Source organism: Cytophaga aurantiaca DSM 3654, assembly GCF_000379725.1.
GTDB lineage: Bacteria > Bacteroidota > Bacteroidia > Cytophagales > Cytophagaceae > Cytophaga > Cytophaga aurantiaca.
This window is the reverse complement of sequence record NZ_KB903664.1, coordinates 173,014-230,684: the sequence shown is the minus strand read 5'-3', so window position 1 is coordinate 230,684 and position 57,671 is coordinate 173,014. Positions and strand designations below refer to the sequence as shown.

Below are 57,671 nucleotides of genomic sequence, written 5' to 3'. Positions count from 1 at the left end.
AACGGTTCAACTTCGATCAATTCCAGCTTATTAATGTTAAAATTACCATTAACTACTACTGAAGTTGTATCCATTACCAATCCAGAGCTTAAGACAAAAAACGAATGTACATTTCCGCTTACAACCCCTTTAACATTATCCGAATTCAGCATTTTTTGTTTGAAGTTATTGAATGCTGAAAACACCTTATCAATATAAAAGCTTTTCATATAAATATTGCTGGTGCAATGAATTTGGTTTCTCACCGGAACAAAATTACTTGTAAGGGATAACACACCTCCAAAGGAGTTCATGGACTCAACAATCTTTACATTCTTTTTAGTGAAATTAATATCCAATTCAATATTATTTCCATGATAACTATTCGAATAAAAATTTTTCACCTTTCCTTTCAGGCTTGCCTGCAAATCATAGGGTAAAACAAAACTTCCGTTTTTTACAATATCGATCTTTCTATTGGATGCAGATTTAGTTTTAGACTTAAGTGCATGGCTATTAAAGTCATTAAAATAAAAATTATTAGATGTAAAATTGATATTCATTTTCAAGCCGGTGGTATCATTGAATATGGAATTGAATAAATTGTAAGCAGTGCCATTAAGCTCCATATCAGTCTTGCCGGACTTCACTTCTAATTTATGCATCAGAATGGTATCTCTTCTGAAAGAAATTTTTCCATCCAGATCATCAAATGCAAAATGAAGTTTATTCAGTTTAAGTTTTAAATGATTCAGATTGATATCTCCATATATTTCGGGCGTTTGAGATCGTATACCAAACAGATAATTCAGTTTGCCGTCATAAGTTAGATTTACGTTAACTTTTCCGGACACATCTGAATATTCCTTAAAATGCACTAAATCAAACAAAGTGTTTCCACTTAATGCTAAATTTACATTTGTTTTTAAAACAGGATCTTTAAAATTTTGAAGCACGATCCCCTTTGCAGTAAGCGAGTCTGTTTTATTAATCTTAGCAGAAAAATTATCAAATCGAATGGAATAATCTTCATCGCTTGTACTATGATTTGCATTTAAATTTCCGCTGAAACGAACATGATGAATTTGAGCATTCAATTTTTCATTTTTTATGGAGAGGCTATCAGTAGTAAAATCAATTGAAAAATCAGGTTGATTTCCGGGCAGCAAACTTACTTTAATGTTTGCATCCGAGCTGATCTGACCGCTTAAATTTAACGGTTTTATTTTTTTTGTCCACCGTTGAGGAATCAAACTGAATACATTTTGTATATCTGCATTCTTCGTTTTTATATTCAGTGTTAATAATGATTTGTTTTTAAAATCAATATTTCCATTTCCTACATAGCTGTTATCTCCCGACATTACAACGCAATCTGTAAAAGCAAATACTTTGGTTTGAAAATTAAAGGTGAATTTAAAATCTGCTTTTAAGTCTGCTTCTCTAAACAACGTTCCGGGCTTTAAAGCTACCTGCTTGGAATATAATTGCCCCAACAATTCACCCGTAAGCACTTTAGAATCCAATGATAATTCCGTTTCAGTATTCGAAAAGAGCAGATCCAAACGTTTCGGTCTAAACTTGTTTTCATAAACAATATGAATGTTATGAAATTTAATTTTATGTATATCAAAACTTGTTATCGCTTTAGAATCCTTTTCAGTTTTCGTGGTATCCTTTTTAACAATGATATCAAAATCTCTGTTACCCAATGAATCCACACGTGCATCTATAAATCCATTTTCAATTAATATTTCTTTAACCTGAAATTTCTTAACTAAAACGCTATATGGAGAAAATAATATTTTCAGTTTGCCAAGTTTCACCAATGGAACCTTACTACTGTCAGACTTAGGAAGAAGTACTTCATTTAAGCTAAAAGATATATAAGGGAAATTGGTAAAAGCAGAAATACCGATATGACCGATTTTTATAGGCTTAATCAGATTTTTGTTTATTTCAGTAACAACCCTATTTTCTATCTCTTCCTTGTAATAAATGGAAATCAAAGAAATTGCTGAAAAATAAAATAACAGAATCGATGCTAGTATAATAAGCACCCTTTTAAAGAATTTCACTGTGTTAGGTCGTTTATATGATGATAAATTCCATTGTCTGATCGCATTGTATTCTAAAATAATAATAATATATTGTTATATATTCATTTTGCGATTATTTAAATTCATTTCATGGAGCATCGTTTTTGGGGTTGGGCCTTGTTCTTTTGCAGCTGCACTTTATTTTTAGTTGCAGCATCAACACGTTTTAAAACCAACGAACCCAACGAAGTAAAATTCAGTTATCTCAAATATGATGTAGAAGTACAGGATAAAAACGTTGGCTGGATGACCTGTGCAAAAACTCCATCTACGTCAGACCCTACGATCACCAATTATGTGATCGATTCTAAAGTAGTGTTTAATATTGTTACCAGTTACACCATTCAATTCAACTTAAGCTCATCGTATAAGCACAACGATCTATACAAATCAAACTATGCAACAAAAGTCAATGGGGATACTCAATCTTTTTCGACTGTAAATTGGGATGGTTCAAGATACATGGGCTGGGATGGCACAAACAACAATGTAATTACCTCGGATAAGATCACACAATCAATAGCAAATTTGTATTATAAAGAACCGGTTGGACTGACTCAGTTATTTTCTGAAAAATTCATGGCCATGTGTCCCATTGTAAAAACCGGAGATTATTATTATGTCACCTTCCCCGACGGAAAAACTACTACCTATAAATATCAAAACGGTATTTGTGTCTGGGCTGAATCCAAACAAAAATTATACAGAATTGTTTTCAGACTTAAAGAGATCAAATAATTTGCATACGCCTTTTCTACCGCTGCTTTGCCACCCTTCATGAAAATAGGTTTACTTTCCGACACCCATTCATATTTAGATCCTGCTGTATTCAATTATTTTAAAGACTGCGACGAGATCTGGCATGCAGGTGATTTTGGAAATGTGTCTATATACGACCAATTACATGCCTTTAAGCCTACCATTGGTGTCTATGGTAACATTGATGGACAGGACGTGCGTATTGTCCTTAAAGAAGACCTTATTGTTGAACGTGACGGCTTAAAGATTTACTTTACACACATAGGCGGCAGTCCGGGAAAATATCCTGCACGGGTAAAACAACAAATGGTACTCCATAAACCGGATGTATTTGTTTGCGGACACAGTCATATACTTCGTGTAGTAAGTGATGCAGCATATAACAATATGTTGTATTTAAATCCGGGTGCGGCAGGCAAAGAGGGTTTTCACAGAATGCGCACACTTTTGCGCTTTGAGATCAACGCCGGAAAAATCTCCAACATGCAGGTAATTGAGCTTGGCCTGCGTGGAAAATAAAAAAGACGTCTACTTTGTAGACGTCTTTTTTATAAGATATGAATGAATTCGATTTGAATTAAGCTTGTTTTTTCAATTCTTCTACATCCACGCGACGAATTACAGGAACACTAGTCATTTGTTTGATAACTGCCTGTCTATTATTCGCAACTGCTTTGTTTCTTCTGTCTTTTCTTTTAAGTCTAGTAACTCCCATGTCGGTAATGTTTTTATTCTGAAGGAATGCAAAGATAGCACTTTATTACAATAATAAAAATACTTTCTATTTATTATCAAATAGGCAATCCGAAGTCCTTTTTGTAATTTTAGATCGATTTATTGAAACAATACGAATGGAAAAACCTTCATTACCGAAAGGAACAAGGGATTTTGGCCCTGCCCAGATGCTCAAAAGGCAATATTTGCTGCAAACAATACGCACTATTTTCACCCGTTATGGTTTTTTACCCATAGAAACCCCTGCCATGGAGAATTTGAGTGTATTAACAGGCAAATATGGAGATGAAGGCGACCAGTTGATTTATAAAATCCTGAATTCGGGCGATTTCATTAAAGATATTGATGAAAAACAATTTCAGGAAGGCTCTAAAAAACTTCTCCCCAAAATTTCTAAGAAAGCACTTCGTTATGATTTAACGGTCCCATTTGCCCGACATGTGGTAATGAACCGCAATGAAATAACGTTTCCGTTTAAGAGATATCAGATCCAGCCTGTTTGGCGTGCAGACCGTCCGCAAAAAGGCCGTTATTGTGAATTTATGCAATGCGATGCCGATGTGGTTGGCACAAATTCACTGCTTTGCGAAGCGGAAATTGTTTTAATGATCCACGAAGCCTTTGCCGCACTTGGCATCAAAGATTTCATCATTAAGATCAATAACAGAAAAATATTAACCGGCATTGCGGATTCCATTGGCAAAGAAGGCAGCGAAGCAGAACTGTGTGTAGCAATTGACAAACTGGATAAGATCGGTCAGGATGCTGTGTTAGATGAACTGCGAACAAAAGATTTTACAGAAGCTCAATTAACAAAGCTTCTGCCTGTCTTCAATCTGAAAGGTAATAACAAAGAGATCTTCCCTGCCCTTCGCGCACTATTAAAAGACAGTTCTGTAGGTTTAAAAGGAATTGAAGAATTAGAACGTGTATATGATCTGATTGAAAAATCAGGACTTGCCAATGCATCGGTTGAAACCGACCTTACCTTAGCACGCGGCCTATCTTATTATACAGGTGCCATATTTGAAGTTAAAATACTGAACGTGCAAATGGGTAGCGTATGCGGCGGCGGTCGTTATGATAATTTAACAGGCGTATTTGGCTTACCGAATGTTTCAGGTGTAGGTATTTCGTTCGGTATTGATCGTATTTACGATGTAATGAACGAATTGGAATTATTCCCATCCCAGGATTCGAACGCTACGCAATTGCTTATTTGTGCATTCGATGATACAACATTCGAACACGCACTTCCCTTGGTTACTAAGTTCCGCATAAAAGGTATTAATACAGAGTTATACCCGGAGCCGCTAAAGATCAAGAAGCAGTTAAGTTATGCCGACGATAAAAAAATACCGTTTGCATTATTAATCGGCGAAGATGAAATGAAATCAGGTATTTATTCGTTAAAGAATTTAGTTACCGGTGAACAACATAAAGTAACGCTAGAAGAATCCATTCATAAAATTGCTTAATATGTTAAAAAAAACAGCTGCTTATTTTTTACCTGTATTACTCTTATTACTGATCGGAATAGAGAGTAATGCGGCAACAGCATGCTTTACACCATCGGCACTAAAAGGCTGTGTACCTTTCACGATCACACTAGACCCGAGTTGCGCGGTTTACAGTCCTGCTGTTGCAACACCGCAATACACATATGACAACAGCGGAACGTCTACATTATCAACCACACATACATATAATACTCCCGGTACATACCGCATCGTACAATATATCGACGGCAGCGCTACCGGTCAAACATACAGAGATATATTGGTAACAGCTTCGCCAGACCCGGTGTTTACAGTAAAATCATGCGCCGGAAGAAATGTTACCTTAACAATGGATCCCATTTCTGCTTCACAACCTTATGATAATTTTGATATCAACTGGGGTGATGGGAGTACTGTTCAAAATGTTGCACCGGGCAGCGTAACTACTCATACATTCTCAAGCGACGGCTTTCAATCCGTAACGGTTACAGGAAAATTTTCACCCAATGCTTCCTGTGGCAGTAAAACGGTTCTACCTTATGCAATCTCTACTCTTGTAAAACCAGATTTAGCTCAATTAAAAGTACTCGCACAGCATTCAACGAATGGACAAATTCAAATTACCTACGATTCAAAAATGGGGCAATTTTATAAAATTGAACGCAGCACCAATGGCGGGCCCTATGATTCAGTTGGCTTCAAAGCAAATAACTCTGCTTTCCCGGCAACTCCTTTTTTGGACAAAAATCTCAATACACAAACAAACGTATACCAGTATAGAGTTGTAGCGTACGATGATTGCGGACTGCAACTGTATTCAGATCCGATTTACTCTATTATCATCAAGGCTACTCCTACCAATGCATTGAATACGGTTACATGGAATACAGATCCAACCGTAAATAGTTTCATACTAACTAAAAATTCCACTCCGATACCTTTCATAGGTACAACAAGCTTTGCTGACAATGCAATTACATGCGGTAATTCTTATTGTTATCAAAATATAGCTTCATTAACAACGTTAACGGTTTCAGGTGTTGCGCAGGTATCTATTTCAATTGATACGTGTATCACGGCTATATCAACAACAATACCACCAGCCGTGCAAGATGTTAACTCAACAATGAATGGCAGTAACGTTACTGTTTCGTGGGCTTCAGCAGGTAGTGGTATTTCATATAAATTATACCAGGTTAGCGGTACTTCATCTACTCAATTAACACAGCAAACAGCTACAACCTATTCTTACAATTTACCAGACTTATCCTCAAGTTATTGTTACCAACTGGACTATGCTGATTTGTGCAGCAATTCATCCCCTAAATCTTTAACAACCTGTCCGGTAATCTTACACGGAACGGTTTCAGGCACAACTATTACATTAAACTGGAACGCTTATACAGGTTACAACAACACAGGTGTACAATCTTATGCCGTACAAAAAATAGATCAGAATGGAATAGTACTTTTAGAAACGAATGTTGGTTTAAGTACCACATTTTCTGAAACAGTGAATCTGAATGATCCCTATGTGAATTACATCATTAAAGTTTACCCTACCAACAGTGCATTTGCAAATTCATTCTCTAATAACAGTCTTTTCAAATTTGAAGCAGAAGTTTTTGTACCGGATATTTTTACTCCAAATGGCGATGGTACAAATGATTATTTTATTGTAAAGGGCAAATATGTAAACACCTATTCCATTAACATATACAGTCGCTGGGGCGAAGTCGTGTATAGTAGCACAGAGATGTTGGCAGGCTGGAATGGATTTAATAATTTTGTATATGCACCTGAAGGTGCATATACCTATAAGATTATTGCTACAGATATTAATAATAAAGAATTCACTAAGACCGGAACAGTCACCTTAACACGATAACAGATGAGCATGTTTGATATGATGGGCATGATGGGAAAAGTAAAAGAGATGCAGGCCCGCATGAAAGAAATAAAAGACAATCTCGTACACATTACTGCTGAAGGAGAATCGGGTGCAGGATTGGTAAAAGCATTGGCAAATGGCAATAAACAAATAATCCGTATTGACATCGACCCTTCTTTGCTAAAGGAAGGCGATCAAACAATTCTTCAGGATCTGGTTGTTGCTGCAGTAAATAAAGCATTACAGAACGTGGAAGAAAAAGCTCAATTAGAACTTAAACAAAAAACAGAAGGACTATTGCCTAACATACCAGGAATGGATTTAGGAAGTATGTTTGGCATGTAATGAATTACACAACCGCAGTTGTAATACTTAATTGGAATGGCGTAGAACAGTTGCGCACATTTCTCCCCTCAGTAGTTGCGAATACGCAAGATGCTGAAATCATCGTTGCAGATAATGCATCAACAGATAATTCTATTGATTGGGTGAAGCAACATTATCCTGATATACGGATCATTTCGCTGTCTCAAAATTATGGCTATGCCGGAGGATATAACGAAGCATTAAAATTTGTTGATGCAGATTTTCTTGTATTATTAAATTCAGATATTGAAGTAACAGCAGGCTGGCTTCAACCGCTTGTTCATGTGTTAGCAGGCAATCCTGCAGTAGCAGCTTGTCAGCCCAAAATACTTAGTTACCACAACAAAACTTCCTTTGAATACGCCGGAGCTGCAGGAGGGTATATAGATAAATACGGTATTCCGTTTTGCAAAGGTCGTATTTTTAATACCATTGAAAAAGATATCAATCAATACAATAATCCAGCAGAAATTTTTTGGGCAAGTGGTGCCTGCTTAACAATACGCAACAGTGTTTTCAAAAAGATCGGCGGCTTTGATGCGGACTTCTTTGCACACATGGAAGAAATTGATCTCTGCTGGACCATTCACAGATTGGGCTATGCAATACAGTATGTGCCTACGAGCACCATATACCATGTTGGCGGAGCCACCTTAAGCAAATCCAATCCTAAAAAAACTTTTTTAAATTTTAGAAATTCATTGTGGATGCTTCAAAAGCATTTGCCCAAAAACAAATTGTTGCCAATACTTTTTACACGTATGTGTCTGGATGGACTTGCAGCATTTCATTATTTAAGCAAAGGGCAAGCAAAACATTTTGCAGCAGTTTTTAAGGCGCACATGTCATTTTATTTCAGTGCAAAAAATAAAGGCAAACGCAACGCACTGTCTACTCTTCCATTTGTTTATTCAAACAGTGATCTTATTGTTAAAAAGTCGATCATCTTTGAATTTTATCTAAAAGGTAAAAAAACATATCAATCGCTTTTTAAGTGATCAATTGCAGCTATTCATTTTTTCATGATTGCATCAACTGCCTCATCGTATTTTACTCTGTTGCGCAATGGGTTGTATTGTGAAGGTGCAAATTGAATAACATACAAGCCAACAATTTCCCTTTCGGTTAATTCTTCTAAACTTTTTTCAAAATAATACTTTGAAGCTTCATGTATTCCATTGGTGTTTCCTCCAAATTCACTCGTGTTCATGTTAAAAGTAAAACACTCTTTTTGAGTAAAGTTCTTTTCAATAAAAAGTTTGATTAGAAGGTCGTCTTGATTAAAAGGCACCCATGGTCTATCCGTATTTGTGATCACAGTATCGCCCGGTATATACGGTAAATATATTTCATTGCATTGGCACCTTCTTTTGGAGCGACCAAATATTCTTTTAAGATTGTAGTTCCATGCGTTATCAGAATAAAATTCAGGATCGTATTTTTCTAGTGTATTATAAACTTTATCAGGAAATTTCGGGCTGTTAGAAATTTCAGTAACCAACCATTTTTGTTGATTTTTGGTCATTACTACATCTATGTTCTTGTGAAACCAGATGTATAAAAAAATATACATTCCTATAAGCAGCAATGCGGAAAAAATAGTCGCCCATTTTAAAAATTTTCTTATCATTCGATCAGCAATGGTTCAAACAATATTCTTTATTTTTCTTTATTCAATAATTTCCATTTCTACACGACGGTTCAACTTACGTGTTTCTTCCTTTGTATTATCAGCTATTGGAAAGGCACCACCATATCCTACCGTTTCTATCCGGTCTGCAGCAATTCCTTTACTGATCAGATATTTTTTCACATTTGAAACACGTGCTTCAGACAACGCAACATTTAATTTAGTATCACCCTGATTATCGGTATGCCCAATAAATCGTACACGAACATTGGTATCTCTGTTCATCCATTCAGCAATCCGATCCAGTTCAAGTTTAGCTTGCGGCAACAACTCAGCCCTACTTTGAACAAACAGAATATCTTTTAAAATCACCCGTTCAATTTTAGCTGCAGGAGTTGTATCCTCAACAATCTCAGGATCTACAGGCTTTTCCTTTTTATAGTGAATTTTATATACTCCTTGATTTAATGTATCACTGTTATCAAATTCAATTCCGTATTCAGACAAAGGAACCTTCCGTCTAGCAACAGGAGTTTTTTTATAATCCCTATGCATGACCGTCGGAATTTTCTCAGGAGGTTTATAGCCCTCCGGCATTGTTCGAATATAAATAAGAGAGATATCATCCAAGGCAAGATCATTCCCTCGTTCATTGGTGTTCAGATTTTCAATGCATATACGCAATGGACCGCTGTGCTCACCCGAATACCAGATAGCAGATGCTTTAATCCACTTAAACATGTGATAGAAATCGCGCTCGATTACAAGCTCTTCATTACCGATTGTAACTTTTATCTTCGGATCATTGCCTTTCACGTCTCCATTTTCAAACGCAAAATTTGTCTTGGGTGGCAGCAACCTATATATATTACAGAAAAATACAGAGAAGTCGTATTCTGAATTGGGTAAAACCGTAACCTTACTGCACCAGGCTTGTATTTTCCTTCCATCCGAATTCACAACCATATACATGCCATATCCGGCTTCGGTGTGGTCGCCGCCATCCGGATCTTTAAAATCTTTATTTAATTGAGAAGCATGATCGGTAACGGAGTAATATCCGGGAGGTGCTGAGCGATCGGAATATGAAAATCCACTTTCAAACCCAACATTGCCTAGTTCAAAAGATCCATTTGGAATACAATTCCCGGCTGTTTGAGCAAAAACAACATAAAAAGGCGCAAAAAGGAATACAAAGATGCCGGCAGCAATTATTCTTTTTCCATAATTAACTATGCCCATCAACCAGCTTTGTATATAATGATAATATATTCCGAACGAAATACTGTACGTAACTTATATATCCCAAACGGGTTTACGGTTATTTCTCAAATGCTTATGCATGTTCATTAAGAAAGCCAACCCCATGTATATAATAATAGGTGAGCCGAAGGTTAAAAAAGAAAGATATATAAAAAAAAGACGAATACTGGATATAGCAATTCCAAATCGCTCCCCCCAATAGGTGCAAACACCAAATGCTCTTGTTTCAAAAAAAGAAATTACTTTATTCATATGAAATTTGATTCTTTATCGCTGTTTCACTTAAAATTAGTCATTTTTTTGTGATAATTAACAAAATTAAAATGGAATTTGGTTGTTTTAGATTATTCATAGCACTATTTTCGCAGTATAAGGAAACTAATTTGTTGATACAATTATGACATTAAACAGACAAAGCGTAACAGTAGCATTAATGACGGCTGGTATGTTAGCATTTAACTCTTGCTCATTGAAGCAAATGGTTAAAATGGCTAAAGACCAAGAATTAACAGTAACACCTTCTCCTCTAGAGGTTCACGGTGACAGTGTAGCATTTGATATTTCTGCTTCGCTGCCTGTTAAAATGCTAAAAAAGAATAAAATCTATTCTGTAAGCAGTTTTTATAAAATCGGCGATGAAAAAATCGAACTTGGTTCTTTTGATTTTGTCTCTACAGAATATCCGGATGCAAAAACAACTCAGCCAAAAATCACTAAGCATCAAGCATTTGCTTACAAACCTGAAATCGGTAATGGCGACTTAGTAGTTGTTGGTACAGCTTCAAACCTGGACAAGACAAAATCTAAGTCTACTGAAGAATTACCAGTTGCTAAAGGTTTAATTACAACTTCTCGTTTAGTAAAGGATTACACGTATGTTGCATACGCTGATCACGGCTACAACAACAAAGAAGAATTGATCCCATCAACTGTTAACTTCTACTTTGAGCAAGGTAAATCAGTTTTGAGAAAGTCTGAAATGAAAGGCGAAAACGCTAAATTCTTAGATGCTTTCATTACAGCTAAAAACGTTACACGTACAATCAGTGTAATCGGTCACCACTCTCCAGAAGGTACTGAAACTAAAAACGCAAACCTTGCGAACGAGCGTTCAGTAGTAATTGAAAAATATGTTAAAGAAAGAATGAAGCATTTCAAACAAGATTCAATTGTTAATGCTATTCAATTTGTAACAAAAGGTGATATCAAAGATTTCGAGCCATTGAAAGCTGAGATCGCAAAAGATACAAAACTTGCTCCTGAGCATAAAGATGAGTTGTTGAGCATCATAAACGGAAGTGGTGATTTCACTTCTAAACAACAACAAATTGAAAAATTGCCTTACTACAACAAATCCGTATTGGCACATTTATATCCTACATTACGTACAGCTAGAACTGAAATCTGGACTGTTAAGCCTAAGAAAACAGACGCACAGATCTCTTTATTAGCTGGTCAGATTGCTGCTGGTAAAGTATCTCCTGATACATTAACTGCTGAAGAATTATCTTACGCTGGTACTTTAACTCCGATCCTTTCTGAGAAAGTTGCTATCTACGAAGCATTAGTTAAGAAAACTGACAATTGGGCTGCTTACAACAACTTAGGTGCAGCTTATGTTGAACAAGCTAAAGCTGAAGTTGATCAGAACAAGAAAAAAGAATTGGTTAACAAAGCGATCAACACATTAGAAATGTCTATCAAGAAACAAGATAGCGGTGAAGCTCACGTAAACTTAGCTTCTGCATATATCTTAACTGGTGTTCGTGATTTATCTCGTACTGAAGCAAACAAAGCGGTAGCATCTAATGCATCTGACGCTGTTAAAAAAGGTGCTAACGGTATCTTAGGAACACTTGATGTTAAAGATGGTAAATATGAATTAGCGTTACAGGATTTATCTAAATCTAATGACTCTCTTCAAGTTAAATTTAACTCTGCTTTAGCTAGCTTATTGAAAAAAGATTTCAATACTGCAAAAGCTGGTTTTGCTAACTACATTGCTGCTGCTCCAAATGATGCTGCAGGTTACTACTTAGCTGCAGTAACTGCTGCTCGTCAGAAAGATGAAGCAACATTAACTACAAATCTTAAAAAAGCTAAAGCTTTAAGCGCTAAATATGGCGAAAGAGCTGTTTCTGATATGGAATTCTACGATTACTGGAATTCTGAAAATTTCAAAAATGCTTTAAAATAATATACTCCTTATAAAAAAAACCTCTGCTGAAAAGCAGAGGTTTTTTTTTGCCCAAAAATGAAGGTTTCCAGACGCATAATCCTGAATTTATCTTTGTAATTGCGGGGCATTATCTTTATTTTTGTCAGCTTGATATTTATTGAACGTACGATATGAGAGAAATACAATTCCGTGAAGCGCTTCGCGAAGCGATGAACGAAGAAATGAGAAGAGATCCTAATGTATTTTTATTAGGTGAAGAAGTTGCAGAGTACAATGGTGCATATAAAGTAAGCCAGGGGATGTTGGATGAATTTGGTGCAAAACGAGTGATCGATACACCCATTTCAGAATTAGGTTTTGCTGGTATTGCAGTAGGTGCTGCAATGAACGGACTTCGTCCGCTTGTAGAATTTATGACATTCAATTTCTCGCTTGTAGCAATTGACCAAATCATAAATGGTGCTGCAAAAATCATGTCTATGTCTGGCGGCCAATATACTGCTCCGATGGTATTCAGAGGACCAACAGGTAACGCAGGACAATTAAGTTCTCAGCACTCTCAAAATTTTGAAAACTGGTTTGCAAATACTCCTGGTTTAAAGGTAGTAGTTCCTGCTAATCCATATGATGCTAAAGGTTTATTGAAATCTGCTATCAGAGACAATGATCCCATTATTTTTATGGAGTCTGAAGTTATGTATGGCGACAAAGGACCGGTTCCTGAAGGCGAATACCTGATTCCAATTGGTGTAGCAGATGTTAAACGCGAAGGTACAGATGTTACAATCGTTTCTTATGGCAAGATCTTAAAAGTAGCTTTACAGGCTGCTGAAGATTTAGCAAAAGAAGGAGTTTCAGCTGAAGTTATTGATTTACGTACAGTTCGTCCGATCGATTTTGAAACAGTTGTTAATTCTGTAAAGAAAACAAACCGTTTAGTAATCGTTGAAGAAACATGGCCATTGGCAAGTATCTCTTCTGAGATCTCTTACCATGTACAGCGTTATGCATTTGATCACTTAGATGCTCCTGTTATGCGTGTTACAAGCCGTGATCTACCGCTTCCATACGCTCCTACATTGATTCAGGAAATTCTTCCAAATGTAAAACGTACAATTGACGCAGTTAAATCTGTTATGTATCAGAACTAATAGAGTTCAAATCTCATATAAATAAAAAACCTCCCGTCCCGATAGCTATCGGGATGGGAGGTTTTTTATTTATATACAAGAAGATTTTATTACTTATCTATCTCTTCATCAGTGTTTCTGTGATATCCATAATATCCTGCGTAGGTATCTGATACGCAATGTAATTCCCTGCCAGAACGGTTAATGATGCGATAGAACTACCAATCTTTCCTGTTTTGTCTTTTGTTCTTCCAACAAGCTTCCCAACAAACACTTCACCATATTTCAGATACGACAAGCTTCCTTTTTTTAATCGAGTGATAACGGTTTTGTTATTTAACTCATCAGTTACTTCTTCAAAATTCATAGCTTTTAATTTTACTGGTTTAACAACTGTGCTACATTATCTAGACGAATAAATCGATAAGATATTGCACTACATACTAAAAAATCCCCACATTCAATATCGTCATTTTTACTGACGAAATCAAAAAAGTTATGTTAAAATTTCTCGCGTATAAATGCAAATAATTTATTTGTTAGAACCCATTTCTGATTTTTTTCAAAAAATGCAACTTCCTCTGCACCATTAGTTATATGTACCACATAGAGCCAAAGACGAATTACGCGAGGAATCTGCAAAGCCAATATGGAGAAAGACTTCTACTATGCATTTTATTGTTTATCTTTATAATTATTCACATATTGTTTCCTATTTACATTCCCCAAATGAAAAAACTAATAGTGGATCTGGATGATACAATTTGTTATACAGAAAAGTCCGATTATAAAAATGCTGCCCCCAATACATCTTTTATAAATAAGCTAAAGGAATACAAAGATTCCGGATTTGAAATTACAATTCACACAAGTAGAAACGTGAGAACATTTAGCGGAAATGTTGGCAAAATCAATGTTCATACCTTACCGATTATACTGGATTGGCTAAAAGAGCATGATGTTCCGTTTGATGAAGTTGTCGTTGGCAAACCATGGTGCGGTTTTGAAGGATTTTATATCGATGATAAGTCTATCCGGCCAAGTGAATTTCTCAAATATTCTTATTCTGAAATACAGCAATTACTGGAAAAGGAAAAACAATGATTTTAATTACATCTGGTGCGTACATTGAAGCTTCGCTAAAATCTGAGTTCGGTTATATTCCTCCAAGCTTTTTGCCTATTGGCAATAAACGTCTCTACTTACACCAATTGAGTCAGTTTTCAAAAGAAATTGAAAATGAAACGATTTACCTTTCAGTTCCGGATTCATACACTATTAGTGACGTTGACAAAAAAGTATTAACAGATCATCGTGTACAAATCATTAAAGTGCCAGATAACCTGTCGATAGGTCTATCTATATTCTATAGCCTGAACAAAATGCATGAACGGAACCAGCCCGTTCGGATCCTTTATGGAGATACCTTAATTCCGGAAGTACCTATTGATGCTGATTTTATAGCGGTCGGAAAGTCTGAATACTTCTATGACTGGGCAGAGTCCGATCAGGATCTCGATAAAAAACTAACCTATTGCGGATATTTTTCATTCGAAAATATTCACAAGTTAATAGATAAGTTATTTGAAGTTAATTTTGATTTTATAAGTGCTGTAAGGAAGTATAGTAAGGAAAGATCCGTAAAAGAAACACACGTAAAAGAATGGTTGGATTTTGGTCACATCAATACTTTTTATTGTTCTAAAGCAAAGTATACCACGCAAAGAGTATTCAATAAGCTCACCATCAAAAACAGAGTCTTAACAAAACAAAGTGAAGATAAAGAAAAGATGTCAGCAGAATCTTTTTGGTATCAAAACTTACCCTTTTCACTTAAAGTTTACACTCCAATGTATCTTGGAACCTTAGAATCAGGATACGCATTGGAATATTTGAACTTTAGCGCGCTGAATGAGTTATTGGTATTTGGAAATCAATCGTCTTTTTTTTGGAAACCAATTTTAGATTCGGTAATCCGGTTCATTGAAGCGTGTACTGCAATCAAACCAGATCAGACGGAAGAAAGATCAAATAATAATCTTTATTTACCCAAAACACAAAAACGATTACAGCGTTTTGCAGATCAAACACAAATAGATCTTAATTGTACATGGACTGTAAACAAGCAAACAGTACCTAGCTTGAATCAAATTATTGCTGAAACAGCACAGTGGATTCAACCTGCTACTAATAATGAGATAGGAGTCATACACGGCGATTTGTGTTTCAGCAATATCTTATTTGATTTTAAAAATCTGGATATTAAAGTAATTGATCCAAGAGGATTGGATGAAGACGGAAATTATTCTATATATGGAGATGTTCGTTATGATATAGCGAAACTCTCTCATTCAATACTGGGCAATTACGATCTGATCATTGCCAATTATTTTGAACTGAATGAAACAGGTACTTATGCGTTGGAATTTAATATTCACATAAGCGAAAATATTAAAGCGTTACAAAAACACTTTGCGCAATATGTTATTAATGGCGTACACTTAAATAGCAAAGCCAACTATGCTATTATGGTTCATTTATTCTTGTCTATGCTTCCATTACATTACGACAATCCATTAAGACAAAAAGCTTTTTTAGCAAATGCACTGTGTTTATATATTGAATTTAATAAAAAATAATCTTGAAAGAATTCGTCATACTCATTCCTATGGCTGGTAAAAGCAGTCGCTTTTATGATGCAGGATACACGCTTCCTAAGTTTATGCTTGATGTACATGGCGTTTCAGTTTTTGAAATAGCTGTTAGCAGTTTTAAAAGATATTTTAGCAAAAATTTATTTGTCTTTATAATAAATCAAGACTCAGTAGTGGAAGATTTTATTAAAAATAAAATCACTACTCTGGGAATTAAAAATTATAAAATTGTGAGTTTAGCCGAACCAACCAAAGGACAGGCAGAAACCGTATGGAAGGGTACCGATTTGATTTCTGATAAGAAACAAGGACTTGTAGTATTTAATATTGATACCTTCAGACCAGATTATATCTTTCCTGAATCACTTGAAACTGCAGATGGTTATGTGGAGGTCTTTAAGGGTAAAGGTTCTCACTGGTCATTCATTGAGACTGATACGCAGGATTTAACTAAAGTCATCAGAACAACAGAAAAAGAACGAATCTCCGATTTATGCAGCTCGGGGCTTTACTATTTCAAATCGATTGAAATTTTTGAAGAAATGTTTCTCTACTATAAGAACAATAACATATTGACACGCAATGAATACTATGTTGCGCCAATGTATAACTATCTGATACAAAAAGGTAGTTATATTTCCTTTGAATTGATATCTATAGATAATTTATTTTTTATTGGTACTCCCGAAGAATATCTTCACTTTAAAGGTAATATGACGCATGACTCATTACTTCGTTTAATGGAATAATAAGATGACATCTACGATAAAATATAGTTTACTGATTCAAGGGCCGATATTATCAAAAGGGCGCTCGGGCAAAACATACAAAGATAAAGTTGCTGAACAAACAATTGTAAACTACGATTGCTTACCTAACATAAAAGAACTGCTAAAAAATTATTCCCATTTGTTTTCTGAAGTAGTACTTACTACCTGGAAAGATGAAGTATTAGCTGAAGAAGAATTATCGGCGTATCCATGTAAGATAGTAAAACTTGACAATCCAACTCCGGAAATACTTCTTTCTGAAAAGGTGAAATTCCCTACAGATATAAATAATAAATACAAACAGTTTTATTCCTGCTTAAAAGGCGTCGAAGCATTTGATGCATCTAAGTGTGATTATGTTGTAAAAGTAAGAACAGATCAGTTTTTTAATATAAATGATCTTATTGAAGAGCATAGAACTTTTTTGAAATCATCAGGTTCAGACGTTTCTCATAAATTATTTGTTCCGTTCATTAACAAGCAAAAGTATCTGGTAAACGATTTTTACTTTATAGGCAGCTATGATGTTTTGCGTTCTGTTTCAAAAAGTATGCTGGCATTTAATTATTTTGAATTCAATAGTTCTGTTCATTTAGAAATTTCACTTAAACATTCTTATCTGAATTATTTTAAAGAATTGAATGTAAATACCAGAGATTACTTTGTTAATACCTTAGATGTGAATTATTCTTTTCAAGGAAATAAAATACGTAATTTTTTAACTGCTGAATTTTATCAATGTTTTTCAAGCAATGTTTATGGTACTCTATATTGGAGAGGCGAAAAAATAGTCGTTGAAGATCAATATGAAAATACACTAGCATTCAATGAAAATTTCAATACATTGTTTGTGAGAGAAGATTTAAATGTGAATAAAATTTCATTTTTAAATCAAATCAAATACATACAACTTAGTAGATACCTAAGTTTTAAATATAGAGATAAAGATTCTTTACCTGTTTATATTCGATTGTGGATTTTTTCATATAATAGCCTATTGAAATTTTATTTAAAAAAAATAAAAAGGCAATAATACGTTGCCCAGTCATTTAAAAGAAATGCCTCTATTTGGTACTTATCCTTATATAGAATTGAGCTTTTATTGATTTTATCAAGATCGTTAAAACAAAAAATGCCGATTATTTCATAATCGGCATTTTAATAATTTATGAATATAAATCTTATCGCTTCATTAAATTCTTCATATTCGGCGGTATTCCCTTCCCTTGCATTTTGTTCATGCTCTTCATCATCTTGCGCATTTCTTCAAACTGCTTTAATAAATTGTTCACTTGCTGAATCGTAGTTCCGGAACCTTTTGCAATTCTATTTCTTCTGCCGCCACTTAATAAATCAGGATTCTCACGTTCTTCCTGTGTCATCGAAAAGATGATTGCTTCAATTGGTTTAAATGCATCGTCATCAATTGGTAAGTCTTTCATCATTTTACCCATACCCGGAATCATTCCGACAAGGTCTTTGATGCTACCCATTTTTTTGATCTGCTGAATCTGATTTAAGAAATCTTCAAAGTTGAATTGATTCTTTCTTAATTTCTGATTTAACTTCTTTGTTTCTTCTTCATCAAATACCTGCTGAGCACGCTCTACAAGAGATACAACGTCACCCATACCAAGAATACGGCTGGCCATACGTTCCGGATAGAATACATCCAGTGCATCCATCTTCTCTCCTGTACTGACAAATTTGATTGGCTTCTCAACTACAGAACGAATTGAAATAGCAGCACCACCTCGTGTATCACCATCTAACTTGGTTAATACAACACCATCAAAATTGATGCGTTCGTTGAATGCTTTTGCTGTATTCACCGCATCCTGACCTGTCATAGAATCTACTACAAACAAAGTCTCTGAAGGATTTATTGCTTTTTTAACAGCAGCAATTTCATTCATCATATCTTCGTCAATCGCTAAACGACCGGCTGTATCTATGATGACTACTTTCTTATTATTTTTCTTTGCGTATTCAATTGCATTTTTTGCAATCTCAACCGGTTTTTTATTTTCAGGCTCAGTATAAACTTCAACACCAACCTGCTCACCCAATACTTTTAACTGCTCGATCGCAGCTGGTCTGTAAACATCACACGCAGCTAATAAAACATTTGTATTTTGTTTTTTAATGTATGCGGCAAGTTTACCGGAAAAAGTAGTTTTACCTGAACCTTGTAAACCAGCAATCAAGATAACTGCAGGATCACCTTTCAGGTTGATATCCTGCTTCTCTCCACCCATAAGCTTTGTAAGCTCTTCATGGGTAATTTTTACTAATAATTGTCCCGGAGAAACAGAAATCAATACTTCTCTTCCTAAGGCAATTTCTTTTATATCATCTGTAACAGTCTTTGCAACTTTATAGTTAACATCGGCATCAATTAAGGCTTTGCGAATTTCCTTAGCTGTTGTAGCAACGTTAATTTCAGTAATTCTACCCTGACCTTTCAGGGTTTTAAATGCTTTATCGAGCTTCTGACTTAAATTATCAAACATACTTTTGCTTTATCTAAACAAGGGTTATAAAGATACAAAAAAGCTGTTTCTAAGCCTAATAGCTATCATTGTATAACCGAATTGTTTAAGTAAATTGGCTTATAATATCTTAAAAACAGTTCTACAGGATATGAAAACATTCTCTATCGTTTTGATTTTTAGCGCCTTTCTAATTTCCTGCTTAACTTCTAAAACTTCAACAACTTCTGAAGTATTGCTTTGGGGAGATTGGTATGGAGGTCCAGGAACGAAGTATTCAGTCTCTGGAAACAAAAAGGAATGGATTCAGGATTTACCAGCAAGCAACACACTTTTTGTATATGGCCAGGATCATATTTTCATTCATCAAGCGCGAGGGGACAAATCAGTATATAAGTTAAAAGGAAATAAAATCTATAGCGATATGGATAAACCAGACAAAAAAAGATATTATATCATTGAAACCTTATCAGCAGATTCTTTAATTGTTGTTGGTCCTTATAAAGGCAATAAGAAACTATACGTTCCAGGAATTCTTTACCGTTTGTCGTATTACAGAAAAAAATAAATTACCATTTATATCCAAGTGCTTCTATATGCTTGCGCCAAAATTCGGGTTCAAATTTTTCCCATGCGTGACAACCAAATGGCAGCTTATTCCCATTATTCTTATAGGCAATTGAAGGATACTCTTCGATAGCAAACAAACGGGCCTCCTCTACTTGCGGAATATGAAAACCCGGAATTAAACGATGTGCAAGAGACGACCAAAAAAAATCTTCGTTCCATTTTTTCTTCCAAAGAAATGTAACAATGGGTGCTAAAAAAATACTTCCGTAATAAAACTTTTTAACTCTTCTCAAAGAAAAACCTCCGTTGCCAACCGGATAAATACACTTATCGATCCAGGATATTTTTTCTTTTAACTTTTTGATCCACGTGGCATTGATCCAGGGCGCGCCAATGTAATCATATCCTTTGCTGCACCAATATTCCAATTGATCTTCAAATACAAAAGCATCTAACTGATGAATTAATATATAGGTGTAGCCTAAAAATTGTTTGTAGAAATACGATGAGTTAAGCAATAGACTATAACTTTCAATACTTTTAAAACAAGAAGCTTTTAAAGGCAGATAGATGGCTTTACTTGCAACAGCTGTATACGCTGATAGATCAAGGCCTTCAGGGTGCACAATAATAATATCTCTATCTTTAAATACATCCACACAGCGCTGCAACGCAATACGTTCATTCCAATCCATTGAGGAACGATATACAGGTATAACAATTGCGCAGCTGGCCTTCATTTATTTTGTAGCGATTAATACAATTTCACCGCCGGATCTTTTGTTAAACAGGCCCAGTATATAACTGATCTGTTGCTGAAACAAGCCCATTAACAGATCCGCCTTTGTTTTCTTTTCTGTACCAATTTTAAATGTACCATTACGTGCAATCCCTCTGCTGACGATAACAGACCAGGCATCGATACGGCAGCTCGAAAATGATTTCACAATTTTAAAATCGTTTCTCTTAACTACCTTTTCTAAATTATTAATATTGAAAATGTGAAGATGTCTCGGTGGATCTAATTGCAGCCAATCTTTTTTGTATACACTGTGTTGCCAGCTTTCCGTATTTGGTGTTGCAATAACGAGCTTACCACCTTTTTTTAATACTCTGAAGCAACTTGCAAGCAAGGCATCTACTTCATGCACATGTTCAATCACGTGATTGATCGTGATCACATCAAAAAAGTTATCCGGATAATTTTGAGAATCGATGTCGCCTACGTTTGCATTGATACCTTTTGTACGACAATGATCAATCGCTTTAGGATCAACATCCAGACCGTATGCCTCCCAGCCTCCTACCATCATCTTATCTAACAATGCACCGTTGCCACAGCCATAATCCAATATCTTGCCGTCTTTAACTGCATCTAAATATAAAATACTGAAATCAAATTTCGTTTTTGTTAACGGCATTAGGTACACAAGCAAACCGGGTATTTTCTTAAAGAAGGAAAGTTCTTTAAAGTAACCATACTTCAACGCATAATAGGGCCTTTCTAAAAACGCGAAATCAAGAATGGATTTTTTATGATCTGAATGTGTATAGTACGAATCATAAGCCTTCCAGATATCTTCTTTTGTTGGCATTGGATTTAGCCAATACAATTTACAATCTACATTTGCACACTCACTGATGTTCCAGCCTGTTGTTTCACCAAAATGGCGATCTCTTAAATTTGAATATTTTGTTTTACCTTCTGAACCACATGCAATGCACGTAGGATATGAATAGGTATCAATTTTATTTATCATAGTATTTTATTGTTATATGAAAGTACATTCAGCTAAGAACGATCGTTTCATTTATTTTTCAAGATTATTGATGACAATAAACAACAGCAGCTTATAGCTTCAAACGCACATAGGCGTCTACATAGCTTTTAACACTGGCATTATATATCTTAACTTTTTGCTTTAATGCGTACGTATTCAAATTCTCGTATCCCTTAAATATTTTAGACATGCTCATAAATTGAACAGCCATTGTAATTTTATTTTTATTTTCAGGATTGATCAAAGGAATTTCCTTTTGAGTTTTTGTTTCTGTGTTATAGAAATTGGTATCATTCAATAACAACAAATTATCATCGCTGATTCTAAGATCTTCGTGCCACGAAGCATCTGTTCCTACAAGCAATATTTTATCAAACTGACGGTTGATGCTTACAAATATTGCTGCAATGATAACGGTTTGGGATTGAAGCATCCCTATGTTATTTCTGAATGCCCAATTTTTAAACCAGCCGAAACCTTCCACTATAATGTAGTTGAAATATACAGGCTTGATATTGCTGTTCTGTTTAAGAAAGTCTTGAAAGTGCTTGAATTTTTTCGCCTGCATCGGAACATACAAGTTCATTGTCCAGCTTGTATGCGCGATCAACGCGTCATATGCAGTCTTAACAACTTCTTTTTTTATTCCTTCATTCGAAAAAAACACCGGATCTAATAAAATATAATTCTGAGGTTTGAGTTCCGTAAAATATTTTGAAGTCACAAAACTGTTTACACAAATAAGCTCTGCAGATTTAAGAACATCTATACTGTTTTGAAGTGTATCATTTAATGAAGGACCATTTCCAAATACGATACACGTCTCGTTATTTTTTAGAGGAAGCGCCGTTGGACGTCTATACAGCAAAACAATTTTAATGCAAGATATAACTGACTGTACAGACAATAAAATAAATGTCTGAACCATAAGTCCTATCTTAATAAAAGATTTCATATCAGCGTACTATTTTTATTCGAATTAATTAAATGGCTGTCCAGCCACCATCTACCATTAAATTATGTCCGGTTATGTATTTCGCTTCATCAGATAATAAGAAGCTTACCGAAGGAGCAATATCTTCAGGAGTGCCCATTCTTTTAAGAGGAACCTTATCTTCGTAATTTTTAACAAAGATAGGATTCTGATGATCGAAAATACCTCCGGGTGAAACTACATTTACCCGAATGCCATTTTTTCCATAAAAAGATGCCAGATATCGTGAGAAATTAATGAGGCCGCCTTTGATAGCAGAATAAGCTGCTGCCGGTTTCATTTCTGTACCATTATAAACAGTAAAATCATTGCCAACAACACCATATATAGATGCCATGTTTACAATGCTTCCTTGTGCATAAGGTTTAGCATATTTAATGTATTCCTGGCAGCAAGCAACATAACTATTCAATTGCAAATCTACATTTTTTCTCCAGGAAGTAAGATCGGTATCTTCTTCAAATGGTTTACCCCAATCGGCTGTACGCGGATAGGCATTGTTAACCAATCCGTGAATCTGTCCGAACTTTTGGTGAACCGTTTCAAAAATTAAAGCAATACTTTTTTCATCGGTTGTATCACCATGAACAAAATGATGGCCTGATCCAACGTCTTCTTTTATATCAACGTTAACAGCAATCGCTCCTTTTTCTTTAAGATCGTTCATAATTGCCTTTCCAAGCAATCCGCTTCCTCCTGTAACAATTATTACTTTATCTTTTAATATCATTGTTCAAACAAATTTTAAGTACATCAATTCCTTGTGTAAAATCATTCATAGAGATTGCTGAACCTGAATTCAGAAAATCAAAAAAATACGTCATTTGATTCAGGTACGTCTGTATCATTTTCTGCTCACTTTTAAAAATAACTGTTCCGTCTGCTCGTGTAATTTTATTCTCCGGAAGATCTACCAACCATGTCTCATCACTGAATACAAGCTCAAGTGTTCGTTTATAATCTTTGCGATAATAATTCAAAACAATGCCAACAACAAAACGTTCGTACACACAGGTATAATTTGCATAGTCTATTGCATCAATTTTCAACGTCGATTTATTTCTCAAAATACTTGAGACCTGTAAAGGCTTACCAAATATCCAGTAGACATAATCCAACTCATGAATCAAATCTAAATGCGCACCGCCCCCCATATTTTTATTCGCACTATATCCTTTGCGAAAATCTGTACCAGGGCGCCAATCCGGCAAATGAGAACCGGAATATACATTAACTTCATTTAAAGCCGCTTGCTTTTCCGCAAGATGATTTTTTACATACACCAAACAATCTAAAAACCGAAGGTTGCATGCGATGTACGTTTTTATATTATTTGCTTTAAGCAGTGTGCTTATATGTTCTTCCTGCTGCAGGTCATGTAAGGCAGGCTTTTCAATAAACAACGGAATATTAAATTGTATAAGTTTTTCAATTGTTTCACCATGCAACATGGTGGGATTACTAATAATAATAAAATCAGGATGAATGCTTTTTATATCATCAATAGAATAAATATTTTCTACAGATGGAATCTCATCGGCGGATGCATTCGAACGCAATGCGATTATTATTGCATCCGGTTTTATTTGCCGGATTGCTGCAATGTGCTTTTTAGCAATAGACCCTAATCCTATGATAACAACTTTCAAAGCTCAAAATCCAGTTTATGATTTGTGATAAGAAAATCTAAAAATTCAAAATCAATTACATGATCTAAATCAAAACAGATATGATTCATCTGATAAATGAGCGTATTCGTAGTAATGGGTGTTTTTAATCCTGAATCGAAGAACACACGTTTGTACCAATAAAACGAAGCGTTTAAATCATAGACCTTAGGAGCCGACTGACGTGTAAGGCTCGTCTGTTCAAGCTTTTTCACCAATCCATAAAATCCGTTTTCTTTTTGCTCAACCATATTAAAATATGGATTACGCGCTGCAGCATTTACAGAGAAAAGTGTTATTGCTTCTTTGTTATCAAGTAATAAAGAAAATGCTTTTTCAAGATCTTCTATTGTACGGAGTGGTGATGTTACATCCAAATCCAATACGTAATCAAATTTTTTACCCGCCTTCTTCTCTTCGAATAAAACAATGTCTCTGATCACATCTATTTTACCGGCTTCATCGGTAGCCAGATATTCAGGCCTGCGGTAATCTGTTACGAGTCCGGAAGCAGCAGCTGCCTGCAGAATATCTTCGTAATCTGTTGAAAGTGTAATGACAGCAGCATGCCTTTCAGCAAACTTCTTTGCTGTCTGAATGGTATAATCAATCAATGTGCGTCCGCCAAGAAGTTTAATATTTTTCCCTGGTATTCCTTTAGAGCCACCTCTGGCACAGATTGTAATAAGTATGTTTGCTTGAGATGCCATTTTTATACGTTCAGATATTTTACATATTCCTGAGCCTTTTTATAATCATCCGGCTTACCAATATCAATCCAATAACCCACAATAGGGAAATATGTAATTTTTTTATTTTTCGAAATTAATAGATCCATTAAATCTGTTGCATTAAAAAATGTATCTGTCGGAACATCTTTTAAAACATCTTTTTTAATAAGATATATACCAGCACTTGCCTGATAGGTATACGTTGGTTTTTCCAGAAACGAAACCACTTCTGAATGCGCTGTATCCAGTACTCCGTAAGGTACAGAAACTACATATGGAAATGTTGCGATTGCCATGGAAGCGCCAGACTCAATAAAGTGGTTATAAAATTCTTCTAAATTCAAATTGGTAAACAAATCTGAATTCATTACCAAAACTGAATCGGTATGAAATTCATTCACCAATGAAACAGAACCTAACGTACCCAGTGGTTTTTCTTCCTTTAAATAATTAATAGTTAAATTATACTTGCTGCCATCACCTAAGTATGATTCGATTTTTTCTGCTAAATACTTTACAGAAATATATACCTGCTTTACACCAAATGCAGTTAAGTTATTGATGTTGTATTCAATGATTGCTTTGTCTCCTAATTTCAACAAGGGTTTAGGAGTAGTGTCTGTTAGTGGACGTAAGCGTTCTCCCCTGCCACCTGCCATCAATACAGCTTCAATAGGCAACATTGATTTTTGTTTTTTCAGATCAAGAACATGATTTAAAAAATAATTCTCATCTAAAATCGGCAGCAATCGAATGCTGCTTTTCCTGGCTTTGTCTATTAATTGAAGATCCGGCTTATTTTGTTTTAAATAAAGAAAATTATCATGCATAATTTTCTTTATGTTCTCTTCCAATGATATTCCCTTCAGTATGCCTCTGCGAAAATCGCCGTCCGTTAACGAACCAACAATTTTCCCATTTTCATTTTGTACAAATAATGTCAATGATTCATTCGTATTCAATTTTTCTAATCCTTGAAAAATTGTACTGGACTCATTAATTAAATATTTATCAAATTGAGTTGAATGAGACATGCTAGATATTTTTTGATTTTAAAATTTGACAAATCTGCTCAGACGCATCTCCCTTTCCATATTCGAAGATATTACTCAACTGTGGAGCAGACTGAATCTTTTTTACTGCAGCTAAAATAGCCTCTTTTTCAATAGGAACCGTTATGATATTCGGTGTTAACAATCGTCCTTTCTGACGATCTCCTAAATTGATAACATATTTAGGAAAGAACGAAGCTTCAACAAATCCGCTTGAAGTATTTCCAAGCATAAATGCACAATACTTCATGCATGAGATATAGCCTAGCATTCCAAAGGACTCAACGCCAATGGCATTTTTATGCACAGCAATAAATTCATTCAATTTAGCGCGTATAACATTACCCATTGTATCTGCATTCGGCATGGTAATGATTAATTGATACGCATTGCATTGTTCCAATGCTTTAATTAATTCTTCTACATACACTACATTCTTATCCAGTGCAATCGTTTCAGGATGAAATGTAATAAGAATAGAAGGCAGAGATAAGTCTATGTTAAACCGTTCCTTAAATGCATCAATACTTAAATATTTCTGCTGAATGAAATTTTCAATATTGAGCGCACCTACATTATATACGTTTTCATCCGAACCGATAATTTCAATAACTCTGTTCTTGTATACATCGGTTGAAGCAAAATGATACGTAGACATCAGTGAAATAGCATGTCTGTATGCATTGTCAATAGCACCAAGTGTGGTTTCGCCACCGGAGATATGTGCAATTTTTATATTGAATGGAAACGCCGCGCTTACTGCTGCAAACATTTCGTAACGATCGCCCAGCGCAAAAACAACATCAAAAGAATGCTTGGACCAGAAAGCAGCAAAACGTTCAATCGTTAAACCCATTGAAGAGCTTATATCAAATGAAGTATCCCCTTTAGGAACTGTTTCCAGTTTATGAGGCACTTCAAATCCGTCTGCTAGTATTTGATTTATTGTATAGCCATGTTCAACGGAAAGATGTGTACCAAAAGCAATAATTTCCAGCTCAAAAAACGGATCGTTCTTTAATCGTTGAAGTAAGGGATAATAAATACCATACTCTGCTCTGGAACTTGTCAGTACACCTATTTTCATTGAATATCCTGCCATGTTAACTTTTCATCATCCATCATAGAGCGTAGTAGTTTTTTACCTAGTACTACATCTATATTCATAGGACTGATACCATCTCCAGGTCTTTTCATTATAAGATCCTGCGGAGTAAGTATATGTCCGGCATCAAGGTTATTAAGTATATGAATGCTTCTTCTTGCAACAACAATATTTTTCTTTTCAGATTCCGTAGGCGACTTCAGACCTGTACCCAATGCAATTTCAATATTGCGAATGGCACGAACCATATTTTTCAATTCAACAGGATCAAGAGAAGCCTTATGATCCGGACCTTCCATTGATTTATCTAAGGTGAAATGTTTTTCAATCACTGTTGCACCAAGCGCTACTGCAGCAATCGGTACTTCAATACCTTCTGTATGATCTGAATAACCAACCTTCACACCAAATGCCAAAGCCATCGAATGCATTGCATTTAGATTTACATCAACCATAGGGGTTGGGTATTCTGTATTGCAATGCAGAATTGTAAGCTGATCTTTACGCAAGCCGCATGATTGAAGTACTTCCAGCGCATCCTCAATTTCACCCAACTTAGCCATACCAGTAGACATAATCACCGGTTTGCCTATCGAGCCTATTCTTTTTAAATAAGGAAGATTTGTAATTTCACCGGAAGGGATTTTAAAATAATCCATATCAAGCTCCTCTAATACATCAATAGATACATGATCGAATGGAGTAGATAAAAATTTGATTCCAATTTTGTTACAATAGTCATTCAATGCTTTATAATCTGTAACCGGCAAATGAATTTTCTCAGCCATCTTGATCTGAGGTTCATCAGAGCCCGTATTGCGTATCTGATAAGCTGCCTTAGGCGTATTCGCTGAATATACTAATTTAGGTATAGCTGTTTGAAATTTCACATAATCCGCCCCGGCTTCTTTTGCCAAATCAATCATTTTGTAAGCCAATTCAATGCTTCCATTATGATTTACTCCTGCCTCAGCGATGATGATTACTTTGTTACTCATTATTTCTTTTTCTTATTAATCACTTCAGATATCTGTTCCCAGTTATTATTAAAATTCAAGGCTCTGTCATCGATCCAGAAATCTCCAACAGGTTTGCCCATCATTAACTGATGATATTGCACGCCATTATTTTTAAGCCACTCTGTCGTCATTTCAAATTCCATCCACGTACGAGCGGTATAAATAATGATGGTATGACCTTCATTGTATAATTTATTTACATTCTCAACAGATCCAGGCAAGGGCTTTGCAAGACTTCTGCTAAACATACGTTCTTCGGTACATATGGTACCATCCATGTCAATGATTATCTGCATAAAAATATGTTTCTCTAAAAGACCGTGTCATAATAATATTTTCTTTCCATGAAGTATTCACATTCACCGGCAATCCCAACAGTTCATCAATAAGCACCTGTGCACTGTTGGCGCCAGCTTCAATACTCGCTAAAACGCCTCCGCCAAAACGCGGATTGATTTCCATAATGTATGTTTCTAATGTTTTCGCATCGCGGATAAATTGTATCGTAATAGGTCCTTTAAATTTCCCTTTACTTAAAATTTTCTCCGAAAGCGTTATAATCTGCTCATCCTTAACAGTAATTGTTTGGGTTGCTTCACCTGAAGTTACTTCTGCTCTCATTCTTGGCACGACAGAAATAAGTTTGCTTTCACGTGAAATATAACAATCAACTGTATACTCAATACCCGGAATAAATTTCTGAATCAAAAAATCATTGCGGTCATTTTTCTTTTCAAAATAATCAGCATCATCTTTATCCTGAAGTACGAATATCCCTTTTGAAGCAGAACCTTTACGAGGCTTTGCAATGAGCGGGAATGATTCATTTTGAGGAGGCACTGGAAGTTGATGATCGATAAACCATGTATTCGCAGTAACCTTATCAAACATTACATCCGCAATTTCTAAATCGCTAACAGGAAAATACAATTCCGGATGAAGTAAAGCTAATTTTGATGTTACAGCAATCGCCGCATCTACAAACGGCAATACGGTATGAATCTGTTTGCTCTTAATAATCTCTGAAAGATTGGCATACAAATCCGGACTACTCCATTTCAAGCCTTTAATCACCGAACCTACAGAAGCAATCGGCACATACATATCCAATTCATATGAATAAATATGAACCGAGCAATTCCGTTCCAAGCCCGCTTGTATAAGCTTTTCGGCTAATGAAACGCGCTTTGCACCACCTAAAAACAGTATATTAATTACTTTCATTTTCTTTGTATGTAACACTGCTTGGTATATTCACAACTCTGTCTTCAAGCCATTGTGCATTATCAAGATTGGTGCATTGACATTGTGCAAACATGGGAGCTTTATTCATGAGGTTCCATATAGGTCTTGTCATCACTCCATTTGCATTCGACTCATTTAAAAACGCATCTCGTTCAGTTCTGTCTTTCAATATAATTGCATGCAGCCAATAATTGGAGAATGCATGTTCAGGTTCAGATACAAAGTTGAATCCTTTTTTTTCAAAGAATGTTTTATAAATTATTGCAAGCGCTCGTTTCTTTTCAATAAACGAATCTAGATTTTCCAGTTGTGCCAATGCCAACGCAGCATTGAGATTGGGCATTCTGTAATTATATCCGATGTGATCGTGTGCATATTCCCACGTGTGTGGAATTTTAGCCTGCGTGCTCAAGTGCTTTGCAAGATCTGCTACTGCATCATCGTCGGTTATGATTGCACCGCCACCACCAGAAGTAATTATTTTATTTCCGTTAAAACTTAATGTTCCCATCAACCCGAAACGACCTGTGGCCTTTCCTTTGTAAGTAGAGCCAATGCTTTCAGCAGCATCTTCAATCAATGTGATATGATATTGTTTGCAGATAGTAGCTATTTCATCGATACGAAGCGGATGCCCAAAGGTATGCATGGGAATACATGCTTTGATCTGTTTATTGGTCGTCTTATTAAAACACTTTCCATCTCTGATTACTGCATTTGTTTCAAGAAACAATTTTAATGATTCAGGAGACATGCCCATGGTATCTTTATCTACGTCTACAAAGATGCATGCTGCACCTGTATATGAAATAGCATTTGCAGTAGCAATGAATGTTAACGGTTGTGTGATCACTTCATCTTCTTTGCCTACACCTGCTACAACGCAGGCAAGATGCAACGCCTGCGTTCCATTCACCACTACAACAGCTCTCTTCGCTCCTGTATAAGCAGCAATGGCTTCTTCAAAGGCGGTTACATAAGCACCTACCGAAGATACATATCCGCTGTCAATACATTCGTTTAAATATTTTTTTTCATTCCCACTAAAAACAGGCTCATGCAACGGAATAAAATTACGCTCCGGATTTATGTTTTTAATAAATGATATAACTTCATCAAACATTATAGATGTCTGTTTTATATTGGCTTAGATTGCCATCTTGTTTAAACCAGGAAATGGTTTCTGCTATAGCCGTTTCAAACGTATATTGCTGTTTCCAATTTGTTAGAGCAAGAATTTTATCATTGCTACCATACAAACGTTCCACTTCACTTTTCGCAGGTCTCAAACGCACATCATCCGAAACAATTTTTGCATTGGGATTAATTTGCTGAATGATGACATTCGCTAAATCGCCAATTGTAATTTCGGATTTGGTAGCAATATTAACTTCCTCTCCGATTGTCTTATCTGAAAGAGCTATTTGAATAAAGCCGTTTACGGTATCTTTTACATACAATAGATCGCGTGTAGGATGCAATGCTCCCAATTTTATTTCCTCTTTGCCCGCAAGTAATTGTGTAATGATTGTAGGTATCACTGCACGTGCTGACTGGCGCGGACCAAATGTATTAAATGGTCTTACGATGGTAACGGGTAGATTAAAACTTCTGTAAAAAGATTCACTTAAAAAGTCAGCCGATATTTTTGTAGCTGAATACGGTGACTGTCCCTGCTTCGGATGTTTCTCATCAATCGGTACATACAACGCCGTGCCGTAAACTTCGGATGTTGAAGTCACCAATGTTTTTTCTATCCCAAATTCTTTTGCTGCCTGAAGTATATTCAGTGTACCTTTAATATTTGTATCAACATAGCTGTCGGGAGAATAGTAACTGTATGGAATAGCAATCAATGCTGCTAAATGGAAGATTACATCCACGCCTTTAACAGCAGTGCGCACTCCGTTCGGATCTGTAATGTTGCCCGTAAATATTTCGATTTTGCTTAATGTTTCTTTAGGCAATGTATCCAGCCAGCCCCAGGAATTAAACGAATTATAAAGCACAAAAGCTTTAACGCTATAGCCCTGATTCACGAGTGTTTCAACAAGATGGCTTCCGATAAAACCATCGGCACCCGTTACTAATATTTTTTTATTCTTAAGTTCCACAATTGTATCTGCTATTTTCTTATATCAACAACCTGATGTATTTCTGATTTAATAATTCCTCTTAAATCCTCTGAATCCAACCACTGTGTATTGACATCTGAAGAATAAGAAAGTGACTGATGTATTTTAACCGGCTTGTATTTATCCAGATGTTTCATATCATTGATGCCTTTGTTTGGTGGCATAACGATGTAATAATTTTCCAACTCCAACACATTTGAAGAATCTGCGTTATGAATTAACTCTTCATGAATTTTTTCTCCGGGTCTGATTCCGACGAATTCAATTTTAGCATCTTCATCAACCGCTTTTGCCAAATCTGTTATTTTATATGAAGCGAGCTTAGGAATATAAATCTCACCACCCTGTGCACTGTTAAATGCAAGCATGATCAATTGAATTAAATCCACATAGTCTATATGAAAACGCGTCATGCGCTCATCTGTAACGGGAATAACGCCTTCTTTAGCTTTGGCAATAAAATGAGAAAGGACTGAACCGCGGGAACCAAGTAAGTTGCCAAAACGAACAACTGAAAAAATAGTATCCTGATTTTTATTACCTGCAGCAATAAATAATTTATCTGCACATAATTTTGTTGATCCATACAGGCTTAAAGGAGCAACTGCTTTATCGGTTGACATAGCAACCACTTTCTTTACTCCGGCAGAGATACAAGCGTGAATTAAATTCTCTGAACCAATAATATTTGTTTTAATAAATTCGGAAGGATTTTCTTCGCCAACAGTTACATGTTTTAGGGCTGCAGTGTGCAATACATAATCAACACCTTTTAACGATTGTGTGAGATGCGGAAGATCGCGGATATCCCCCAACACAAATGTCACTTTTTTACGTTGATCTTCAGAAAGACTATTTTTAAATTGGTATTGTTTATACTCATCTCTTGAATAGACAATTACGCTTTTTATAAGAGGGAATTGCTCCAGCAAAAATGTTACATACTTCTTTCCCAATGAACCCGTTCCGCCAGTAATAAATACCGTTTTGTCATTTAAATCATTCATTTACACAAATATATCTGTAATTGTATCCAGCAAATTTAGTGTTTTTAACTTAAATAATCATAAAATAATTACCTTTACCTAGTTAAGTGGCAATATGGGAATCATCATAAAACAGAGTATAAACAACTCAATAATTACATATATTGGAATTGGTATCGGAGCAATAAATGTTTTATGGCTGTTTCCTAAGTATTTAAATCTGGAGGAAATAGGCTTACTGAGATTAATTATTGATATACCAATGCTTTTGGCGTTTTTCACGCAAATTGGTGCTTCAAGTTTATCAGATCGTTTCTATTCTCATTTTAAAGATGGAAACAAGAATAATGGATTCTTATTTTTGATTTTATTTTATCCTCTAATCGGCTTTATATTATTTGCTATAGGATTTATTGCCCTAAAAAGTGTTTGGGCAAATATCTATATGGAAAAGTCAGCCATATTGATTGACTATTTTAATTTTATACTCCCGCTTACATTTTTCATGATGTATATTTTTATTTTTGAAGCATACCTTCGAGCTAATTTCAACATAAGTGTTTCTTCTTTTTTAAGGGAAGTTTTTTTGAGACTTTTCTTTACCGTTGTTGTGATTTTATATCACATGAATCTTATTAATCTGGATGGGATGGTTTACCTGTACGTAATCAGTTATGCAACTTCTTTGCTATTCCTTGTTTTGTATACGAAAAAGATAAATCTCCTGGATGTTCGGCCTGATTTTACGCTTTTTAATAAAAGCAAAGTCAAAGAAATGGGTATTTATGTATTGTATTTAATTCCAGGTGTTGCAGGTACTATGATTATTTCAAAAATAGATAGTCTCATGCTTGGTTCTATGGAAGGTCTTACAAATGTTGCGGTATACAGCCTGGCTTTTTTTATAGGCACTGTAGTTGAAGTTCCTAGAAAAAGTTTATCCATGATTTCTATTCCCTTACTATCTACTGCCTCTCAGGAAAATGATGTTGCTAAAATTGATGAGTTGTACAAGAAAAATTCGTTGATACAGCTTGCAGCGGGTATGCTAATCTTTTTATTAATCTGGATCAATGTAGATGATTTATTATCATTGATTCCAAAGGCTGAAACATTTTCGGAAGGTAAATATGTCATTCTGTTTATTGGTCTGTCAAAATTATTTGAAATGGCAACCAGCATTAATGGCGAAATCATTCAGTTCTCAAAATATTACAGATACAACATAGGCTTCGTAATTGCATTATCTATTCTTACAGTTGGAGCAAATTTTATATTCATACCAATATTCAGCATCAATGGCGCTGCCTTGGCTTTATTATTAAATATTATTCTCATGAATATTCTTAAAACCATTGTCGTTTGGAATAAAATTGGTGTACAGCCTTTTTCCGGAAAAATGATTCACATTATTCTTTTTGGAATACTTGTGTGTTTGCTTTTCAGTTTACTTAATTATAAAGCAGATACAATTCTCTTAACGCTATTGGTGATTGCATTAAAATCGCTATTTATAGGAATACTTTTTGTATTTGTATTATTGAAGTTTAACGTATCTGATGATATTTCAGCTACGATGCAAAAAATGTTTTCAAAAATACCATTGCTAAAAAAATAAATTCAGACTTATGCAGTAACTGTATTCCTGCCACTGCATAAGTCTGAATAAATTATTTCATTTCTTTTTTAATGGACATACCCAATGAGCCTAATAATAAAGCGATCCAAAGAAGAGATCCTACATAGGCAATTTTTTCACTTTGAATATAGTGTGCTGGTTCAAACTTAAACAGAATCTCATGTTTACCTGCAGGCAACTCCATACCGCGCAGAATATAATCTACACGTACATGTGGTGTTAACTTACCATCAACATATGCATTCCAGCCCGGCTGATAATATACTTCAGAGAATACTGCAAACTGTTCGGTAGCAGCATTACTTTCATACTTTAAATGGTTCGGATGATATTCTGTTAATTTAATGTAAGAAGAAGAATCCACTGTATAGTGTTTTGCAACCGGAGCGAAACGTACATCAATAAATGCTTCGGATGCAGGTGCAATACTATCCAGCGCCTTCATATCTTCGTCAGCATTTTTAACAATCTTCGTTTCTTGCACAAACCATGCATTGCCGTATGCACTTGGGTTACGCTGTACAACAGGTTCTCCGCCTTCCTGACGTGGCGCTGCAATGATGTAGCGCGTATTCAGCATATTCATTACTTCGATGTTGTTTTTGCTGATCTGATTTTCGATCAGATCCTGATAACGTGATAACTTAATCGCACTGTAACCACCAATCGACTTATGATAGAACGATGTAGTAGCATCGTTGAATGGACTCTTCGTAAGATTCAATACTCTATAGTAATCTTTATCTTCTAAGATCTGTTCGTCTTGCGAAGTTTTAGGAATTGCTTTTGCAATCACATTGCCTTTCGCTTTAACAAAATCATCTTCATTCAAATAACGTTTATCTACTACAAACAAGTCAATGATCACCAACACCGTTAAACCGATGAGCGCATATTTAATTTCAATTTTCTGTTTGATAATTGCCCAAACCAATGCCGCTGCTGCAGTCACAAAGAATAACGAACGTATAGCATCGCTTCTGAACTTCGAGATACGGTCTTCTTTGATCGCTTCAAGCAACCACTCCGGGAATTGAGATTGTCCATCGTTTTCTGATGTAAAATCAAACCACATAGTACCTGTCGCAATCATAAGTAATGCAAATCCACCACATACAGCAAATGCTTTAACAAGCGCTTTCTGTGCATCTTCTCTTTCTAAGTCAGGCTGCACAACTTTTACCAGCGCAACACAGGCAAGCAACGGGAACACAAACTGCGCAATCGATACAGCCATTGTAACTGAACGGAACTTATTGTATAAAGGGAAATGATAAAATAACAGATCACTAAACCATTCAATATTTTTACCCCAGCTCATCATAAATGCGAATACAGCAATCGCTAACCAGATCCATTTGGATGTATCTTTAACCAGGAACATAGCAAGTGTAAATAAGAAGATCACAATTGCACCGAAATAAACCGGACCGGATGTGAACGGCTGATCGCCCCAATACAACGGCATACGTTTGATAAATTGTTTGGCTTGTGCTCTGTCAACATTGGCAACAAGTGCTTTATAACTTGCAGAGTTTTGATCCAATTCTTCGCCTGATGCTCCGCCATTAAAATATGGAATGTACATGGTAAAAATTTCAGTAATACCATTACTCCAGCTCATTGCATATTCTTTATCAAGACCACCACCTTCTTTTTTAGCAGTAGTCAATTCTGAACCACCACGTGTAGTGCTTTTAGAGTATTCGTAATTGGTAATAAGAGAAGAAATATTCGGAAGAATAGATATAATAGCTACTCCAACTAATATGGCAGATCCTATAATAAAATCTTTATACGATTTTTCACGGATTACCTGATAGATCTTATATCCCACATAAAACAGAAGGGTGATCAATAAATAATAACTGATCTGATAATGGGCGTGGTAAATATGTAAACCAAGGAAAAGAGCCGTTACAAATGAGCCTATCCAATACTTTTTATCGTAAATCAATATAACACCTGCAACGATCGGAGCCATTGTTGCCATTGCAAGCACTTTGTTGATGTGACCTGCTTCTATACTGACAATGTTAAAGGACGTTAATGCAAATGCTGCTGAAACAAGCAATGCAATGAGTGCATTTGCACCTAAGGTCAATGCAAGTACATAAAATCCTAAAAAAGCCAGGTAACTCATGTATACAAGAACCGGCATTACTGCAAGCACAGATGTCTGTACATAACTGATTAAGTTTGCGCTGTAACCACGCCACACAGGCATACCGCTAAAACTGGAGTTCGACCATAGAATTTCTTCGCCCCCTTTCTTGGTATATTCTGCTGCTTCCTGTAAGGCACCACCGGATTGAACCACGTCATTCTGAGAAAGTTTTTTACCTTTTGTTATTGGTGCATAAAAAATAACTAAAACTCCAATGAACAGCACATGCACCAGCAAATGCGGGAGGATTGATTTGAACGATAATGATTTCATTATTTTAATTTAAAATGATGTTATTCAATGATTACGCAATATAAAAAGATTAAATAAGCTTCTTGCATTTACACAGCAGCTTAATCTGTTTTTTAATAATTTCTTTTTAAAATTTTAAAGACCCATACATACCTGAAAGCAATGTAAATATGTGCCAGAAAGGTATATAAAAAACCATAATGTGCTACGTAGATCTTCCAGCGTTCCTTCCACCCTGTTTTTTGATTTTGAGCTGAAAGTCCTCCTACCAGATAGTTAGACAAAATCGTCTTGCAATTATGAATGGAAGAAGCATTTTCCAGACAAGAGATCACCCAGTCAATGTCTGCACTAAAGCGGTAATTCAGGTTGTATGCTGGTGCCAGACTTCTCTGAGGAATAAAAGATTGATGACACACAACCATCCCCATGATCATAGAGAAGCGGGTCATTTTTTCAGGTAAAACCCGTGTTGTCTTTTCAGAACGAATCCCCAACCTGGTATCGTTCTCATCCACCAACATGGTTTCTCCATACAGTACATCGTTGTCAGCAGACTGATCGATCAGTGTCTGCACGGTATCAGAAGAAAAAATACTGTCTCCGGAATTCATGAACCATACAAATTTCCCTGTTGCCAGTTTCAATCCCTTGTTCATGGCATCGTACAGCCCGGCATCTTTTTCAGAGACAAAACGCATGTTTGGTACCGTCAAACCGGCAAGCCACTCCTTTGTCCCATCACTTGATCCGCCATCAATCACCAGCCATTCAAAATCAGTAGAGGTCTGACTTTTAATGGATTGATAGGTATGTTTCAATCCGGCAAGATTATTAAAGACAACTGTAATGATGGATAAAAAAGGTGTTGAGGAATTCATACGGTCGCTTAAACGTTGAGGATGCTGGGGACGAATTTAAAAGAAAAATAAATAATCCTTCTCATATTTAAGCTTAAAATGAATAAAAGAGCATACATTTCATTTCTATTGTATTATTTTTTTAGTAAAATTGGAAGTTGAAATTATTATCGGGTTAAACAGGCCTGAAACTTTCCTCACACAATTTCACACAAGTCTAGACAACTTACTTATAATGAAAAAAATAGCGGTTTACACATCTGGTGGTGATGCGCCAGGAATGAATGCATGTATTCGTGCTGCGGTACGTGCAGGTCATTATAATGATTTAGAGGTATACGGTATCGTTAGAGGGTATGACGGGATGATTAATGGGAACTTTATCGAGCTTGACAATCGCGCTGTTAGTAACATTATTCAAAAAGGTGGTACGATTCTGAAATCTGCAAGAAGCGAAGAATTCAGAACACCGGAAGGAAGAAGAAAAGCGTTTGAACAAATTCAGAAATTCGGCATTGAAGGTTTGGTAGCCATTGGCGGTAACGGAACATTTACAGGTGCAGAATTATTTTACAACGAATATCAGATACCATGTGTAGGTGCGCCTGGTACAATTGACAACGATCTATTCGGTTCAGATTTTACGATCGGATACGATACTGCAGTGAATACCTGTCTGGCTGCGATCGATAAGATCAGAGATACAGCAGACGCACACGAACGTGTATTCTTTATTGAAGTAATGGGTCGTGATACAGGATACATTGCTGTTCGTTCTGCTATTTCAGGCGGAGCAGAAATGGCGATTATACCAGAGTTTCCTTACGACAAAAATGTTGTCATCAATCGTTTGAAACATGGCACAAGTGATGCCAAAGCTTCTCATATTATTATTGTTGCAGAAGGTCACCAGGAAGGTCGTGCAAGTATGATTGCACGAGATATCAAAGAAGCTCTACCTCAACTGGATTGCAGAGTAACTACATTAGGGCACGTTCAACGTGGAGGTGGGCCATCAGCGGCTGACCGTGTATTAGCCAGCCGTTTGGGTCTTGCTGCTGTTGAAGGTTTACTTGAAGGAAGAGCAAATGTAATGGCAGGTATTATCGATCATCAAGTAGTTTATACTCCATTTATCGATACCATTACAAAACGTAAACCAATCAATCAAGATTTGCTTACATTGGCAGAAAAATTGAACGGTAGAAAATATAAAGAGTAGCGTTATCAGGTGCTAGTACTAGCTTCTAGTTCCTAGTTGCTAGACAAAAAGTATAGAGTACTTAGTACTAAGACCAAGGAAAAACACGCCATACCAAAAATACTAAAAAAGGAAAGAGATGCATTCTCTTTCCTTTTTTTATTGGAGTAAATCTTAATTTTTTCTTGTGGTGCATCTCTTGGGGCGATGCCAATGATTTAACAATCAACACTTGGGGCGATGCCCCAAGCTTGTATATTAAAGGCTTTCAGCCTTATTCTTTCTTAATAATTAAAGCAGAGCTCTACGTTATCTATTTCGTAGTCTTAGTACTTTGTACTCTGTACTTAGTACTTCTCTCGTCTAGTAACTAGTACCTAGCAACTAGAAACTACCTTCAATAAACGCTTCAATCTCCCCTACCGCAGCGGGATGAAACCAGTGTATCTCTGTATCTTTTGTAAACCAGGTCAATTGTCTTTTTGCATATCGTCTGCTATTCCGTTTCAACAAACGGATCATTTCTTCCCGATCATACAAGCCATCCATGTAGCCATAGATCTCACTGTAACCAACAGTCTGCAGCGCATTCACGTGTTTGTACGCAATGAAACGTTGAGCTTCCTCTTCCAAACCTGCAGCGAGCATTAGATCCATGCGTTTATCGATACGCGCATACAGCTCTTCCCGATCCATTGTTAAACCTATCTTGATCGCAGTAAACGGGCGTTCCTTTTTTTCTCCTGTTTTATAGGCTGATAACGGAGTACCTGTTTGTCGATATACTTCAATTCCACGAAAGACACGTAGTGGATTTTGCAGATCAATTTGATCGTATGTTATAGGATCGATGCGCTTCAACTCTTCCTGCATTACTTCCAGACCGCGCTGTTCGAACTCTTCATTCAATGCTGCACGTAATTCCGGATCTGTTTCAGGCAATTCATCCATTCCTTCAAGCAAGGCTTTTACATACAAACCTGTTCCGCCGCACAGCACAACAACATCGTGTTGTTCAAACAAGGAATCCAGTAAAGTCAAGCCTTCCCGCTCAAACATGCCTGCATTGAAGGGTTCTTCAATGGATAACGAATCAACAAAATAATGAGGTACTCCGTCTTGCTCTTCCAGACTCGCTTTTGCTGTGCCGATGTTCAATTCTTTAAAAATCTGCCTTGAATCTGCCGACAATACAGCTGTCTTATACCGCTTTGCAACTTCAATGGATAACGCCGTTTTACCAACAGCAGTAGGACCAACAATTACAATAAGGTATTTATTTTTCAGCGGCATGGAATATTTGGAATTGCTTTCCGTTATATTTAGTGAAGATACGGGATTTCACTATTTTTATAGAATAATTCAGTTAAAGAATGTTAGAAATAATTATTGTTGCAGGTGCACGACCAAACTTTGTGAAGATCGCCCCTTTGATCCACAAACTTTTGCGTGAAGAAAATATCAACTACACATTGGTACATACAGGTCAGCATTACGATCCGTTAATGAACGATGTTTTTTTTGAAGACCTTTCCATTCCTCAGCCCAATTATCATTTAGGAATTGCGGGTGGTTCACAAAACAAACAAACAAGCGAGATCATTATCGGCTTTGAAGAATTTTTAAAAGACAGTGCTGCCAAAGCTGTTGTTGTTGTTGGAGATGTGAACTCTACCATGGCATGCAGCATTGTAACAAAAAAATTACATAAAGATTTGATTCATATTGAAGCAGGTCTCAGATCACTTGATCGGAAAATGCCTGAAGAAATCAATCGCATTCTTACCGATTCCATTACGGATTATTTTTTTACAACCAGCAGAGATGCAGGTTATAATTTGCAGAAGGAAGGTATTACAGAAGATCGCATTTTTTTTGTCGGCAACATCATGATCGATTCCTTGATTCAGAAAATTCAATTTGCACAAAAGCCTGATATTTTCAGAACCTATTCGTTAGAGGACGGCGATTATTATTTGCTTACCCTGCACCGCACAGATAATGTGGATGATGCCGATGTATTAACCGATATTCTTCGTGCTGTATCCGCATCCATAGGCAACAGAAAATGTGTATTCCCGGTACATCCGCGTACGGAGAAGATGCTGCGTGGCACCGCTATATATAAAGAAATACAGAACATAGAATTTATTGAACCGCTGCGTTATTTAGAGTTTCTTTATTTGCAGAAAAATGCTAAAGCTGTCATAACCGATTCGGGTGGAATACAGGAAGAAACAACCTACATGAAAGTTCCTTGTATCACATACCGAACAACTACCGAGAGACCGGAAACCATTTCAGTTGGTTCAAATGAATTGGCTACCGATTTACCAACGTTGAAAAATTTAATTTCAAAGGTTGAACAAGGTGAATGGAAAACATCTGAAGTTCCGGCTTTGTGGGATGGACAGGCTGCGGAGCGCATTGTTCAGAAGATCAAAGAAATTTATTCGGTGTAAAAATTTACGTTTCATTAGAACGAATGAATAAAAAAAACCTTATCAGTACATTTTTAGTACGCTTCGTTTTAGCAATAAATACCTTTGGCGTATTTATTCTATCGACGCGTTATCTGGGTGCTGAAGGAAGAGGAACCATCAGTTTATTTGTTGCAAACGTTACCATTGTTCAATTGTTCAGTGAAATTATTTTTGGTTCGGGTTATATTTATTTTATTCATCAGTATAATAAAAAGAACATCATTACCTACGGATTTATACTATCCACGCTTTCGGGTCTAATTGTTCCGGTGATTTTATTTCTTACACATCTGCATCCTGAAAATCTTGTTGTCGATTTAATTATCAATAGCATCTTGTTTGCCTGGGTCAACTGGATCGGTCTGCATTTAAGGGCACACAAGCAATTCAACTTCTATAATATTTTCTATTTGTTCTATTCTGTATTTCAAATTGTGTTGATCTGGCTCATGATGAACAATCAGGCAAGTGTAGAGAATTACATTATGGGTTTACAGATACATTTAGCGATTAGTTTCATCATTGGTTTAGGTTTTCTTTTTGCATTGAAAAAAGAACCGGTTGAATCAAGTAATGCCGCTATCCACTGGCTTGCATTGATCAAAAAAAGTATTGTATCTCAATACAGCAACTGGCTGTTCTTTTTAAATACCCGTGTAAGTTTTTATCTGATCTATACCTTACTGAAAGACAACGAACAGTTGGGGATCTATTCAGCAGCATCTGTACTAACCGAAGCAATCTGGATCATACCGCTAGCGCTGGCTACACCGCTCTACCCGGCAATCACTGCTGAAACAGATAAAACAAAGATCATACACATGACCAATGAATATGCTTATAGTTCTTTTTGGTTAAGCCTCATTGCTATTATTATTTTATTGGCAACACCAGAATTTGTTTTAGAATTTATCATCGGGAAAGATTTCAAAGGCTTGCATACCTTTATACTATTGCTTTCAACAGGGACACTTATTTTATCCTATGCAAAGATCTATTGGAACTATTTTCAGGGAATGGGCTTATTCAGTATCAATGCAAAAGCAACGCTGATTTCCTTTATACTTCCACTCATTGCGTTCATCCCTTTCATAACAACATTGGGTGTGTATGGTGTGGCCTTAATGAGCTGTGCCAGTTATATTGTATACAGTACATTACTCATGTACTATTATAAAAAAGAAACCAACAGCAGCTGGAAAGTCTTGTTGTTACCAGCATTTAGACTGTTCCCAAGATTATAGTAACATGACTCACATTAAGCAATTAGATAGCCTAAGAGCAATTGCAGTAACTTTGGTAATATTCAGCCATTGGTGCACGCCCGACAAAACCTCTTATTATAACCATTGGCATGGTGTGATTGGCCCATTAGGTGTAGACATTTTTTTTGTACTTAGCGGCTTTTTAATAACTAAAATTTTACTCGAACAACGTTTCAAAAAAAATGAATTTGAAACTACCAACAGCCAGCTCCAGCTTGTACAAAGATTTTATATCAGAAGAATCCTGCGAATTTTTCCTATCTATTATTTATTTCTACTACTTATATCTATATATGACTTATACATTTTTGGAACATTAAAATATGAGATGGGTTTTTATTATACATACACTTCCAATTATTATCAATATTTTGACAATCCTGAAAATATGACCTTAGGACATTTATGGTCGCTTGCTGCAGAAGAACAGTTCTATTTAATCTGGCCTTGGCTGATGTTATTTGTACCACAATCAAAAATCTTACGTGTAATTATTTTATTCATTTTTGTTGGAGTCATTAGCCAATATCTATTACATAGTGTTTACAACCATCGTTACATGACCATATGTTGTTTTGATGCATTTGGTGCAGGAGCCTTATTAGCATGGATTGCCATATCAAAGGAACACCTATTAAAAAAAGTTGAAAAAATCAGTATGTATGGAGCAATTATAGCTATCCTACTTATTGCATTTGGTATATTATTTCCTGATTTTAATGTTGTGCCTTTACGTGTAAAAAATACGTTCATTGCTTTTTATTTGATTGTGTTTCTTTACCAAAATCAAAATAATTCATTTAAATGGAGCCTACTATTTAACAATTCAGCGTTGATCTATATTGGAAAAATAAGTTATGGAATTTATTTATTTCATATGTCAATACCTCACATATGGAATTATATCCCTGTCCGTATAACACAGGAATTACCTGTTATTTTAATCTGGGTACTAAATGCATTGATGCTTATTGCTGTTGCCTCAGCGTCTTATTACATAATTGAAAAACCTTTTTTGAAACTAAAAAAATATTACAATTAAATCACTTTATTACCTGCAACCATCCTTTGTAATTTTTATTCATCAAGGGATCATTCAAATAATAAAAATAAATTCCTGAATCCAATCCATTCGCATTCCAATCATTCTGATAGGTAGTATTGTGATATATTTGAGATCCCCAGGAATTATAAATGGAGAGCTCAAACGTTCGATTCACTTCTGTTTTAATAACAAAATAATCATTCTTTCCATCATCGTTTACAGTAATAAGATTGGGAATGTTTACTGTACAATCTACGAAACTGACTGTTATACTATCTGTCGTATTGAAACATACATTTGAAAGTCTAGCCCAATATATACCTGAGCTCTTAATACGATAGGTAGAATCTATAGATCCATCGTTCCATACGAGTTGCTCAGTAGTTTTTTTAGAAACAACACGTCTTAATTCCGTTCCTGCACATAACAATGTATCGTTCTTCAATGACAATACAGGAGGCTTCATAGTTGTGATGCGAATAGTATCCCTAACCTCACATCCTTCTGGTGTGTATGCTTTCACATTATATAGATTTGCCTGATTTACCAATAAATGATTTTGAGTCGTGCCATCATTCCATGCAAAATTGGAATACATAGACACATGTGCAATCTGCAAATCAATACTCGAATTGCTGCAAATTGTAGTATCGTTTATAGGTATCAACACAGAATCCGGTTTTATAAATTCTGTTACAACGATTGTGTCTTTCAATGTTCCGCAAGCATAAGAAGCTTTTAGCCAATACGTACCAGCATTGGGTATTGCTATGCTGAAAGTATGAGAACCTGTGGACCATTCATACAAATCAAAACTTGCTGGTGCCTGAAGTTGATACGAAGCAGGAATTTTACAAAAAAAGGTATCTCTACCCAATGTAAAGGATGTAGCAAAGCGTGGCACAGCATGTATATAAAATGTATCTCGTAAAATCGTGCAACCATTGCTCGCTTCTACTGTGTAACACCCATTACCGCCAGCAATAGTTATTTGCCTGGTTGTTTCTCCTGTAGACCATTTATAGTCTTTTAATCCATCAGGAAGTTTAATAGTTAACGTGCTATCAACACACAAACTTGTATCTTTAAATGAAACAAGATTCGGTTTCCATTCTGTTACGCTTACATCGTCAATAGCATAAAGTGAATTCATATGAGTATTGCTTGCAGTAACAGTATGCTCATTATCCTTAAAATTCCCTATAACTAACCATTCTTCCCCACCAGTTGCGATAAAAATACCGGATACTTTTTGATAGTTTATTGAATCTGAAAGTAAGTACCCATCAGGATTAGAAACTTGTGGTAAGAATTCAGTAAGTGCCTTATATCCTTTTGTTTCATCTGTAAAAAATATACTATCCTTTGATATATAAATGCCCAAACCATCTGAAGCTTGTACTTGTGATTGTATATCTACTACTGTACCAGAATAATATTTAAGATTAGTAGTAAGTAACGCAAAACAAGTTGCTTCATAGGTACAACCAGCACGCAAAGGCTGTCTAAGTTTAACCTGTGCATATTGTCTTAAATTAATTGTATCCTTATAAAAATCACCGAATGTATATATAATAATGAACCCTTCTCCTGTTCTTGGTTTATACCAATCATTTTGTATAGGATTTCCATAATATTTTTTTTGTTCTTCATTAGCATGTAAAATACACGCATTAAAATATAATGGTGATGGCACAAATCCATTATATCCCCTATTTACAGACCACCAATTGTATGTGCCATTATTTAATCTACCTGGAAATTCTGGTAATCCGGAGCCACAACAACTACTAATACAAGGATCATTTAAATTCGGTTGTACGAAGCATGAAAATGCATTAGAACAAGGATTATAGCCTTCGAAACTCGGATTGGGTACAAGATTTTGACTATAACTTCGTAATGAAATTAAAATAATAAAAACAAAAAGTTTTCTCATAGCTACGATACATCTACTCAAAAATACAATCAAGCAGAATAAAATTAATTACGTAAGCAACAACGGGGCTATGTGGATTAAAGTATATTCATTAAGATAAAAAATTATGCAATCCCATTCTCCTCTCTAATCCGTTGATAAATGCTCAACAACACTTTCTCCTGCTGCGCCCAATTGATCTCCTGTGCAGCATATTTTAAGTTTTCTTTCCATACTGCATACTGCTCCGGATTATCGTGTATCCATTGAATACGATCTGCAATGTGTCTCGGATCATAGGATTCAACGAACGTTCCTATGCCATACAGATTCATGATGCGTTCTACTTCCTGCAAACGTGAAGCTAATACAGGAACACCAGCATGTACGTAATCAAATACTTTGTTCGGAAAACTGTAAATGTAATTTTCACTGATGGGTTTATCAACCGTCAAGCCTAGGTGCGCCTGCATGGTGTATTGCTTCAGAATATGATGTGGCACTTTTGGAATAAAACGCACTCTGTTTTCCAAACCATGTTCTTTCACCAATGCTTTTAATACATCAATCACATCGCCGCTTCCTACAAACAACAACAAGAAACGTTCATCCAGATACTTCATGGCAAGCGTTAGCTCTTCTGTGCCACGCTCTACATTAATACCTGTTCCCTGATAAATCAGTATAAATTTATTTTCAGCATCCTCCAGTTTATAGGCAGGATCCAATGCAGTTGTTTGCAGAATAGGTACATTCATTACAACTTCAACCGGCTGTTTGAATTCTTCTACAAACAAACTGCGCTTTGCAAAATTATCGGTGTAGATGTATTTTACTTTCGGGAAGATCCAGTTTTCAATACTCTTCCAGATCTTCTGTACGCGCGGACGTCTGATCAATTCAGGTACGCCGGTAAAATATTCGTGATTGTCGTACGCAAGCGGAACACGCTTGATCTTTGACGCTAAATAATTTGGCAACAAGGTATCTAAATCGTTTGCCAATAAAATATCTGCTTTGTGAAACAGCAAATAGAAAAATAAATACAGGTTGTATTGCGCATAAAACAACGGACCCTTTTCAAACCACAAATTAAAACGATGTGTTTTATAAGGTCTTGAATCCATTGGCATGCTGTCTTTCTTTTTCCGACCAACCAATAAAATATCGTATCCATGTGTATATAAGCTGTTGCATACTTTATAGACACGTTGATCGGTTACTAAATCGGTGGTTACAGAAACAATTATTCTTGTGTTACTCATCAGGCATGTTTAAAGATCCGGAACCAAAACGGCAGATTGTTTTTGTATGCTAGTACAAACTGCTCGTCTGTTGCTCCGAAATTTTTATTAAAATCAGCAATCACCGGAATGTTCGATCCGCCAAAATGCACACGCATCGTTGTATCTAGTCCGTATTTTTGCTGAATGATTTTGTATAGCAGATAATGCAGCAGACTGTGTTCTCTGGCACGTTCATTACTGAAACAGGCTACCAGATATATTCTGCCTTTCATATAAATATAAAATTGTCCACAAGTGAATGCACCTGCTTCATCTTTTATTCCTTCAATAAAACCATAACCAGCATGTATAGATTGTCTCGCCAATGCTTCCAACAATATATAATCTGCTTTTTTGTACGGATTCCCTTTCTCTATCAGTTCTTTCTTCAAAGCCGGAACAAACACGTCTATAGGAACAGCTGCAAGCTCTGTAAAACCGGATGCTTCCGCTTTACGAATGTTGCGCCCCCATACTTTCGTCGGGAAACGAACACCTTCCTGTAATTGCAGGATCTGATGGCGACGTGGTATTCTTTTTATTGTAACATCTTCAACCAAACGTTCGTCTGTCGTATAACACACATAATCGATCGTTGCATGAAGTTCTTTCAGGCATTCAGCGATCTCTTTTTCATATCGTGCATCTCCATACACAGAGAGTTTCTGAACAAAATTCGGCAGATCAAAAAAAGACCAGCGCATTTTTTTTGTCTGAAAAATTGGAAAGACTGCAGCATAATCATCTGCCACGAAGGCCGACCAATTCGCTTCAACAACATTCAACCACGAAGACAATAAAAACGGATCTGCATTTGAAGCACGCAAAATACATGCGTCCCATTTGTTAAAATCTATTTGAGTGTGTTGTAACAGCTGTACCAAAATCAATTGAGTTGTAAGTCTGAGTAACGTGCAAACGTACACGTACCTTTAACTGTTGAGACAAATTCATCAAGCTTTTGTAACGAAAAAACGGTTTGCGCTTTCGGATGACCAATCACAACCATGGTATCGTCGTTACGCTTTGTACGACTATTATATTCAGAAACCAAAAGGCTTGCATAATAGCCGTCGCAGCTTAATGCCTGTTGCGTATATGAAGTGAGTACTTTCTTTTTTGTTCCGGGTTGTGCCATGGGCGTACCGTCTCCGATTGTTTTATGAAGAGAACGATTCAAGCGACCTTTAACGTATAGATTCCAGAAGAATACAGGAGAAAGGCGAACAGATGAGATGGGAAGTTCTAAAAAATATCCTACCGGATCCGGTTCCACAGGATTCTTTTCAAACATCCATTGATCGGATGAAGGCGCATTTCTAAAATCAAATTTTACTTGTCCTTCTTCTGAAAAACCTTTTTCATATACCGTACTATCGATCCAGACACCCAGTTTTTTAAACGTATCCTGAATCTTATCCCAGGGCGGTAAACACCATCCTCCTGCTCTGTAAGCAATGGGAGCCTTTCCGGAAATATTTTTCGTGACGTTAAAATAAGAAGTAATAATTTCCTGCATCTGCACATCTGAGAAATGATCCAGGCGATACCGATCTGTATTCATCTTCCATCCATTGCCATCGTAATAACTATCTTCCCAATGCGGATGTATGTGTAGCTGACAATCATGCCCAGCCTCTGAAAGCTCTATCAATTGCTTATACACCTGCTGCTTTTCATAAGCTACAGAAGGATGACGCTTTGAATACTTTTCAAGCGCAAGAAGGTATCCGCTATCAATAAAAAAGTTGAGGTAAATGCCATGCTTTTCTGCCAGTGCAAGCAGCTGTTTCGTAGGTTCAATAATGCAAATGCCTGCAGAGCCGCTCTGCGCTCCGAAATACAACTCATAATCGAACGATAAATACACTTTCATGGACCTTTTGACTCTTGTAGAAAACAGATATTATAGGTAAATTTATACATAGTAGGTTACACGCCCAAATAGTAGTCCAATCATATTTCTCAATCGAGGAAAAAAAGCATGAGTTCAGAACTAGATTCCCCTTTCAGCATTCTTCGAAAGATGAGTTAATCCAGCAGGTAAAGGAGTTGCAGATCATCAATGCAAACCAGCGCCCCGAAAAAATTCTTCAGGAAGCATTTGAAAAAATTAATTTGCTGGTCATGACAATTGATCAGGATGGGTTGATTGTGTTTACAAACGAAGCTTTTTTAGAAGTAATCGGCTGGGAACGCCAACGTGTGATCGGAGAAAACTGGAAGTATTTTTTAGAATCGGACAGAGACAAAAACAAAGAAGAACACATTTATACCCTGATCAAAAAACAAGGATTTATTGATCAGTTAAAACGTAAGTTTCTTTCCAAAGAAGGAGATTCCCGTACCATAAAATTCAATGTTGTTATTCATCATCCAATTAGCGATAATAAACATTTAACAACACTTATCGGTGAAGATATTACCGATAAGAAAAAAGTTATCCGTGCATTAAAAGACAGCAACGATCAATTACAGGATCTGTTCGAAAATGCCAATGACTTAATACAGGTGTTTGATCTGGATGGTAAGATTCAGTTTGTGAACCGTGCCTGGAAAGCCAGTCTTCAGTATACCGATGAAGAAATCTTAAAGCTGAACTTTCGCGACATTATTGCAAAAGATCATGTGAACGATACGCTTGAACATCTAAATAATATTCTTGCAGGAAAGAAAGATGATAAATTTGAAACGGTCTTCACCAGTAAGAACGGTAGAAACATACAGGTTATCTGCAGTGTAAACGTACGTTACGAAAAAGAAAAGCCGGTTTCGTTCAGAGGGATCTTCCACGACAATACAGAACACATGCGTGCAGAACGTGCGCAGAATCTATATTACAAGATCTCAACACTTGCGATCAACAGTGATAAACTTGATTCTTTGCTGGATAATATTCACAAAGAATTACGTACACTGATTGCTGTCAACAATTTCCACGTTGCGCTGTACGATAGAGATCACAATTATTTAAACTTCCCCTACTACGTTGATGAGAACATAGGTCCGAAACCTATCAGCATGAAACGTATTGTAGGTAAAGGTTTGACAGAGTATTCGCTGTTTAACGAAGAACCAACGTTTCTCTACGAAGAAGACATCAAGAAACTTTCCGAAGAAGGCAAAATTGAATTGCTTGGACCAATACCAAAGATCTGGCTAGGTGTACCGCTACGTTTAGAGGGCAGAACGATTGGTGTGATCTGTGTAAAGAGTCATAGTGACCGGAATAAATATAAAAGAAGACACGTAGAGCTGCTGGACTTTATTTCCGGACAGATCGCACTTGTAATTGAACGTAAGCGAAACGAAGAAAAGATCATTGATCAGACGGCACGTTTGAATGCGATCTTCGAAAGTAGTTCGCATTTGATCTGGTCGGTGAACAGAAGACGCGGACTTACTTCCTTCAACCAGAATTACGCGAATGCAATTTTCAAAAAATATCAAAAGTATCCTTCGATCTATGAAGAAGGCGAGACAAAAGAAATCTTAGTACTCTCCGATACGGAGTTTCATACATCCATTGATCAAAAATACAAAGCAGCATTCAATGGAGAAGCGCAGCATTTTGAAGCATGCAATACCAATCAGAATGGCGATGTCTTCTGGAGAGAGACATTCTTAAACCCGATCTTTTTACCGGATGGAAGAATCGATGAAGTATCAGGTATCTCGCATGACATTACAGAGAAAAAGCAATGGGAAATAACCATTCAGGAAAGCGAAGAAAAATTCAGAAACATTTTTGAATCGTTCCAGGATATCTATTACAGAACCGATCTAAGCGGCTACATCACCATGATCTCCCCTTCGGGCTGCGAACTGAGCGGGTACACACAGGAAGAGATCATTGGCAAACACATCAGTGATTTCTTCACTACACCGAAACAACAGGTGAACCTGATCCGTGAAGTGTTAAAAACCGGTCGGGTTAAAAATTATGAAACGAATGTAAATATCAAAGGCGGCGAATCGATCCAAAGTATTTCCAACATTCGTTTGATCTACAACAACGAAGGGAAGCCAATCGGCTTAGATGGTGTTGCCCGTGATATTACGTATCTGAAAAAAGCTTCAGAAGATCTGCGCCACGCAAAAGAAATTGCTGAAAAATCGTTAAAAGTTAAAGAGAATTTTCTTGCTAACATGAGTCATGAGATCCGTACGCCGATGAATGGTGTGATCGGTATGATTGACCTGTTAAATGAAACACCGCTGCTGGAAGAGCAACGGAAGTATGTACAGACGATCAAAAAATCTTCTGAAACATTACTGAATATTTTGAATGACATCTTAGATCTTTCAAAAATAGAAGCAGGCAAAATGCAGCTGCGACTTGCTCCTATTTCGATAGAACAAATGATCGAGAAGCTGCATGCACTTTTCTACCAGCAAGCAACATTGAAAAAAATCGAATTGCTTTACAGCATCGATTCAAATGTTCCGAAAGTAATTCTGGCCGATGAAACACGTTTGCTGCAAATACTTTCAAACTTAACTTCCAACGCAATCAAATTTACTGAACACGGATCTGTCCGTATTCAGATCTCGTTGGCTTCGAGAAACGATCTGGTAAATAAAATACGTGTCAACATCATTGATACAGGTATTGGTATAGCGGAAGATAAATTAAACATCCTCTTCGGATATTTTAATCAGGTAGACAATTCCTCTTCAAAATCATATGGCGGCACCGGACTTGGTTTAGCTATTTCAAAAGAGTTAAGTAAATTAATGAATGGAGAAATAGGTGTACAAACTCAATCGAATGTAGGCAGTACGTTCTGGTTTACGTTTGAAGCGAACGAAAGCAAACGTTCGATCGAAACAAAATTTGAAACACCTACATCCATTGCATATGAAAAACCGATCAAAGATTTCCCTAAAATTTTATTGGTGGATGATAATGCAATCAATTTATTTGTAGCATCCGAGATTCTGCGCAAGGCAGGCTGTGACATTGATACTGCAGGCAATGGATTGGAAGCAATTCAAAAAGTAAAAGAAACAGCTTATAGGATTGTATTGATGGATATACAAATGCCGCAAATGGATGGAATCCAGGCAACAGCTGAGATCCGGAAATTAAATCTGCATGTTACCCCTCCGATTATTGCCATGACGGCTTATTCCATGAAAGAAGACAAAGAGCGGTTTATGCTAAACGGCATGGACGATTACATTGCAAAGCCCATAAAAGCAGAAACACTGATTGCCAAGGTAAAACACTGGCTGCATATCCATGAAGGCGAAGAAGTTGAGACAAACGGAGCTGTTGTAGAGGAAGAAACACCATTAATAGACTCCATTCTTGATATGGGCACCTATACCAAACTTAAAAACTTATCCGGAGCTGAAATTCTGGATCAGATATACAAAGAGTTTGAAAATGAGTCACTTGAGCAAATTGTGGATTGTAAAAAATACCTGGGTATGAGTGACATTCATAATATTTTAAATAAATTGCACACACTAAAAGGAGTATCGGGCACACTTGGCGCAATTGAGCTGGAATCTTTATCCAGAGCCATTGAAGGAAAGCTGAAGTTTGGCTATTACCCTGAATTGGGAATGGAACTTGAGCAACTTTCTGAAGCTCATATTCGTTTCGTACAACATTACACTTTTATTCTAAATTCAAATTCAAAATGAGCGCAAAAAAAGTATTAGTAGCAGAAGATAGTTCAGTAATCCAAAATCTGACAAAGAAGATATTACAATTTCAAAATTACGAAATCACTGCTGTTAAAAACGGTAAGGAAGTAATGAAAGAACTTGATAAAGGTTCGTTTGATATTATCCTTATGGATATCAATATGCCACAAATGGATGGTATGACATGTGCGCAGGAAATCAGAAAATTATCAGATCCCGTAAAAGCTGCAATACCTATTGTTGCGATTACCGGTAATGCTAAAAATTACTCAGACGAAGATTTCAAGTCGGCAGGTATCAATGCCTACTTACAAAAGCCATTGGATTTTGACCGTCTGGTTGAAGTTGTTAAAGAATATACTGCTTAATACAAAGCATGGAGATCAAATACACCACACAGTTTCTGAGTAAACTCGAAGACATCTTTTCAGAGTCGGATTATATGTTGCGTTATGAAAAAGGCAACTTCCACTCCGGTTATTGCTTGCTTAAAGAAACGCATGTAGCCATTGTAAATAAATATTATCCGCTGGAAGGTAAAGTAAATTCGCTGATCGAAATTTTAAAACAGATCGAATTGAATACCGATAAGATGACGGATAAAAATAAAAAAATGTATCTGGACATATACCAACCAGCATCATAGGTGGTAAAAGCAACGTTTTTAGGAACCGGTACTTCACAAGGTATACCAGTGATTGCCTGCGAATGCGCAGTCTGCAAGTCATTTGACTACCGCGACAAACGTTTGCGTGCTTCAATCTACATTGAAACAGAAAATGTGAAGCTTGTTATTGATACCGGTCCAGACTTCAGACAACAGATGTTGCGTGAACGCATTAAAGAACTTGATGCAATTCTTTTCACACACGAACACAAAGATCACATTGCAGGCTTAGATGATGTACGCGGTTTCAACTTCACTCAAAAACGCGACATGCCCGTTTATGCACGCAAGAATGTGATCGAAGCATTGCACCGCGAATTTGCTTATATCTTTTCAGAAAATAAATATCCGGGTATTCCAAGAGTAGAGATCAATGAATTGATCAACGAACCTTTTGAGATCAATGGCGAACGCATCATACCGATTCAGGTAATGCATTACAAGCTTCCCGTGTTTGGTTTTCGCATTCAGGATTTTACCTACATCACCGATGCGAATTTCATTTCGGATGAAGAAATGGAAAAGATCAAAGGTTCGAAAATTGTTGTGTTGAATGCCTTGCAGAAAGAACCGCATGTATCCCACTACACCGTTGACCAAGCGATTGAAGTCATTCAAAAAATAAATCCGGGAAAAGCCTATTTTATTCATATGGGCCATCGCTTAGGCAAACATGCAGACGAAGAAAAAGCCTTGCCTCAAAATATTCATTTTGCTTACGATGGTTTGGTGCTTGAATTGTAATTTTTTTCTAATAAAGAATGACAAAAGCAGTCTACAATAATATACAATTCGTCGGACCACAAAAAAGTGGTCCAACGAATGATGTTAACACAGTGGTCAGACGGCTTTTTGCCCGTCAGACCACTCGCCTATTATCTGATTACTAGGCATCAAAGATCGATTAAACACATTCACTAAGTGAAATTACAACTCTGGACCATAGGAAAAACCAACGACGCATATCTGAAAGAAGGCTGTGCACAATATACAAAGCGCCTTCCCCACTATCTTCCATTTGAGTACGTTGAGATTCCGGAGCCTAAGAATACAAAGCTTAGCAGCGATGTATTAAAGAAAGAAGAAGAGAAAATTATTCTGGATCGTCTTCAGGATTCGGATCAATTGATCTTGCTGGATGAAAAAGGCAGTGAATTTACTTCCGTAGAATTCGGTCAGTACATTCAAAAAAAAATGAACAGCGTTTCAGGCAATCTTATTTTTTTGATCGGCGGCCCATATGGTTTTTCAGATGTGATCTATAAACGTGCAAATGGTAAAGTTGCCTTATCGAAAATGACCCTCTCGCATCAGATGGTTCGCTTATTCGCACTTGAACAGCTATACAGAGCCTGCACCATCATTAAAGGAGAAAAATATCATCATTAAAAATTTGATAGGCCTACCCTGCCAAATACTATTATTTTTCTCATCCTATTCATTAACAATAAAAGTTAGATCGCTGAAAACTATTTCTCAAAACGACCCCGGAGGGGTCGCATGTTTATAGCACATACATAATAGTTTTATTTTACGCACAATACCGAAGGTATTTTATGAGTAAAGAATACCTTCGGTATTGTACGTATTTTATTTGAATCAGATAATTCTATAAACATATGACCCCGCTGGGGTCATAACTCAATATCAGCTGCGATACATCCTTTGCCAACGAATTTGTATAATAGTATTTATCAATGCAGATCTAAAAATTAATATTATTTATTATTATCCCTTCCGTTTCAAACCTTCCGCCTCTTTCATATCCTGAGGTACAACCATAATCACTTCTTCGCGTTCCATTTTCATCGAACCCAAGGCGCCTCCTTTAAACTTCCGTACAAATTTCTTTTGTGTGTACGACACGGGGCATAAGCTATCGTTTTTCAAGGTTGAATAAAAAGCAGACAATGCTGCAGCTTTCTCTATAACATCTTGAGGAAACGGTTTATTCGATTGATATTTTATGATCACATGCGAACCCGGAGCATTGCGTGCATGCAGCCACAGATCATCTTTGTGCGCGTACTTCAGCGTAAGCAATTCATTGTTTGCAGCATTTCTACCTACCCAGATTTCAAAGCCACTTACATGATAACGTTTAAACGGAAAAATTTCTTCAACTGCCTTTTCTTCTTTTTGATATTTCAATTCAATCGTTTGCAATTGTTTGTAATCAGAAATTGAATCTAAACTTTCCAGATCAGATTGATAGCCCAATTGCTTTTGCTTGCGTTCTTCCAGAATCACTTCCAGTTGTTTAAATTGTTTGTGCCTGTTTTTTGATTTCTTATATAAATGTTCAGCCATTTTTTGCGGCGACATTTTTTCTTTTAACTGAACAACAACCGGTTTATTTCTGTAGAAATCAAACAACTCCCGCTCCTTCTGTGCGGCCGGCCAATCATGAAGATTCGCCATGATGATATCTGCAATTTCATTCGGCGGAACGAGATCGTATAAGAGCAGCAATTGTTCACTGGTCTTTTTAATGTATTTCTCAGCCGCTTCAATTTTCTTCAGCAGCTGATTTTTTAATTTTATTCTGCGTTCCTGAAATACATTATATCGGAAATAAAACTGCGTAAACTTATTTAATGCATCGAACAGATCTTCTGAAGAATAAATGGTGTATTCATTGTTCCACAAACAAAAAGAAACCTGCTGATCTTTTAACTGAATGAAATAATTTTCAGCTAAGGCAAAACGATTGTACAAGCCAAGCATTTTCTTTGCAAGATCAGCACCTGTAGCCTCTCCTACCTGTTCTATGATATATGCATTTACTGAGGCTGATAAATACATAGGTTTCAACATTTCGGCAAGTGTTTGCTCGGGATTAAACTGAATGGTTTTATGAATCGCACCCAACAAAAATTCCCAATCACGTGCGTGTACTTTTTTCACCAGCTCAACAACACCTTTCTCGCCGATCAGCAACACGTTCGAACGGTTAGCATACATCTTCATCAAAATACTTGTACCATCTACCAATTCAATTACAATGCTGCGATCGTTTGCACCGGCATATACACGTTGTACAGCCAAGCCATATACATCCGTGAAATATGGGTGTACATTGTGTTTCGGTTTCGTAATTTCTTCGGGTACAGCAATGCACTGAAAAGAATCTTTCAGAAAAACTTTAATATAGAATGGCGTTGCTTGTTCAGTTTGAAAAACCAAACATAACTCATCTGCTTGCGGAGAAAAACATTCCGTAAAAACTGCCTGGTGCAACTCTTGCTGAAAGCGCTCCGCGAGTGTATGAAGTATAAAAAAACTGCTTTGCACGAAATGGATGGATAGTGCTCACAGGGGGATTCGAACCCCCACACCACTTAAGGCACCACCCCCTCAAGATGGCATGTCTACCAATTTCACCATGTGAGCAGTGGAATTGATTTCAAAGATATAAAAAAACTTCGTCTGATACGTACTTCGTTTATTTAATTACAACATCCTGTATTAATTTTTCTGCTCCGTCAGTTGTAGGCTTATAAAAAACTTTTTGTGTTTTGATCTTCCGTATGTCCAATCCATCTACATATAATATGATGTATGTTCGATCTACATCAAGATACACATGCTTTACCACACCTTCACTTACCGTAAAGAATTCAGGTTTACAATAGATGCGATTCACAGGTGTATAAAACTGAACTTTAACAGGAATATACATCGCATATTTTTTAGACGTGTTGGGTATACAGCTTGCGGATTCAATGTATTGAGTTGGCACAACAACCGCCTCTTCTTCATCAGCGGGTTTTGTCAGCTTCAGTTTCAAAATACCTTCTTCCACAACAGCATTATCGGTCGTAAACACACATTCATTGCTATCGAATGTATGTGTTGCCAATTGCCAGCGACTGACATCCAGTTGATCAAAGTTATCTGTCCACTTTAATTTGAATGTATCTTTAGATGTCGGTTGATACGCATAATATTTTACATAATCATACGCCGCCTCTAATGGAAATTTCGATGCATCTATCGTACCTGCCCAAGCTACAGAACTGCTTGGCCAGACATTCATCATGATCTTTTGCGGATGATTCATTTTGAGTACCGCATTGGTTCCTGTCAATCGGTATACCTCTATGCCATCTACCGACCAGGCAATGTATTGAGGTGTCCAGGTAAATGCATAGTCGTGAAAATCTTCGTGCGGATTAAATGGTAATACATATCTTTTTTCAGACATCTGGTGATTACCGACAATGGCATTGAATTGAACTTCGTTTGAATAGCGCCCCAAAATTTCTATGTCAATTTCATTCCAGCTTGTAGCAAAATCAACTTCATCGTAAAACGTAAAAAAGGAATAGATCATACCGCTTGCTTCAGAAGGCTTCATACGCACTTCAAATCTCCCGTATTGAAACGTTTCAATGGTTCTGATTTCTGCACCCAAATACGGCTTCTCCTGCGCATATAATGCAGAAGTAAACCAAACACATAGAAGGAATAAAATAAATCGTTGCATGGTCTTATAT

At 36.4% G+C, this 57,671-nt stretch carries 53 protein-coding genes and 1 tRNA gene (1 of these 54 running past the window's edge); 23 read left to right on the top strand and 31 right to left on the bottom strand.

The window, feature by feature from the left end; genetic code table 11:
• Positions 1–2,039, bottom strand: partial view of an AsmA family protein gene (locus tag A3EE_RS0118020; RefSeq protein ID WP_018344841.1) — the 5' portion only. Its footprint begins 310 nt before the window's first position; the window shows 2,039 of its 2,349 coding nt (coding positions 1–2,039); it begins with the start codon at positions 2,037–2,039; its stop codon lies off the left edge, out of view.
• Positions 2,040–2,168: 129 nt separating this feature from the next.
• On the opposite strand from A3EE_RS0118020, the gene A3EE_RS0118015 reads away from it, so the two are divergent.
• Entirely contained in the window at positions 2,169–2,816 is a 648-nt protein-coding gene (locus A3EE_RS0118015; RefSeq protein WP_018344840.1) for a DUF6134 family protein, read from the top strand.
• A gap of 39 nt (positions 2,817–2,855) precedes the next feature.
• Positions 2,856–3,356 (top strand): metallophosphoesterase family protein, encoded by a 501-nt coding sequence (locus A3EE_RS0118010; protein ID WP_018344839.1) that lies wholly within the window; start codon positions 2,856–2,858, stop codon positions 3,354–3,356.
• 58 nt (positions 3,357–3,414) lie between these two features.
• Here the strand turns inward: A3EE_RS0118010 and A3EE_RS22020 are convergent, their stop codons facing one another.
• Positions 3,415–3,552, bottom strand: a complete 138-nt coding sequence (locus A3EE_RS22020) for a hypothetical protein (protein WP_018344838.1) — start codon at positions 3,550–3,552, stop codon at positions 3,415–3,417.
• A 136-nt stretch (positions 3,553–3,688) separates the two neighbouring features.
• Here A3EE_RS22020 and hisS point away from each other — a divergent pair, with 136 nt between their 5' ends.
• Genes hisS through A3EE_RS0117985 form a run of 4 tightly spaced genes read left to right on the top strand, consistent with a single transcriptional unit; the run spans position 3,689 to position 8,326 of the window.
• Complete coding sequence (gene hisS, locus A3EE_RS0118000; protein WP_018344837.1) at positions 3,689–5,050, top strand: histidine--tRNA ligase; 1,362 nt, start codon at positions 3,689–3,691, stop codon at positions 5,048–5,050.
• Position 5,051: 1 nt separating this feature from the next.
• Complete coding sequence (locus A3EE_RS0117995) at positions 5,052–6,959, top strand: T9SS type B sorting domain-containing protein (protein WP_018344836.1); 1,908 nt, start codon at positions 5,052–5,054, stop codon at positions 6,957–6,959.
• A 9-nt stretch (positions 6,960–6,968) separates the two neighbouring features.
• Positions 6,969–7,307, top strand: a complete 339-nt coding sequence (locus A3EE_RS0117990; RefSeq protein ID WP_026209857.1) for a YbaB/EbfC family nucleoid-associated protein — start codon at positions 6,969–6,971, stop codon at positions 7,305–7,307.
• Entirely contained in the window at positions 7,307–8,326 is a 1,020-nt protein-coding gene (locus A3EE_RS0117985; RefSeq protein WP_018344834.1) for a glycosyltransferase family 2 protein, read from the top strand. The genes A3EE_RS0117990 and A3EE_RS0117985 overlap by 1 nt, the downstream gene beginning before the upstream one ends.
• Before the next feature lie 14 nt (positions 8,327–8,340).
• On the opposite strand, the gene A3EE_RS0117980 is transcribed toward A3EE_RS0117985, so the two are convergent.
• From A3EE_RS0117980 to A3EE_RS22295, 3 genes are read right to left on the bottom strand one after another with little or no spacing between them, the layout of a single operon-like run.
• On the bottom strand, positions 8,341–8,958 hold the full coding sequence (locus tag A3EE_RS0117980) for a transglycosylase domain-containing protein (RefSeq protein WP_018344833.1): 618 nt from the start codon (positions 8,956–8,958) through the stop codon (positions 8,341–8,343).
• A gap of 39 nt (positions 8,959–8,997) precedes the next feature.
• Positions 8,998–10,200 carry an OmpA family protein gene (locus A3EE_RS0117975; protein WP_018344832.1) on the bottom strand — a complete coding sequence of 401 codons (1,203 nt, stop codon included), beginning with the start codon at positions 10,198–10,200 and terminating at the stop codon, positions 8,998–9,000.
• Positions 10,201–10,254: 54 nt separating this feature from the next.
• Positions 10,255–10,473 carry a PspC domain-containing protein gene (locus A3EE_RS22295; RefSeq protein WP_083921291.1) on the bottom strand — a complete coding sequence of 73 codons (219 nt, stop codon included), beginning with the start codon at positions 10,471–10,473 and terminating at the stop codon, positions 10,255–10,257.
• A gap of 145 nt (positions 10,474–10,618) precedes the next feature.
• On the opposite strand from A3EE_RS22295, the gene A3EE_RS0117970 reads away from it, so the two are divergent.
• Both A3EE_RS0117970 and A3EE_RS0117965 read left to right on the top strand, forming a co-directional pair.
• The gene (locus tag A3EE_RS0117970) at positions 10,619–12,418 is read left to right on the top strand and encodes an OmpA family protein (protein ID WP_018344831.1); all 1,800 of its coding nucleotides are present in this window, start codon (positions 10,619–10,621) and stop codon (positions 12,416–12,418) included.
• A gap of 152 nt (positions 12,419–12,570) precedes the next feature.
• A complete protein-coding gene (locus tag A3EE_RS0117965) occupies positions 12,571–13,551 on the top strand; it encodes a pyruvate dehydrogenase complex E1 component subunit beta (protein WP_018344830.1) in 981 nt (326 codons plus the stop codon).
• Positions 13,552–13,648: 97 nt separating this feature from the next.
• Here the strand turns inward: A3EE_RS0117965 and A3EE_RS0117960 are convergent, their stop codons facing one another.
• On the bottom strand, positions 13,649–13,897 hold the full coding sequence (locus A3EE_RS0117960; protein ID WP_018344829.1) for a hypothetical protein: 249 nt from the start codon (positions 13,895–13,897) through the stop codon (positions 13,649–13,651).
• A gap of 362 nt (positions 13,898–14,259) precedes the next feature.
• On the opposite strand from A3EE_RS0117960, the gene A3EE_RS0117950 reads away from it, so the two are divergent.
• From A3EE_RS0117950 to A3EE_RS0117935, 4 genes are read left to right on the top strand one after another with little or no spacing between them, the layout of a single operon-like run.
• Positions 14,260–14,634, top strand: coding sequence for an HAD family hydrolase (locus A3EE_RS0117950; RefSeq protein WP_018344827.1), 375 nt, complete (start codon positions 14,260–14,262; stop codon positions 14,632–14,634).
• Positions 14,631–16,169, top strand: coding sequence for a hypothetical protein (locus A3EE_RS0117945; RefSeq protein ID WP_018344826.1), 1,539 nt, complete (start codon positions 14,631–14,633; stop codon positions 16,167–16,169). Before A3EE_RS0117950 ends, A3EE_RS0117945 begins: the two co-directional genes overlap by 4 nt.
• A gap of 2 nt (positions 16,170–16,171) precedes the next feature.
• Positions 16,172–16,933, top strand: coding sequence for a glycosyltransferase family 2 protein (locus A3EE_RS20925; RefSeq protein WP_211208948.1), 762 nt, complete (start codon positions 16,172–16,174; stop codon positions 16,931–16,933).
• A 4-nt stretch (positions 16,934–16,937) separates the two neighbouring features.
• On the top strand, positions 16,938–17,987 hold the full coding sequence (locus A3EE_RS0117935; protein ID WP_018344824.1) for a WavE lipopolysaccharide synthesis family protein: 1,050 nt from the start codon (positions 16,938–16,940) through the stop codon (positions 17,985–17,987).
• 148 nt (positions 17,988–18,135) lie between these two features.
• On the opposite strand, the gene ffh is transcribed toward A3EE_RS0117935, so the two are convergent.
• Positions 18,136–19,467: a signal recognition particle protein gene (ffh, locus tag A3EE_RS0117930; RefSeq protein WP_018344823.1), complete on the bottom strand. Its 1,332-nt coding sequence runs from the start codon at positions 19,465–19,467 to the stop codon at positions 18,136–18,138.
• Between the two features lie 130 nt (positions 19,468–19,597).
• Between ffh and A3EE_RS0117925 the strand changes: the two genes are divergently transcribed.
• Positions 19,598–20,014, top strand: coding sequence for a hypothetical protein (locus A3EE_RS0117925; protein WP_157447094.1), 417 nt, complete (start codon positions 19,598–19,600; stop codon positions 20,012–20,014).
• A 1-nt stretch (position 20,015) separates the two neighbouring features.
• Here the strand turns inward: A3EE_RS0117925 and A3EE_RS0117920 are convergent, their stop codons facing one another.
• From A3EE_RS0117920 to A3EE_RS0117855, 14 genes are all read right to left on the bottom strand, one after another.
• Complete coding sequence (locus tag A3EE_RS0117920; protein WP_018344821.1) at positions 20,016–20,756, bottom strand: DUF5672 family protein; 741 nt, start codon at positions 20,754–20,756, stop codon at positions 20,016–20,018.
• Positions 20,757–21,776, bottom strand: coding sequence for a class I SAM-dependent methyltransferase (locus A3EE_RS21530; protein WP_018344820.1), 1,020 nt, complete (start codon positions 21,774–21,776; stop codon positions 20,757–20,759).
• A gap of 91 nt (positions 21,777–21,867) precedes the next feature.
• The gene (locus A3EE_RS20915) at positions 21,868–22,752 is read right to left on the bottom strand and encodes a motility associated factor glycosyltransferase family protein (protein ID WP_018344819.1); all 885 of its coding nucleotides are present in this window, start codon (positions 22,750–22,752) and stop codon (positions 21,868–21,870) included.
• A 28-nt stretch (positions 22,753–22,780) separates the two neighbouring features.
• The gene (locus A3EE_RS0117905) at positions 22,781–23,521 is read right to left on the bottom strand and encodes an SDR family oxidoreductase (protein ID WP_018344818.1); all 741 of its coding nucleotides are present in this window, start codon (positions 23,519–23,521) and stop codon (positions 22,781–22,783) included.
• Positions 23,505–24,440, bottom strand: coding sequence for a Gfo/Idh/MocA family protein (locus A3EE_RS0117900; RefSeq protein ID WP_018344817.1), 936 nt, complete (start codon positions 24,438–24,440; stop codon positions 23,505–23,507). The genes A3EE_RS0117905 and A3EE_RS0117900 overlap by 17 nt, the downstream gene beginning before the upstream one ends.
• Positions 24,437–25,168 (bottom strand): acylneuraminate cytidylyltransferase family protein, encoded by a 732-nt coding sequence (locus tag A3EE_RS0117895; protein WP_018344816.1) that lies wholly within the window; start codon positions 25,166–25,168, stop codon positions 24,437–24,439. Before A3EE_RS0117895 ends, A3EE_RS0117900 begins: the two co-directional genes overlap by 4 nt.
• A gap of 2 nt (positions 25,169–25,170) precedes the next feature.
• Entirely contained in the window at positions 25,171–26,223 is a 1,053-nt protein-coding gene (locus A3EE_RS0117890; RefSeq protein ID WP_018344815.1) for a nucleotidyltransferase family protein, read from the bottom strand.
• Between the two features lies 1 nt (position 26,224).
• Entirely contained in the window at positions 26,225–27,343 is a 1,119-nt protein-coding gene (gene neuC / locus A3EE_RS0117885) for a UDP-N-acetylglucosamine 2-epimerase (RefSeq protein ID WP_018344814.1), read from the bottom strand.
• A complete protein-coding gene (gene neuB / locus A3EE_RS0117880; RefSeq protein WP_018344813.1) occupies positions 27,325–28,344 on the bottom strand; it encodes an N-acetylneuraminate synthase in 1,020 nt (339 codons plus the stop codon). Before neuB ends, neuC begins: the two co-directional genes overlap by 19 nt.
• Positions 28,344–28,661 carry an LNS2 domain-containing protein gene (locus A3EE_RS0117875; protein WP_018344812.1) on the bottom strand — a complete coding sequence of 106 codons (318 nt, stop codon included), beginning with the start codon at positions 28,659–28,661 and terminating at the stop codon, positions 28,344–28,346. Before A3EE_RS0117875 ends, neuB begins: the two co-directional genes overlap by 1 nt.
• The gene (locus A3EE_RS0117870; RefSeq protein ID WP_018344811.1) at positions 28,645–29,589 is read right to left on the bottom strand and encodes an ATP-grasp domain-containing protein; all 945 of its coding nucleotides are present in this window, start codon (positions 29,587–29,589) and stop codon (positions 28,645–28,647) included. Before A3EE_RS0117870 ends, A3EE_RS0117875 begins: the two co-directional genes overlap by 17 nt.
• Positions 29,576–30,733 (bottom strand): LegC family aminotransferase, encoded by a 1,158-nt coding sequence (locus tag A3EE_RS0117865; protein WP_018344810.1) that lies wholly within the window; start codon positions 30,731–30,733, stop codon positions 29,576–29,578. Before A3EE_RS0117865 ends, A3EE_RS0117870 begins: the two co-directional genes overlap by 14 nt.
• A complete protein-coding gene (locus A3EE_RS0117860; RefSeq protein ID WP_018344809.1) occupies positions 30,726–31,724 on the bottom strand; it encodes an NAD-dependent 4,6-dehydratase LegB in 999 nt (332 codons plus the stop codon). Before A3EE_RS0117860 ends, A3EE_RS0117865 begins: the two co-directional genes overlap by 8 nt.
• Before the next feature lie 11 nt (positions 31,725–31,735).
• Positions 31,736–32,752: a polysaccharide biosynthesis protein gene (locus A3EE_RS0117855; RefSeq protein ID WP_018344808.1), complete on the bottom strand. Its 1,017-nt coding sequence runs from the start codon at positions 32,750–32,752 to the stop codon at positions 31,736–31,738.
• Positions 32,753–32,846: 94 nt separating this feature from the next.
• On the opposite strand from A3EE_RS0117855, the gene A3EE_RS0117850 reads away from it, so the two are divergent.
• Positions 32,847–34,349 carry a lipopolysaccharide biosynthesis protein gene (locus tag A3EE_RS0117850; protein ID WP_018344807.1) on the top strand — a complete coding sequence of 501 codons (1,503 nt, stop codon included), beginning with the start codon at positions 32,847–32,849 and terminating at the stop codon, positions 34,347–34,349.
• Between the two features lie 52 nt (positions 34,350–34,401).
• On the opposite strand, the gene A3EE_RS0117845 is transcribed toward A3EE_RS0117850, so the two are convergent.
• Both A3EE_RS0117845 and A3EE_RS0117840 read right to left on the bottom strand, forming a co-directional pair.
• Positions 34,402–36,810 carry a YfhO family protein gene (locus A3EE_RS0117845; protein WP_018344806.1) on the bottom strand — a complete coding sequence of 803 codons (2,409 nt, stop codon included), beginning with the start codon at positions 36,808–36,810 and terminating at the stop codon, positions 34,402–34,404.
• Between the two features lie 92 nt (positions 36,811–36,902).
• On the bottom strand, positions 36,903–37,670 hold the full coding sequence (locus A3EE_RS0117840) for a glycosyltransferase family 2 protein (RefSeq protein WP_018344805.1): 768 nt from the start codon (positions 37,668–37,670) through the stop codon (positions 36,903–36,905).
• A gap of 214 nt (positions 37,671–37,884) precedes the next feature.
• Here A3EE_RS0117840 and pfkA point away from each other — a divergent pair, with 214 nt between their 5' ends.
• The gene (gene pfkA / locus A3EE_RS0117835; protein WP_018344804.1) at positions 37,885–38,871 is read left to right on the top strand and encodes a 6-phosphofructokinase; all 987 of its coding nucleotides are present in this window, start codon (positions 37,885–37,887) and stop codon (positions 38,869–38,871) included.
• A 363-nt stretch (positions 38,872–39,234) separates the two neighbouring features.
• On the opposite strand, the gene miaA is transcribed toward pfkA, so the two are convergent.
• A complete protein-coding gene (gene miaA, locus A3EE_RS0117830; protein ID WP_018344803.1) occupies positions 39,235–40,143 on the bottom strand; it encodes a tRNA (adenosine(37)-N6)-dimethylallyltransferase MiaA in 909 nt (302 codons plus the stop codon).
• A gap of 80 nt (positions 40,144–40,223) precedes the next feature.
• On the opposite strand from miaA, the gene wecB reads away from it, so the two are divergent.
• From wecB to A3EE_RS0117815, 3 genes are read left to right on the top strand one after another with little or no spacing between them, the layout of a single operon-like run.
• Positions 40,224–41,312, top strand: a complete 1,089-nt coding sequence (wecB, locus tag A3EE_RS0117825; RefSeq protein WP_018344802.1) for a non-hydrolyzing UDP-N-acetylglucosamine 2-epimerase — start codon at positions 40,224–40,226, stop codon at positions 41,310–41,312.
• A gap of 23 nt (positions 41,313–41,335) precedes the next feature.
• Complete coding sequence (locus tag A3EE_RS0117820) at positions 41,336–42,577, top strand: MATE family efflux transporter (protein WP_018344801.1); 1,242 nt, start codon at positions 41,336–41,338, stop codon at positions 42,575–42,577.
• 4 nt (positions 42,578–42,581) lie between these two features.
• Positions 42,582–43,640, top strand: coding sequence for an acyltransferase family protein (locus A3EE_RS0117815; protein WP_018344800.1), 1,059 nt, complete (start codon positions 42,582–42,584; stop codon positions 43,638–43,640).
• Position 43,641: 1 nt separating this feature from the next.
• Here A3EE_RS0117815 and A3EE_RS0117810 read toward each other — a convergent pair whose 3' ends face one another.
• From A3EE_RS0117810 to A3EE_RS0117795, 4 genes are all read right to left on the bottom strand, one after another.
• A complete protein-coding gene (locus A3EE_RS0117810; RefSeq protein ID WP_018344799.1) occupies positions 43,642–45,582 on the bottom strand; it encodes a T9SS type B sorting domain-containing protein in 1,941 nt (646 codons plus the stop codon).
• Positions 45,583–45,686: 104 nt separating this feature from the next.
• The gene (locus A3EE_RS0117805) at positions 45,687–46,826 is read right to left on the bottom strand and encodes a glycosyltransferase (protein WP_018344798.1); all 1,140 of its coding nucleotides are present in this window, start codon (positions 46,824–46,826) and stop codon (positions 45,687–45,689) included.
• Positions 46,826–47,731 (bottom strand): hypothetical protein, encoded by a 906-nt coding sequence (locus tag A3EE_RS0117800; protein WP_157447093.1) that lies wholly within the window; start codon positions 47,729–47,731, stop codon positions 46,826–46,828. Before A3EE_RS0117800 ends, A3EE_RS0117805 begins: the two co-directional genes overlap by 1 nt.
• A gap of 2 nt (positions 47,732–47,733) precedes the next feature.
• Positions 47,734–48,723 carry a polysaccharide deacetylase family protein gene (locus A3EE_RS0117795; protein ID WP_018344796.1) on the bottom strand — a complete coding sequence of 330 codons (990 nt, stop codon included), beginning with the start codon at positions 48,721–48,723 and terminating at the stop codon, positions 47,734–47,736.
• A 176-nt stretch (positions 48,724–48,899) separates the two neighbouring features.
• Here A3EE_RS0117795 and A3EE_RS0117790 point away from each other — a divergent pair, with 176 nt between their 5' ends.
• From A3EE_RS0117790 to rlmH, 5 genes are all read left to right on the top strand, one after another.
• Positions 48,900–52,502: a PAS domain S-box protein gene (locus A3EE_RS0117790; protein ID WP_018344795.1), complete on the top strand. Its 3,603-nt coding sequence runs from the start codon at positions 48,900–48,902 to the stop codon at positions 52,500–52,502.
• Positions 52,499–52,873, top strand: coding sequence for a response regulator (locus tag A3EE_RS0117785; protein WP_018344794.1), 375 nt, complete (start codon positions 52,499–52,501; stop codon positions 52,871–52,873). The genes A3EE_RS0117790 and A3EE_RS0117785 overlap by 4 nt, the downstream gene beginning before the upstream one ends.
• Before the next feature lie 8 nt (positions 52,874–52,881).
• Positions 52,882–53,151 carry a hypothetical protein gene (locus A3EE_RS0117780; protein ID WP_018344793.1) on the top strand — a complete coding sequence of 90 codons (270 nt, stop codon included), beginning with the start codon at positions 52,882–52,884 and terminating at the stop codon, positions 53,149–53,151.
• The gene (locus tag A3EE_RS0117775) at positions 53,152–53,916 is read left to right on the top strand and encodes an MBL fold metallo-hydrolase (RefSeq protein WP_018344792.1); all 765 of its coding nucleotides are present in this window, start codon (positions 53,152–53,154) and stop codon (positions 53,914–53,916) included.
• 177 nt (positions 53,917–54,093) lie between these two features.
• Positions 54,094–54,561, top strand: a complete 468-nt coding sequence (rlmH, locus tag A3EE_RS0117770; protein ID WP_018344791.1) for a 23S rRNA (pseudouridine(1915)-N(3))-methyltransferase RlmH — start codon at positions 54,094–54,096, stop codon at positions 54,559–54,561.
• A 339-nt stretch (positions 54,562–54,900) separates the two neighbouring features.
• On the opposite strand, the gene A3EE_RS0117765 is transcribed toward rlmH, so the two are convergent.
• From A3EE_RS0117765 to A3EE_RS0117755, 3 genes are all read right to left on the bottom strand, one after another.
• Positions 54,901–56,466, bottom strand: a complete 1,566-nt coding sequence (locus A3EE_RS0117765) for an NFACT RNA binding domain-containing protein (RefSeq protein WP_157447092.1) — start codon at positions 56,464–56,466, stop codon at positions 54,901–54,903.
• A 15-nt stretch (positions 56,467–56,481) separates the two neighbouring features.
• A tRNA-Leu gene (locus A3EE_RS0117760) sits at positions 56,482–56,565 on the bottom strand.
• A gap of 52 nt (positions 56,566–56,617) precedes the next feature.
• Positions 56,618–57,661: a family 16 glycosylhydrolase gene (locus A3EE_RS0117755; protein ID WP_018344790.1), complete on the bottom strand. Its 1,044-nt coding sequence runs from the start codon at positions 57,659–57,661 to the stop codon at positions 56,618–56,620.
• Between the last annotated feature and the right edge of the window lie 10 nt (positions 57,662–57,671).

Bases quoted from the DNA above. Each gene is read 5' to 3' on its own strand.
- A3EE_RS0118015 (WP_018344840.1), top strand. From the start codon at position 2,169: ATGGAGCATCGTTTTTGGGGTTGGGCCTTGTTCTTTTGCAGCTGCACT.
- A3EE_RS0118010 (WP_018344839.1), top strand. From the start codon at position 2,856: ATGAAAATAGGTTTACTTTCCGACACCCATTCATATTTAGATCCTGCT.
- A3EE_RS22020 (WP_018344838.1), bottom strand. From the start codon at position 3,552: ATGGGAGTTACTAGACTTAAAAGAAAAGACAGAAGAAACAAAGCAGTT.
- hisS (WP_018344837.1), top strand. From the start codon at position 3,689: ATGGAAAAACCTTCATTACCGAAAGGAACAAGGGATTTTGGCCCTGCC.
- A3EE_RS0117995 (WP_018344836.1), top strand. From the start codon at position 5,052: ATGTTAAAAAAAACAGCTGCTTATTTTTTACCTGTATTACTCTTATTA.
- A3EE_RS0117990 (WP_026209857.1), top strand. From the start codon at position 6,969: ATGTTTGATATGATGGGCATGATGGGAAAAGTAAAAGAGATGCAGGCC.
- A3EE_RS0117985 (WP_018344834.1), top strand. From the start codon at position 7,307: ATGAATTACACAACCGCAGTTGTAATACTTAATTGGAATGGCGTAGAA.
- A3EE_RS0117980 (WP_018344833.1), bottom strand. From the start codon at position 8,958: ATGATAAGAAAATTTTTAAAATGGGCGACTATTTTTTCCGCATTGCTG.
- A3EE_RS0117975 (WP_018344832.1), bottom strand. From the start codon at position 10,200: ATGGGCATAGTTAATTATGGAAAAAGAATAATTGCTGCCGGCATCTTT.
- A3EE_RS22295 (WP_083921291.1), bottom strand. From the start codon at position 10,473: ATGAATAAAGTAATTTCTTTTTTTGAAACAAGAGCATTTGGTGTTTGC.
- A3EE_RS0117970 (WP_018344831.1), top strand. From the start codon at position 10,619: ATGACATTAAACAGACAAAGCGTAACAGTAGCATTAATGACGGCTGGT.
- A3EE_RS0117965 (WP_018344830.1), top strand. From the start codon at position 12,571: ATGAGAGAAATACAATTCCGTGAAGCGCTTCGCGAAGCGATGAACGAA.
- A3EE_RS0117960 (WP_018344829.1), bottom strand. From the start codon at position 13,897: ATGAATTTTGAAGAAGTAACTGATGAGTTAAATAACAAAACCGTTATC.
- A3EE_RS0117950 (WP_018344827.1), top strand. From the start codon at position 14,260: ATGAAAAAACTAATAGTGGATCTGGATGATACAATTTGTTATACAGAA.
- A3EE_RS0117945 (WP_018344826.1), top strand. From the start codon at position 14,631: ATGATTTTAATTACATCTGGTGCGTACATTGAAGCTTCGCTAAAATCT.
- A3EE_RS0117935 (WP_018344824.1), top strand. From the start codon at position 16,938: ATGACATCTACGATAAAATATAGTTTACTGATTCAAGGGCCGATATTA.
- ffh (WP_018344823.1), bottom strand. From the start codon at position 19,467: ATGTTTGATAATTTAAGTCAGAAGCTCGATAAAGCATTTAAAACCCTG.
- A3EE_RS0117925 (WP_157447094.1), top strand. From the start codon at position 19,598: ATGAAAACATTCTCTATCGTTTTGATTTTTAGCGCCTTTCTAATTTCC.
- A3EE_RS0117920 (WP_018344821.1), bottom strand. From the start codon at position 20,756: ATGAAGGCCAGCTGCGCAATTGTTATACCTGTATATCGTTCCTCAATG.
- A3EE_RS21530 (WP_018344820.1), bottom strand. From the start codon at position 21,776: ATGATAAATAAAATTGATACCTATTCATATCCTACGTGCATTGCATGT.
- A3EE_RS20915 (WP_018344819.1), bottom strand. From the start codon at position 22,752: ATGAAATCTTTTATTAAGATAGGACTTATGGTTCAGACATTTATTTTA.
- A3EE_RS0117905 (WP_018344818.1), bottom strand. From the start codon at position 23,521: ATGATATTAAAAGATAAAGTAATAATTGTTACAGGAGGAAGCGGATTG.
- A3EE_RS0117895 (WP_018344816.1), bottom strand. From the start codon at position 25,168: ATGGCATCTCAAGCAAACATACTTATTACAATCTGTGCCAGAGGTGGC.
- A3EE_RS0117890 (WP_018344815.1), bottom strand. From the start codon at position 26,223: ATGTCTCATTCAACTCAATTTGATAAATATTTAATTAATGAGTCCAGT.
- neuC (WP_018344814.1), bottom strand. From the start codon at position 27,343: ATGGCAGGATATTCAATGAAAATAGGTGTACTGACAAGTTCCAGAGCA.
- neuB (WP_018344813.1), bottom strand. From the start codon at position 28,344: ATGAGTAACAAAGTAATCATCATCGCTGAGGCAGGAGTAAATCATAAT.
- A3EE_RS0117875 (WP_018344812.1), bottom strand. From the start codon at position 28,661: ATGCAGATAATCATTGACATGGATGGTACCATATGTACCGAAGAACGT.
- A3EE_RS0117870 (WP_018344811.1), bottom strand. From the start codon at position 29,589: ATGAAAGTAATTAATATACTGTTTTTAGGTGGTGCAAAGCGCGTTTCA.
- A3EE_RS0117865 (WP_018344810.1), bottom strand. From the start codon at position 30,733: ATGTTTGATGAAGTTATATCATTTATTAAAAACATAAATCCGGAGCGT.
- A3EE_RS0117855 (WP_018344808.1), bottom strand. From the start codon at position 32,752: ATGAATGATTTAAATGACAAAACGGTATTTATTACTGGCGGAACGGGT.
- A3EE_RS0117850 (WP_018344807.1), top strand. From the start codon at position 32,847: ATGGGAATCATCATAAAACAGAGTATAAACAACTCAATAATTACATAT.
- A3EE_RS0117845 (WP_018344806.1), bottom strand. From the start codon at position 36,810: ATGAAATCATTATCGTTCAAATCAATCCTCCCGCATTTGCTGGTGCAT.
- A3EE_RS0117840 (WP_018344805.1), bottom strand. From the start codon at position 37,670: ATGAATTCCTCAACACCTTTTTTATCCATCATTACAGTTGTCTTTAAT.
- pfkA (WP_018344804.1), top strand. From the start codon at position 37,885: ATGAAAAAAATAGCGGTTTACACATCTGGTGGTGATGCGCCAGGAATG.
- miaA (WP_018344803.1), bottom strand. From the start codon at position 40,143: ATGCCGCTGAAAAATAAATACCTTATTGTAATTGTTGGTCCTACTGCT.
- wecB (WP_018344802.1), top strand. From the start codon at position 40,224: ATGTTAGAAATAATTATTGTTGCAGGTGCACGACCAAACTTTGTGAAG.
- A3EE_RS0117820 (WP_018344801.1), top strand. From the start codon at position 41,336: ATGAATAAAAAAAACCTTATCAGTACATTTTTAGTACGCTTCGTTTTA.
- A3EE_RS0117815 (WP_018344800.1), top strand. From the start codon at position 42,582: ATGACTCACATTAAGCAATTAGATAGCCTAAGAGCAATTGCAGTAACT.
- A3EE_RS0117810 (WP_018344799.1), bottom strand. From the start codon at position 45,582: ATGAGAAAACTTTTTGTTTTTATTATTTTAATTTCATTACGAAGTTAT.
- A3EE_RS0117805 (WP_018344798.1), bottom strand. From the start codon at position 46,826: ATGAGTAACACAAGAATAATTGTTTCTGTAACCACCGATTTAGTAACC.
- A3EE_RS0117795 (WP_018344796.1), bottom strand. From the start codon at position 48,723: ATGAAAGTGTATTTATCGTTCGATTATGAGTTGTATTTCGGAGCGCAG.
- A3EE_RS0117785 (WP_018344794.1), top strand. From the start codon at position 52,499: ATGAGCGCAAAAAAAGTATTAGTAGCAGAAGATAGTTCAGTAATCCAA.
- A3EE_RS0117780 (WP_018344793.1), top strand. From the start codon at position 52,882: ATGGAGATCAAATACACCACACAGTTTCTGAGTAAACTCGAAGACATC.
- A3EE_RS0117755 (WP_018344790.1), bottom strand. From the start codon at position 57,661: ATGCAACGATTTATTTTATTCCTTCTATGTGTTTGGTTTACTTCTGCA.